The organism is uncultured Brachyspira sp. (genome assembly GCF_910578695.1).
GTDB lineage: Bacteria > Spirochaetota > Brachyspiria > Brachyspirales > Brachyspiraceae > Brachyspira.
In genome coordinates this window covers 7441-48005 of sequence record NZ_CAJTQJ010000009.1, presented here as the reverse complement: position 1 = coordinate 48005, position 40565 = coordinate 7441, and the positions used below count along the sequence as shown (strand labels likewise).

Annotated in this window: 39 protein-coding genes, 3 tRNA genes and 1 pseudogene; 12 read left to right on the top strand and 31 right to left on the bottom strand. The window is 26.3% G+C overall.

From position 1 onward, the window contains the following. Window positions 1-168: 168 nt before the first annotated feature. Window positions 169-681 carry a DUF2147 domain-containing protein gene (locus tag QZ288_RS04580; protein ID WP_295155581.1) on the top strand — a complete coding sequence of 171 codons (513 nt, stop codon included), beginning with the start codon at window positions 169-171 and terminating at the stop codon, window positions 679-681. Between the two features lie 93 nt (window positions 682-774). On the opposite strand, the gene QZ288_RS04575 is transcribed toward QZ288_RS04580, so the two are convergent. The 5 genes from QZ288_RS04575 to QZ288_RS04555 all read right to left on the bottom strand — a co-directional run bounded on the left by QZ288_RS04575 (window position 775) and on the right by QZ288_RS04555 (window position 4394). Continuing rightward, on the bottom strand, window positions 775-1083 hold the full coding sequence (locus QZ288_RS04575) for a nucleotidyltransferase domain-containing protein (protein ID WP_295155578.1): 309 nt from the start codon (window positions 1081-1083) through the stop codon (window positions 775-777). Next, complete coding sequence (locus QZ288_RS04570) at window positions 1080-1496, bottom strand: HI0074 family nucleotidyltransferase substrate-binding subunit (protein WP_295155575.1); 417 nt, start codon at window positions 1494-1496, stop codon at window positions 1080-1082. The genes QZ288_RS04575 and QZ288_RS04570 overlap by 4 nt, the downstream gene beginning before the upstream one ends. Window positions 1497-1574: 78 nt before the next feature. Then, complete coding sequence (locus tag QZ288_RS04565) at window positions 1575-2765, bottom strand: acetate kinase (RefSeq protein ID WP_295155572.1); 1191 nt, start codon at window positions 2763-2765, stop codon at window positions 1575-1577. A 103-nt stretch (window positions 2766-2868) separates the two neighbouring features. Beyond that, a complete protein-coding gene (locus QZ288_RS04560; RefSeq protein WP_295155569.1) occupies window positions 2869-3174 on the bottom strand; it encodes a hypothetical protein in 306 nt (101 codons plus the stop codon). A gap of 23 nt (window positions 3175-3197) precedes the next feature. Next, window positions 3198-4394, bottom strand: a complete 1197-nt coding sequence (locus tag QZ288_RS04555; RefSeq protein ID WP_295155566.1) for a peptidase M30, hyicolysin — start codon at window positions 4392-4394, stop codon at window positions 3198-3200. A 134-nt stretch (window positions 4395-4528) separates the two neighbouring features. Here QZ288_RS04555 and QZ288_RS04550 point away from each other — a divergent pair, with 134 nt between their 5' ends. Both QZ288_RS04550 and QZ288_RS04545 read left to right on the top strand, forming a co-directional pair. Further along, window positions 4529-5302: a CAP domain-containing protein gene (locus QZ288_RS04550; RefSeq protein ID WP_295155563.1), complete on the top strand. Its 774-nt coding sequence runs from the start codon at window positions 4529-4531 to the stop codon at window positions 5300-5302. 16 nt (window positions 5303-5318) lie between these two features. Then, window positions 5319-5729: a biopolymer transporter ExbD gene (locus QZ288_RS04545; protein ID WP_295155560.1), complete on the top strand. Its 411-nt coding sequence runs from the start codon at window positions 5319-5321 to the stop codon at window positions 5727-5729. 279 nt (window positions 5730-6008) lie between these two features. On the opposite strand, the gene QZ288_RS04540 is transcribed toward QZ288_RS04545, so the two are convergent. The 8 genes from QZ288_RS04540 to QZ288_RS04505 all read right to left on the bottom strand — a co-directional run bounded on the left by QZ288_RS04540 (window position 6009) and on the right by QZ288_RS04505 (window position 15041). Then, window positions 6009-7952 carry an ABC transporter ATP-binding protein gene (locus QZ288_RS04540; RefSeq protein ID WP_295155557.1) on the bottom strand — a complete coding sequence of 648 codons (1944 nt, stop codon included), beginning with the start codon at window positions 7950-7952 and terminating at the stop codon, window positions 6009-6011. A 53-nt stretch (window positions 7953-8005) separates the two neighbouring features. Continuing rightward, on the bottom strand, window positions 8006-8743 hold the full coding sequence (locus QZ288_RS04535) for an ABC transporter ATP-binding protein (protein ID WP_295155554.1): 738 nt from the start codon (window positions 8741-8743) through the stop codon (window positions 8006-8008). Beyond that, window positions 8736-10031 (bottom strand): ABC transporter permease, encoded by a 1296-nt coding sequence (locus tag QZ288_RS04530; RefSeq protein WP_295155638.1) that lies wholly within the window; start codon window positions 10029-10031, stop codon window positions 8736-8738. Before QZ288_RS04530 ends, QZ288_RS04535 begins: the two co-directional genes overlap by 8 nt. Before the next feature lie 133 nt (window positions 10032-10164). Continuing rightward, window positions 10165-11232: a tetratricopeptide repeat protein gene (locus QZ288_RS04525; RefSeq protein ID WP_295155551.1), complete on the bottom strand. Its 1068-nt coding sequence runs from the start codon at window positions 11230-11232 to the stop codon at window positions 10165-10167. A gap of 119 nt (window positions 11233-11351) precedes the next feature. After that, window positions 11352-11855 (bottom strand): dihydrofolate reductase, encoded by a 504-nt coding sequence (locus QZ288_RS04520; protein ID WP_295155548.1) that lies wholly within the window; start codon window positions 11853-11855, stop codon window positions 11352-11354. Between the two features lie 3 nt (window positions 11856-11858). Then, window positions 11859-12650 carry a TdeIII family type II restriction endonuclease gene (locus tag QZ288_RS04515; RefSeq protein ID WP_295155545.1) on the bottom strand — a complete coding sequence of 264 codons (792 nt, stop codon included), beginning with the start codon at window positions 12648-12650 and terminating at the stop codon, window positions 11859-11861. 9 nt (window positions 12651-12659) lie between these two features. Further along, window positions 12660-14231: a DNA methyltransferase gene (locus tag QZ288_RS04510; RefSeq protein ID WP_295155543.1), complete on the bottom strand. Its 1572-nt coding sequence runs from the start codon at window positions 14229-14231 to the stop codon at window positions 12660-12662. A gap of 9 nt (window positions 14232-14240) precedes the next feature. Then, window positions 14241-15041, bottom strand: a complete 801-nt coding sequence (locus QZ288_RS04505; protein WP_295155541.1) for a thymidylate synthase — start codon at window positions 15039-15041, stop codon at window positions 14241-14243. Window positions 15042-15471: 430 nt separating this feature from the next. Here QZ288_RS04505 and QZ288_RS04500 point away from each other — a divergent pair, with 430 nt between their 5' ends. Continuing rightward, window positions 15472-15726: a hypothetical protein gene (locus QZ288_RS04500; protein ID WP_295155538.1), complete on the top strand. Its 255-nt coding sequence runs from the start codon at window positions 15472-15474 to the stop codon at window positions 15724-15726. Window positions 15727-15741: 15 nt separating this feature from the next. On the opposite strand, the gene QZ288_RS04495 is transcribed toward QZ288_RS04500, so the two are convergent. Continuing rightward, window positions 15742-15822 (bottom strand) — tRNA-Leu (locus QZ288_RS04495). Between the two features lie 52 nt (window positions 15823-15874). Here QZ288_RS04495 and QZ288_RS04490 point away from each other — a divergent pair. After that, on the top strand, window positions 15875-17611 hold the full coding sequence (locus QZ288_RS04490; RefSeq protein WP_295155535.1) for a YihY/virulence factor BrkB family protein: 1737 nt from the start codon (window positions 15875-15877) through the stop codon (window positions 17609-17611). Window positions 17612-17725: 114 nt separating this feature from the next. Here the strand turns inward: QZ288_RS04490 and groL are convergent, their stop codons facing one another. The 10 genes from groL to QZ288_RS04440 all read right to left on the bottom strand — a co-directional run bounded on the left by groL (window position 17726) and on the right by QZ288_RS04440 (window position 24686). Further along, entirely contained in the window at window positions 17726-19357 is a 1632-nt protein-coding gene (gene groL / locus QZ288_RS04485) for a chaperonin GroEL (RefSeq protein WP_295155532.1), read from the bottom strand. Window positions 19358-19533: 176 nt separating this feature from the next. Beyond that, window positions 19534-19743, bottom strand: coding sequence for a 30S ribosomal protein S21 (gene rpsU, locus QZ288_RS04480; protein ID WP_008724792.1), 210 nt, complete (start codon window positions 19741-19743; stop codon window positions 19534-19536). 29 nt (window positions 19744-19772) lie between these two features. After that, a tRNA-Met gene (locus tag QZ288_RS04475) sits at window positions 19773-19846 on the bottom strand. Window positions 19847-19873: 27 nt separating this feature from the next. Then, window positions 19874-19946 (bottom strand) — tRNA-Met (locus QZ288_RS04470). Window positions 19947-20468: 522 nt separating this feature from the next. After that, window positions 20469-21023 (bottom strand): DNA-3-methyladenine glycosylase I, encoded by a 555-nt coding sequence (locus QZ288_RS04465; RefSeq protein ID WP_295155516.1) that lies wholly within the window; start codon window positions 21021-21023, stop codon window positions 20469-20471. 36 nt (window positions 21024-21059) lie between these two features. Continuing rightward, window positions 21060-21572, bottom strand: coding sequence for a hypothetical protein (locus QZ288_RS04460; protein WP_295155514.1), 513 nt, complete (start codon window positions 21570-21572; stop codon window positions 21060-21062). 1 nt (window position 21573) lies between these two features. Further along, window positions 21574-22452 carry a sigma-70 family RNA polymerase sigma factor gene (locus QZ288_RS04455; protein ID WP_295155511.1) on the bottom strand — a complete coding sequence of 293 codons (879 nt, stop codon included), beginning with the start codon at window positions 22450-22452 and terminating at the stop codon, window positions 21574-21576. A 5-nt stretch (window positions 22453-22457) separates the two neighbouring features. Then, on the bottom strand, window positions 22458-22928 hold the full coding sequence (locus QZ288_RS04450; protein ID WP_295155506.1) for a DUF721 domain-containing protein: 471 nt from the start codon (window positions 22926-22928) through the stop codon (window positions 22458-22460). Window positions 22929-22984: 56 nt separating this feature from the next. Further along, window positions 22985-23884 carry a tetratricopeptide repeat protein gene (locus tag QZ288_RS04445; RefSeq protein ID WP_295155503.1) on the bottom strand — a complete coding sequence of 300 codons (900 nt, stop codon included), beginning with the start codon at window positions 23882-23884 and terminating at the stop codon, window positions 22985-22987. Beyond that, window positions 23844-24686, bottom strand: coding sequence for a hypothetical protein (locus QZ288_RS04440; RefSeq protein ID WP_295155501.1), 843 nt, complete (start codon window positions 24684-24686; stop codon window positions 23844-23846). The genes QZ288_RS04445 and QZ288_RS04440 overlap by 41 nt, the downstream gene beginning before the upstream one ends. 326 nt (window positions 24687-25012) lie before the next feature. Here QZ288_RS04440 and QZ288_RS04435 point away from each other — a divergent pair, with 326 nt between their 5' ends. The 3 genes from QZ288_RS04435 (at window position 25013) to QZ288_RS04425 (ending at window position 27659) form a co-directional block, all read left to right on the top strand. Then, a complete protein-coding gene (locus QZ288_RS04435) occupies window positions 25013-26245 on the top strand; it encodes a peptidase U32 family protein (protein ID WP_295155498.1) in 1233 nt (410 codons plus the stop codon). A gap of 4 nt (window positions 26246-26249) precedes the next feature. Then, complete coding sequence (ruvX, locus tag QZ288_RS04430; RefSeq protein WP_295155496.1) at window positions 26250-26657, top strand: Holliday junction resolvase RuvX; 408 nt, start codon at window positions 26250-26252, stop codon at window positions 26655-26657. An 81-nt stretch (window positions 26658-26738) separates the two neighbouring features. After that, window positions 26739-27659 carry a DUF4340 domain-containing protein gene (locus QZ288_RS04425; RefSeq protein ID WP_295155494.1) on the top strand — a complete coding sequence of 307 codons (921 nt, stop codon included), beginning with the start codon at window positions 26739-26741 and terminating at the stop codon, window positions 27657-27659. A gap of 110 nt (window positions 27660-27769) precedes the next feature. Here QZ288_RS04425 and lptB read toward each other — a convergent pair whose 3' ends face one another. The 3 genes and pseudogenes from lptB to QZ288_RS04410 all read right to left on the bottom strand — a co-directional run bounded on the left by lptB (window position 27770) and on the right by QZ288_RS04410 (window position 29936). Then, window positions 27770-28600 (bottom strand): LPS export ABC transporter ATP-binding protein, encoded by an 831-nt coding sequence (gene lptB, locus QZ288_RS04420; protein ID WP_295155491.1) that lies wholly within the window; start codon window positions 28598-28600, stop codon window positions 27770-27772. Window positions 28601-28622: 22 nt separating this feature from the next. Beyond that, on the bottom strand, window positions 28623-29162 hold the full coding sequence (locus tag QZ288_RS04415) for a ferritin (RefSeq protein ID WP_295155488.1): 540 nt from the start codon (window positions 29160-29162) through the stop codon (window positions 28623-28625). A 257-nt stretch (window positions 29163-29419) separates the two neighbouring features. Continuing rightward, window positions 29420-29936: pseudogene (locus tag QZ288_RS04410) on the bottom strand (ferritin). A gap of 237 nt (window positions 29937-30173) precedes the next feature. Between QZ288_RS04410 and ilvD the strand changes: the two are divergent. Together ilvD and QZ288_RS04400 are read left to right on the top strand one after the other, a co-directional pair. Continuing rightward, window positions 30174-31856: a dihydroxy-acid dehydratase gene (gene ilvD, locus QZ288_RS04405; protein WP_295155482.1), complete on the top strand. Its 1683-nt coding sequence runs from the start codon at window positions 30174-30176 to the stop codon at window positions 31854-31856. 227 nt (window positions 31857-32083) lie between these two features. After that, the gene (locus QZ288_RS04400) at window positions 32084-33022 is read left to right on the top strand and encodes a bile acid:sodium symporter family protein (protein ID WP_295155478.1); all 939 of its coding nucleotides are present in this window, start codon (window positions 32084-32086) and stop codon (window positions 33020-33022) included. A 65-nt stretch (window positions 33023-33087) separates the two neighbouring features. On the opposite strand, the gene QZ288_RS04395 is transcribed toward QZ288_RS04400, so the two are convergent. Next, window positions 33088-33984, bottom strand: coding sequence for a patatin-like phospholipase family protein (locus QZ288_RS04395; RefSeq protein WP_295155475.1), 897 nt, complete (start codon window positions 33982-33984; stop codon window positions 33088-33090). Window positions 33985-34010: 26 nt separating this feature from the next. Next, on the bottom strand, window positions 34011-35492 hold the full coding sequence (locus QZ288_RS04390; RefSeq protein ID WP_295155474.1) for a hypothetical protein: 1482 nt from the start codon (window positions 35490-35492) through the stop codon (window positions 34011-34013). A gap of 377 nt (window positions 35493-35869) precedes the next feature. Here QZ288_RS04390 and QZ288_RS04385 point away from each other — a divergent pair, with 377 nt between their 5' ends. Next, complete coding sequence (locus QZ288_RS04385) at window positions 35870-38137, top strand: methyl-accepting chemotaxis protein (RefSeq protein WP_295155471.1); 2268 nt, start codon at window positions 35870-35872, stop codon at window positions 38135-38137. Between the two features lie 3 nt (window positions 38138-38140). Here the strand turns inward: QZ288_RS04385 and QZ288_RS04380 are convergent, their stop codons facing one another. Then, window positions 38141-38698, bottom strand: coding sequence for a DUF4416 family protein (locus QZ288_RS04380; protein ID WP_295155468.1), 558 nt, complete (start codon window positions 38696-38698; stop codon window positions 38141-38143). A 120-nt stretch (window positions 38699-38818) separates the two neighbouring features. Here QZ288_RS04380 and deoD point away from each other — a divergent pair, with 120 nt between their 5' ends. Then, window positions 38819-39517: a purine-nucleoside phosphorylase gene (gene deoD / locus QZ288_RS04375; RefSeq protein ID WP_295155465.1), complete on the top strand. Its 699-nt coding sequence runs from the start codon at window positions 38819-38821 to the stop codon at window positions 39515-39517. 211 nt (window positions 39518-39728) lie between these two features. On the opposite strand, the gene QZ288_RS04370 is transcribed toward deoD, so the two are convergent. Then, complete coding sequence (locus QZ288_RS04370; protein ID WP_295155463.1) at window positions 39729-39974, bottom strand: hypothetical protein; 246 nt, start codon at window positions 39972-39974, stop codon at window positions 39729-39731. Window positions 39975-40565 lie beyond the last annotated feature (591 nt).

The following is a 40565-nucleotide window of genomic DNA, read 5'->3' as shown; positions in this document are numbered from 1 at the left end:
TAATATAAAACTCTAATTATATATTAAACTCAATCAATAATTTTTACGGAGTATATATAATTTATTTTATATAATAATAAATAATAATCAATATATAAATTATAAAACAATGTAGAAAAAATATTATTTAAATGTATAATCTATAAAATAAAAAAAACGGATAAAATAATGAGAAAAATTATATCAGCAGTAATATTTATAATTATATTTAATTCTTTTTTATATTCAGCAAATAATGCAAAAGATGCTGAAGGATTTTGGGCTATGCCTCAAAAACCAAAAGGAAGAATAAAAATAGCCAAAATAATAGAGATTAATAATAAAGTATATGCCTATGCTGTAGAATTGCATAATAATGTAAAAAGCATATTTGATATATATAATCCAAATAAAGCATTGAGAAATAAAGAATTAAAAGGACTAATATTTATATATGATATAGAATTCAAAAATGGAGAATGGCAGACTGGAAAAATATACCATACAGATCAGGGAAGTTCTTATTATGCAAAAATAAGTTTATCAGAAGATAAAAATACTTTATTTGTAAAAGCATCTTTGGATAAATCAGGCTTAATAGGGGCAACTGTAGAATGGACTAGAATTTCTAAAGAAGAAGCTCTCAAATATTCAGATATACCTATAAATAAATTATATACTATAGAAGGCAAAGGAATATGATTTATATAATATTGATAAAATTTTTGTTTTGCATTATATATAAAAAATAGTAATATAATACAAAAATAAATTATAATTAATTAAGAAAAATATTTAATATAATATTTTTTCATATATTAATACTTTTTCTAAATCAATAATGCTTTTAAAACTTTTGCTTATAGAATTGTAATCAATAATATCTGTTATATAAATTAAATCGCTCTCTTCAAAATCATCTTTTATTCTTGATATTTCGCTTAGCGATAATTTTCTATTAATATCAATAGCTATATCAATATCTGAAAATTTTTTATTTGTACCTCTTGCCCTTGAACCAAATAAATATGCTTTTCCATTTTGTATATGCTTTTCTAAAATATTTTTTATAATTTTAATTTCATTATTACTGAGGCTTATCATTCATTATTATCCTCTAAATGTTTTAAAAGATATTTGCTGTAATGTAAAAAATCTAATGCTTCATTAATTACTTCTTTAGAAACTTCACTTGAATATATATGAGAAGTTAAATTTCCAGCATCCTTAAATTTTACCCATTTTTCTACATCATCTATAAGAGAATGTTTTGCTGCTAGTCTGAATAATTCTTTTTTAGTTATACCGCTTGTTATATTAGGAGATACATTTTCATTAAGCCATCTTTGTATGAATTTCCAGCTTTGTTCAAATGCCACTTCAAAATTCTGTATTATTCCTGATTTTATAGTAAGTATTAAATCTTCATTATCATTTTGATTATATTTATTATATACATTAATTGATTTTTCTAATGCAGTTATTGAATTTTTCAAACTATCTAAATTTAATATCATTTTTAAGCCTTAAAAAATAGGGTGCCTTAATAATTTAAAGACACCCCATAATAAAAATGTTTATATAAAAAATTATTTCTATTTCAAAGCAATATTATAAGTATCCATAGCTATTGCTTTTTCTTCATCAGTAGCTATAACATAAAGTTTAATAGGAGCATTATCTTTCTCAAAATTAGCACACCCTCTTGCTTTAGAATTTTTATCAGCATCGCATTTAATACCAAGTTCATCTAAACCTTCAAGTATTCTTCCTCTGATATAAGGACTGTTCTCTCCTATGCCTCCTGTAAATACTATACCATCAACATGTCCAAGCACAGCCATATAAGAACCAATATATTTTTTTACTCTATAGCAGAACATAGTTATAGCAAGTTCAGCTTTAGTATTACTTTTAGCAGCTTCTTCCAAATTTCTCATATCATTGCTCAAGCAGGAAACTCCTAAAAGACCGCTTTTTTTATTTAATACATTATCCATATCTTTTGCAGACATATTTTCTTTAGACATTATAAAAGTAGGAACAGCAGGATCCATATCTCCAGATCTAGTACCCATTACTAAACCTTCTAAAGGAGTTAATCCCATACTTGTATCAACTGATTTGCCTTCTTTAACAGCAGTAACACTTGCACCATTACCCAAATGACAAACTATAACATTAGCATTAGGTTTATTAGCAGCTTTACAGAACTCTCCGTAAACATATTTATGAGAAGTACCATGAAAACCATAACGGCGAACTTTATATTTATCATACCATTCATAAGGAACAGCATACATATAAGCATAATCAGGTATTGTTTGATGAAAACTAGTATCAAAAACTGCAACCATTTTTACATCTTTTAATATTTCCTTACATGCACTTATACCTTGTAAACCGGCAGGATTATGTAAAGGAGCTATTTCGCAGCAAGCCTCAATAGCTTTCACAGTTTCATCAGTAATCAAAGTACTATTGCTGAATGCCTCTCCGCCATGCACTACTCTATGTCCTACTCCTGATATTTCATTCATATCAGATATAACGCCCACTTCTTTATCTGTTAAAAGCGAAAAGATTAAAGACATACCAGCTTTATGATCAGCTACTTTTTGCTCTAATTTTTTTTCTTTGCCTTTTTCTACAGCAGTATGTTTTAAAGCACTTGTCTCTTCTCCTATTTTCTCTAAAAGACCTTTAGCCAATACTTTTGCTTCTGGCATAGCAAATAATTGATACTTAATACTTGAACTTCCTGAATTTATTACCAATACATTCATAAAATGACTCCCTATAATGTTATATTTATTTAATTATATCATAATCCGTATATTTATCAATGAATTTTTATTTTATAATAAAATAATTAGAAAATATATTTTATTATTTCTTTTTAGCATATACAATAATATATTTATCAAATGATTTGCTTTTATCTGCAAGCCATAATGTTTCTTTTTTTATTTTAGCCTCAACAGTAATTATCTGACCTTCATATTTAGCATACTCTTTAAAAAATTTTTTATCAAAATAATAATCTCTATCTTCAGCCGATATTACAACATTTGGAAACATTGAAGTTCCTGTTACTCTGATAGTACCTGTAATATACTCTTTTTTAGCAAAAAATAAAAAAATAAAAATAAATACATATAAATATTTTATAATTTCTTTATAAGCTATTTTCATATATATTTTATATCCTCAAAATATCAGTATTTTTTTATTTGCCCATTATTGCCGAATAATATATTTCTATATTTAGGCTTATAATTTTCATTGCTTTCTGAAGAACTATTATATGATTTTGAAGCCATTAAAGGGTATGAAGAATTAGGAATTGTAATATTTATATATGAAGGAGACTCGCCTGTATACATATCCTTGTTTAATGCAAACTGCAGTCCTGAAGATGATGATTTAGTTACTAAATTTCCTGAATTTTGCAATGCCCCTCTATAGGCAATCAAAGCTCCCGGATATAATTTAATATTTTCTCCTGATTTTCTAATAGATAATTTAGCTCCGTCAATTTCATTTTTATTTATTGCTTCAATCCAATTTAATAATAAAGTATCCCAAGAATTCCCTATAATTAAAGATGAAACAGATTTAATCACTTTATTATAATCATTAAAATCTTTAGAAGAAGCTATTTTTCTAAATACATCTTTATTATTTTTAGAACATTTATATATCCAATTCATAAATAATGATGCTGAAGGATAATTTGAAAATATATCTATTGGAAGATTCCAAGTATAGAAACAATAATAATTTATCCTATTAAACTCTTCTATTCTGGAAGAAGCTGTATAAGAATTAAATAATATTGAAGTAGACTCAGAAAGCGATTCATTTAACCATAAAGACATCTCTCTTGATTTTTCAAAAAGATTTACATTAAAATTAATCAAATGCTGCAATTCGTGAAATATAGTACCTGCCATATAATCAGGATCATTATTTACCATTTCTAAATCCATATACAATATTTCGCCTGTATTAAATCTGCCGAATAAATCTAACGGATAAAAATATCCTGCAACTGCAGTTGTTACATTAGACGGATTAATATTGAGCAGAAGAATTTTTATTTTTCCGTTGCCGTCAACATCTGTATGCCTGCCGTATACTGAAACAATATCATTATAATATTTATTAAATTCATTTGATATATAATGTATGCTTGAATCTCTTATGCTTTTTCCTGATTCTGCATATATTATTAAATTATCAGATTCATAAATTTTATCGAACTTTATATAATGCTCTTTTTCTTTACCATAAAAATCAACCTTAATAACATAGTAGTAATCAGGCAGACTATATCTAGGTTCAAAACCAGATTTAGAGCATGAACTTAATAATACACTCAAAAATAAAATTAATAATATAATTTTTTTCATATATAAATTATATTATATATTCATTAAAAATCAAATTATTTTGCATTATTTTGGTAAATTAAAACTTTTTTTTTTATAAAAATAATTTATAATATTATATAAAATAATGACTAAATCAAGAAAGGAAATTAATAATGAGACAATTAAAAATAGTAATATTATTTATGTTTATATCAGTATTAGCATTAAATGCAGATGCTATAGAAGATGAAGTATTCAGATTAATTAACTTAGAGAGAAGCAAAGCAGCTCTTCCTCCTCTTCCTAATAATCAAAGACTTCATTCTTTAGCATTATATCATTCTGATAATATGTCTAAAAATAAATTCTTCAGCAATATAGATTTAGACGGTTTAGATTCAAAGGCAAGACAAGTAAAGCTGTATCCTGAAATGGTTGGAAATATAAGCGAAAGTTTAGGAAAATTGGATGTCATACCTTTTACAGATAAGAAAGCTGCTGAAAGCATTGTAAAAAATATGATGTCTACTCCAGACAGCAAAAAAAATATATTGGATAAAAATTTCAATGCTATGGGAGTCGGAGCTTTTAAAAGAGGATTAGGCGTATATGTTACTATAACTTTTGCTGATATTATTGCAGAATCTGTAGATTTTAAGCCTAAAGCAAAATTGAATGATGACATAAATATAAAATATAGAATATTAAATAAAGCTGCTTTTACTGATTTTAAATTAGCTGTGGAGATGGCGGATAAAGAGGCAAGAATTGCAGGAGATGACGGAAAAACATATATAGGCAAAGTAATTTATGATGTAGAAGATATGGGTAATGGAATATTAGGAAGAACTTTTAAAGCTGAATACGGAAAAGGAGAATATAAAATTTCAATTCTTTATAAAGGGCAGCATTTTTTAAGTAATGTAAGAACTATAACTGTAGAATAATATATAAAAAATTATAATGAAGTTTAGAAGAAGATTTAATATAAAAAGCGGAATAGATTTAACCCCTATGATAGATATAGTATTTAATTTACTTATATTTTTTATGGTGGGTTCAACAATTATAGATACTCCTCAAATAAAAATAAGTTTGCCGAAATCTACATCTGCTGTAGGCACTGAAAAAAATGAATCTATAGTGATCAGCATATCCAAAGAAGGTGAAAAATATATTAATGGATATTTAGCAGAGGATATTGATGCTGATTTGCAGAAATTGGCTAATATTGAAAATGAATTAGAAAAACCTGTAGAAATAAGGTCTGATGAAGATGTAAGAACTCAAATATTAATATCTGTAATAGACAGCGTAAAAAATGCAGGCTTTACAAAAATTAGTATAGCAACCGAATCCAAGCAGAATAATTGAATATGCAGATTTTTCTATTCATTTATGAAATATATATAATAACAAAAAAATAAAAAATATATATAATTAAAAAAGTTAAATTTTTATTTGATATACTATATTATAAACGATTAAAAAATATAATATATTGTTTATATATGAGAAATTTGCTTTTTAAAAATTATAATACACAAACAAAAAATAAATTATAAATCATATTCAATATAAATAATTATATTGAATAGAAATATAATACATTTATTAACTTAAAATTAATTTTTTGCAATATGCAGTATAAAATTATTCTCTAAACTGTAATGAATATAAATACTGATACTTTCCGCCTTTTATCATAAGTTCATCATGAGTACCTGATTCTATTATTTTACCGTCTTCCACAACACATATATAAGTGGCATTCTTAATAGTAGAAAGTCTATGTGCTATAACAAATGTAGTTTGCAGATTAATAATTTCATTCAGAGCTTTCTGAACATACATTTCACTTTCAGTATCCAAAGCACTTGTAGCCTCATCAAGTATTAATATTGAAGGCTTTTTTAAAATAGCCCTAGCCAAAGCTATACGCTGACGCTGTCCTCCTGAAAGCATAACACCTCTAGGACCGATATGAGTATCATAGCCATTAGGAAGTTTTAATATAAACTCATCAGCATGTGCTATTTTAGCTGCTCTAAACATATCATCATCATTAGCATTAGGATCAGCATATAAAATATTTTCTCTGACTGTGCCGTAAAATAAAATATTCTCCTGAGATACAACGCCTATTTGATTTCTTACGCTTCTTGTATTTAATTCATTTATATCAATACCGTCAAATTTTATAATGCCTTCGCTTGGCAGAAACAATTTAGGTATAAGGCTTATTAAAGTACTTTTTCCTCCTCCTGAATTGCCTACAAAAGCAACTATATCGCCTTTTTTTACTTTAAAGCTAATAGGACCCAATTTGAAAGGCTCTTCACTGCCTCTTTTAGGATACTCAAATTCCACATTCATAAACTCTATATCTTTTTCTATAGGCTTCATATCTACTTTTGTTTTATCATCAACTTTTTCCTGAGGCAAATCCATTATCTGAAAAACTCTTTTTCCTATAATTTTAGTTGACTGAAGGCTTACAAAAAGCCCTGACAAATCCCTTACAGGTGTTGAAATATTAAGCATATAAAGTAAAAATCCCCATAAAAATTCAAAAGGCATATCTCCAATAAATACTAAATACCCGCCATAAGCCAATATAAGAAGCATAGCAACTATCATTATAAGTTCTACCAATGGTCTGTTTAATACAGAAATCATAGTCATTTTTCTTGAATAATCTATTATTTCATTATTGTATTTTACATATCTATCAACTTCAACATCTTCTTTAGAAAATATCTTTATAACTTCAATACCTCTCATATTTTCCTGCATAATACCGCTCATATTAGCATTCATCTCCTGAGCTTTTCCTATTCTAGGTCTTATAAGTTTTGATATTCTATCAGTACCTAATGCTATTAAAGGGCTTGCTATTAAGCAAACTAATGTCAGCTTTACATTCAAAAAGAATAATACTGCTAATGTAAGTATTAAAGTTAAAGGTATTGTAATCATATTAGGAAAAGTTCCTGTAACAAACCCTGATATAGTACTGCCTTCTCCTATACGGGCTAATATAGTACCTTCTCTTTCCTGTTTGAAATATCCTATATCCGTATTTAATACAGACTTAAGCATATCAGCCTTAACATCTCTGTCTATAGCCTGTCCGCAAAAACCGAATAAAAATGACTTTAAATAATCCAAAGCAACTCTAAGTACAACATAAATTAAGCCTATTATTATTACAGCAGTAAACTGCAAAAGTAAATTAGCATTAAAAATATTTCCTGCAGTAAATATATCTCCTATAAATGACTTTGCATCTATTTCAAATAAATTTTTTAAAAAAGGTATTCTGTCTACAAGCTGTGCAGATTTACCTCCTGTAAGTGCTATAGCCATTTGTCCGAAAAAAGGAGGAAGTATATTTATAACTGTGTAAATTAAACTTAAAAATAAAGGTATAAAATACAAACCTTTTTGCCTCAAAGCATATTTAAACATTCTTCTGTATACATGTTTTTCTTCTGAAGAATAATATTTATCTATATGAATATCGCTTCTTGCTGTTTCATGAAGTTTTTTATCCTCTTCTTTTTTTCTGAAAAATTCTTTTATCTGTTTAATCATATACAAAATCCAAATTATTACTCTATATAATATATATCAAAATATTCTATATTTCAATATTCTATTAAATTCTCGCCGTATTCCAAACGAAGTTTTCTATCAGCCATATCAGCAATAGAAACCGAATGCGTAACTATTATTAGCGATGCATTGCTCTGTTTAGTCATACTCCATAAAAGCTCTCTAACCAATTCAGCATTCTTCTTATCTAAATTGCCCGTAGGCTCATCTGCCAATACCACGCTGGGCTTATTTATCAAAGCTCTTGCTATAGCAACTCTCTGTGCTTCTCCCCCTGAAAGCTCCCCTATTCTATGCTCCATTCTATCTTTTAAACCGACTACTTCAAGTAAGTTTTCAGCTTTCTCTCTAGCTTCTTTTTTATTATATTTAAGCATCAAAGAAGGTATCATAACATTTTCTAAAGCACTAAACTCCCCAAGTAAATTATGAAACTGAAATACATAACCAAGAGAACTGTTTCTAAAATGTGCTAACTGAGCTTCATTCATCTTTCCTATATTATTTCCTGATATGTTTATACTTCCTTCAGTTATATTATCTATTCCGCCTATTAAATTTAAAAGAGTCGTTTTTCCGCTGCCTGATTCTCCTGTTACTGCAAGTATTTCATTTTTATAAATTTCTAAATTCAATGATTTCAATACTTCCACTTTAGGAGGTCCTATATAAGTTTTTTTTAAATCCTCTATCTTTATTAAAACTTCTCTATTAGAATTATAATTTATACCTATAGAATTATAATTTGTACCTATAAAATTATCATTCATACCTAAGCACCTCCGCAGGTTTATATCTGCTTGCAATATAAGCAGGTATTATAGCAAATAAAACTGAAAGTAAAAATGAAATGCCTGCAACCATTATTACCTGTGAAGTATGTATTATAGACGGAAGCCCTCCGCTTACATAATATATATCCGATGGAAAGAAGTCAGGGACTATAGGTATTGATATTCCTGCACTTATTTTAGATGGAATAAACCAAATAAAATTAACTATAAGCTGCAGTATTATTCTAATGCTTTCCAAAGCCTCATTAACATAATTGGCTAATAATATGCCGAATATCACTCCAAGTACTGTACCTATTATCCCTATTATAGCACCTTCCAAAAAGAAAACTTTAGCTACATTAGAAGGCCTCAATCCTAATGTTTTTATTATGGCAATATCTCTTCTTTTATCTTTTACAAATATTATTTGGCTTGAAGCAATATTTAAAGCAGCTATTAATATAATAAATGAAAGTATCAAAGCAAGCATCAGTTTTTCTGTATGCAAAGCCTGAAAGAAATTTCTATCGAACAGCATCCAAGGCATAACGCTATAAAACTCTTTTAAATCGGCATCAATTTTTTTGGCAACTTTATCTGCATCAAAAAAATTCCTTACCTTTACAGCAACTCCTGTAACAGCATTATCATATCCCACCATTTTCTGACCTGTAGAAATAGGAACTATTACCATTTTGCTGTCATATTCATAATAACCTGTTTTATATATACCCTTAATTGTAAAAGTAGTTTTTTGAGGCTTGAACCCCCTTTCAAAACTTCCTGAAGCTGAAATTATATCAATAGTATCTCCTACAGATAAAATATAATCTTTAGCCATTTCAGAACCTATCAAAGCTTCATTTGTATTCATATTTTTATTATTGCCTTCAATAAAATTAAAATATTTTATGAAATCTTTATCTGTAGAAAATATATCATCTTCAAAAGAACGAACTGTTATAAGAGTTGTAAAATTGTATGTACGCATTATACAAGGTAAAACTATATAAGGATAGGCACTTGTTATTTCTTTATTTGACATTATATTATCAACTACATATTTATAATCTGTAAGCGGCTGATCGCTATAAGCACTAATATTTATATGTGCCCTCATTCCAAGTATTTTATCTCTTATATCATCTTGAAAGCCGTTCATAACAGAAAGCACTGTTATCATTACCATATCGCCTACTAATATTCCAAGCACGCATATAATAGTAATAATCGAAACAAATGAAAATTTTTTTTTGGCTTTTAAATATCTTACGCCAAGCATTAATTCTAATCTCAAAACATCTCCTTAAATAATTAAAGAATCAATATTAATTTCAGACATTATATATTATATGCAATAAATTTAAACCTATTTTTTATGGCTAGTATTTAGAATAAATAAAAATATTAGACTTTTATTTGAACATTGACTTTATTTTGGATATAATCTTTAATATGAATGCTTTTCTATTATTATGAGCTTTTTCAAAATCCATAACAGCATTATGATAATCTGATAATTTATATCTTGCCAATCCTCTGTAAAAATAAACTTCATAATTTGTACAATTAGCGTCAATATATTTACTAAAATCCTCTTCTGCTTCTTCGTACAATTTTAATTTTAACTTTGTTTCACCCCGCATATAATATACGGCATAATATTTAGGCTCTAAACTCAGACATTTATCAAAATCTTCTATAGCTTCTTCATATAAATTTAATTTTATTTTAGAAAGCCCTCTATTATAATAAGCTTTAGAATAATTTGTATCCAAAGATAAAGCTTTGCTGAAATACTCCAAAGCCTCATTATGTCTGCCCAAATCCTGCTTTACTATGCCTATATTATTATAAGCATAAATATTTTTATTATCTAATTCTATTGTTTTATTAAAATATTCAATGGCCTCTTCATAGAGCTTTAAATTATATTTTGATAATCCAATATTATAATAAGCTTTAAAATAATTTTTGTCTAATTCTATTACCTTATTAAAATATTCTATAGCATTTTCATACATACCTAAATCATTATTTACCAACCCTATATTATTATATGTATGTACATTAGGCGAAATCTCTACTGCCTTTGTATAATATTTAATAGCCTCTTCATACATTCTCAAACTATGTTTGGCTAATCCCATATTATTATAAGCCTGAATACAATTACTATCTATCTCTAATGCTTTTCTATAATACTTAACTGCCTCCTCATACATTCCTAAATTATGCTTAACCATACCTATATTATTATATGCACTAACATATTTGGAGTCTATACTTATAACCTTTTCAAAGTCATTTATAGCCTCTTCATACATTCCCAATCTGCTTTTAGCCAATCCTCTATTATTATAAAGTTCAACACTATCGCCGTAATAAAAAATCAGCTCATCAAAATATTCTAATGATTTCTCATAATCACCGCTGTCAAAGGCTTTATTAACTAATTCTACTAAATAGTTAAGATCATTCATAAATACCCCTAAATAATAAATCTATATGAATGATATTTATGTCAAAATTGTATAATAATTTTTATATTTTTCAATCATTTTATTAAAATATATTTACATTCATAATCTAGTATATTCAACTATAATAATCTAGTATATTCAACTATCTTTACATTAATATCATTATAAAGAAAAGTTTTTAATTTATTAGATTTAAATGAATTTTTATCTATTTCAGGAAAAAATCTATCGCAATGATAATCTTTATCTATATGCGTAAGATATATTTTATCAGCATAATCTAAAGCTCTATTATAAATAGACTCCCCGCCTATAATAAATATCTGCCTATTTTTTTCTAAAAATAATTTTGAAAGAGCGTTCTCAAAAGATTTTTCATAAAAAAGATTATTATATTTATCTGCAATCTCATTATTTATATTAGAAGATATCACAATATTTTTTCTATTAGGAAGCGGTTTTGAACCTAAAGACTCAAAAGTAACTCTGCCCATAACAATAGAATACCCCGATGTCATACTTTTAAAAAACTGCATATCTTCTTTTATATGTCCCCAAGGCATAATACCATTTAAACCTATGCCGTTTTTTGAATCCGCTGCTGCAATTAATGAGACTATCATTTATCATCCTTTATCTTTATACAAAAAATTTGAGAAATATTCATCTATCTCTTTTCTCATTTCAAGCCCTACTTCTTCAAAACATTTCAAAATATCATTATAGACATTATCTCCGCCCAAAAAATTCCAAAGCTCCTCAGCAACTTTTAACTCTTTCTCTAAATCAAGCATTCCTGCAAGGGTCCATCTTTCATAAGGTTTTGGATCATAAGGGTTATAAGGTATTCCTATCATAGAATGAACATTATTTTCATTATTAAAATATAAAGCAGTTGCTGTCCATTCTAACAAAGTTCTTTTATAATTTTGAAATTCACCTTTATTAGGTTTAGCTGTTTTTAAATCTATTAAATATATATTATTATCATAATCTTCAATATAAATATCTATTTTTGAAGGCTTTATTTTTTTTATTTCACCTATTCTGCATACTTTTTTTATTAACTTTATTTCTTCATCTTTATTAGGTCTTTTATTTGCTGACCTTAAATCATCCATTATATTTTGTATAATTATCTGTGATTCTGATGTAATGATATTTTTTGAAATTTCCTGCTTTTTAATAACTTTAAATCTATCTTTTCCTAGCTCTATAGCCAAAGGTTCAAATATAGCAGTTCCAAAATTTGTATTCAAAGAATGTATAAAAGAAAATAAAGCCATTCTATCCTTACCAAGCAAGCGAGTATGAAAAGGCATAGATGTTGTTTCAGGTTTATAATCTTTAAATTTATTTCTTAAAACGGAATATAATTTTTCTTTTATGGAATCTTTTTGTTTTTTAGTTAATGACATAAAAAACTCCTATAGTTCTTTTAAATGGAATATTATTTCTGAATACTCAGACTTATCTTTTTCTACCCTATTTAATACAGGTCTTTTAAAAGTATTAACTATTTTCATGCTAGATTTCTCTGCTATTTTCATATACAAATTATATTTATCATTAGCAACAATAAATACATTATAATCATCAATCATATATTTCTTAGCATTTATTAAAACTTTGGATATATCATCTATGTATTTATTTTTGGCATTCAAGCTTTGACCTTTAGATAAAGACCCTATTTCAAAATCATCATTCCTATTAAATCCAAACAAATCATAAGCATAAGCATGCTGTTCATGATAGTCTATCAATCCTATATAAGGCGGACTTGTAAATATACCGCTTATTTTTTTATTTTTTGCAAGTTCATAAAAGTCATAATCTTTATTTTTTAATATGTCAAAAATATCAATACTTCTTGAATCACCTGTTATACATAATTGTTTAGTATTTGTTCTCAAATTATTAAAAATATAAAAACGTTTTATTGTATCCTTATAATATATATTCCACCATTTAATGATTGAAAATAAAGGTTTGCATATTTTATAATGTTTTCTGCAATAATATGTAGTTACAACAGGTTTTAACAATGTACCTAAATCTGAATGAGTAGTAACTCTGCATGAACGCATTGTTCTGCTTAAAATTACCATAATAATATTTTTTATATTTTCATCATTTATATCTTTAATTAAATCATTCATAAAATTTAATTCATCTATTATACTTGGCATAAACCATTTTTTTATAAACGAACTATCATCATTATTATTCAATATAATATTATATTTTTTTATTAAATCATAATATATAATCAAAAATTCTTCTTCTTTTTCTTTACCATATATTTTTGAATCAATCTTATTTTCTCTTACATCTTTTTTATATGACACTTTATCAAAATATTTATTATTAAATTCTAATAATTTTTCATTAAGCTCTTTTTCAAATCGATAATTAATTTTTACATAATTTTCTAATTTTTTGCTTAATTCTTCTAATATAGTTTCTAATTGTTTTAAATCAATATTAGCAATTTTTGAATTCGATATAATAGTGTTAAAATAAGAAATATCTACACCTAAAGCATTAATACCTAATTCATTAGCTTGAACAAGAGTCGTACCGCTCCCGCAAAATGGGTCCAGTATAATATCATCTTTTTTAAAATATACTTCTTTTTTAAATTCGTCAATATTATCATCAATAAAATAACTAACAAGCTGAGGAATAAATTTTCCTTTATATGGATGAAGTCTATGCACATGTTTTGTAGTTTCCGATTCTTTTAAATTATCAAAAGACAGCTTCCAATTTAAATCTTCTCCAAGTTTATTTTTCCAACTAATTTCTTTTTTGTTCCTATCATAATATTTTTTTAATTCATTTTGAGAAACATAAATAGTTCCGTTACTTATAATTTTATCAATTAAAGCATACTGTATTAAATAATTAATATTTGATACAGTTATAGATTTATTAGTATAATCAGAAGCCCATTTGGCAGCATCATTTATTTTAATAAGATTAGATTTATTCATAATATAATATTAGACAGCCACCTCCGCTTTTATACTCGGATAATATTTATATCCTTCTAATCTGAAGTCCTCATAAGTATGACTGAATATATTAGGACGATTTTCTATAAATAATTCTGCCGTCTGATTAAAAGGCTCTCTCGAAAGCTGAAGCTCAACCTGTTCTATATGATTATTATAAATATGTGCATCTCCGAATGTCATTATCAATTCTGAAGCATAAAGTCCGCTATGCATAGCTAAAAGCCTTGTAAGTATAGCATAGGAACTAATATTAAAAGGAACTCCCAAAAACAAATCGGCAGAACGCTGATATAAATGCGTAATTATTCCTCCTTTGCTGTTTACAGAAAACTGACACATCATATGACATGGAGGAAGATGCATTTTATCAATCTCTCCCACATTCCAAGCATTCAAAATAATTCTTCTGCTTTCAGGATTATTTCTTAAAGCATTAACTATATTTGATATTTGATCTATTTTTTTTCCCTCTTTAGTTTCCCAAGCTCTCCACTGCTTTCCGTATACAGGTCCGAGTTCTCCCATATCATCAGCCCACTCGTCCCATATATGAACATTATTCTCAAGTAAAAATTTTATATTTGTAGAACCCTGCAAAAACCAAAGCAATTCTATAATAACGCCTTTCATAAATACTTTCTTAGTTGTTATTATAGGTATTTTATTTCCTTCAAATTTAAATCTTAATTGAGGGGCAAATATTCTTCTTGTACCTATTCCTGTTCTGTCTTTTGTTTCTTCGCCTTCTTTTAGTACTTTTTTTAATAATTCTAAATAATTGTGCATAAATAATCCTAATCATTTTTATATAAAAAGTTATTATATATGTTTAAAAGATTTTATCAACATTATCAATATAAAATAAATGCTCTTTTTATTTTATGATTTTTATTAAAATATATTTTATTATTTTAAATAATTAAAGTAATAACATAGGTATAAAAAAGAAGTCTGTAGAAGAAGTGAAAATTAATTAATACGCTTTTTTTATAAAAAAATAGAATATATAAGTAATATTAATTAAAATAAAGTTTATATTTAAATATAAAAAACAATATTGTAATTATTAATGCATATTATAATATAAAAATCGACAGCTTTTCTTATTTTTATATACAAGTGATTACTATAAATATGATAAAAATATACTCATACTTCTTTAAAAAATCTTATATTTGATATATAATATACAATATTATTTACGGATATATATAAAGTGGATTTATTAGTTATCATATTTTTTATAATTATCATTATTATATTTATTTTGATGTTTGGAATATTATTTTTTGTATCTGGAATAGGAAAAATTATCGATTTAATATCTATGATAATATTTAGAAATTATGAAGACTGTCCATTTTGTAATTGTAAGAACTCTATGAGAATGATAAAAACTTCCAATGGATATAAAAAAGTTTGTAATAAATGCAAATTTTCTATTGAAATTGATGATAATGAGAAGAAATGATATTATATAAAAAATTACGAGGGGAGGGAATCGAACCCTCATGCCTAGGGCGCTAGATCCTAAGTCTAGTGCGTCTACCAATTCCGCCACCCTCGCTTAATTGTTTATATATTATACATTATATAATTTTTTTTGCAAGAAGTGTTATATGACTAAAATTCAAAAAATTAAAAAAAAATTAAAAAAAATTAAAGCTTTTTTTACAGAAGACATATATTATATAGATCAAAAACTATTTAATCCAATACAGAAATTTTTAATAAACTCATACAAAATAATAACATTTGCTGTAACAGACTTTTTTAAAGATGACTGTACAATAAGAGCTGCAGCATTAACCTATCTTGTAACATTATCTTTCATACCTGCATTAATAGTAGGAATCTTTATACTAAGAATATTTAATATATATCAGAATATATTTATTTTAATATTTGATTGGATGGAAAAAAATGCCCCGTCATACGAACCTATGGTAAGACAAATACTAAATATAGCTGATAATACTAATTTAGCTAGTTTTGGAATTATTGGTATTATATCAACTATAGCCAGTATAGCTTTAATACTTCACAGCATACAAAAATCATTTATAAAAATATGGCGTGTAAAAATTAAAACTTCAATACCAAGAGTAGCAGCAAATTATATAGCATTATTATTTTTAATACCTGTGCTTATTGGAATATCTTTTATTTTAATAACATATACTTCTATAAACCTTTATAATCTTCCTGCATTAATTAAAATACTATTATCTTGGGTAACTCCTATAATATCAACTTCCATATTAGTATTATTTCTATATGTATTAGTTCCTCAAACTAAAGTAAATTGGTCTAATGCTACAATATCTTCAGTACTGGTGGCAATAGCAATAATAACTTTATTTAGCGTATATTTTAAACTAAATATAGATGTAAAAAATTATAAGCAGATATTTAACAGCGATAAATATAAAATAGAATATCTGGTAAAAGAAATAAATACTTATAATGATTATAATAAAGAAATAAATAATAATGCAGATACCAATGAAAATATAGATAATATTTATGATTTAGAAAATAATTATAAAAATATATTACAAAGAAATAGAAAAATAGATGTTGATGATATATCAAGTATTATAATAGAAAGGATAAGTTATGTAATAGTTGAAAATGCAGGCGTTGGTATTTCAGGGGCAACTTATGAAAAAAAAACTATAGAAACTAATATTTTAAATTTTCAAAATTTTTCTCCAAATGCTAAAGAACAGCTTATGAAATATAATTTTCAAATAAATGATATTGTAACTATAAGCAGTGAAAATGATATGATTACAAGTATAGCACCTTCAGAATTATCTTCTGCTAGTTCTTTTGCTCAGATACCTGTTTTGCTATTATTATTATATATAGTATGGATTATAATATTATTCGGAGCAGAACTCACCTACTCTATACAATATTTTTTATCTTATGGGGTTGATAAAAACAGCATTAAATTATCATTTGCCGAAAAAGAAGTTATAGCATTGGAATTTATGCATATAATAACGCAAAGGTTTATAAGTAAAAAAAGAGCCATAACTATGTATGAATTAGCAAAGGAACTTAGAACAGCACCTACAATTATTACAGAGATATCCATACCTTTAGAAAAAGCAATGTATGTTATAAAAATAACAAATAATTCAAATACTTCATATTCTTTAGGCTGTCAGCCTGAATCCATCACAATAGGAGATATTTTATATGCTTTAAAAATGGAAGGAGGATTTAGAAATAAAAATATAAAAACCAATGATAAATACAAAAATTTAATATATCAAAACAGAGAAATATCAAAAAGAGATTGGAATACAAACTTACTTACTTTAGTATACTATAAAAATAAATAAATATTGCATATTATTTTTTATAATCAAAAATTAAAGAAAAAAATAAAGCCTCAATAAATTACTGAGGCTTTTTAAATCATTATTTTTTAATATCAAATTAATATGAGCTATTTATTAATACATACCGCCCATTCCGCCGCCTGGCATTGGAGGCATTGGTTTTTCAGGCTCAGGTATATCAGTAATAATAACTTCAGCAGTTAATACTTGGCTTGCAATAGAAGCAGCATTCTGTAAAGCACTTCTTGAAACCTTAGCAGGATCAATAATACCTGCTTTCAACATATCAACCCATTCATTAGTAAGAGCATTGAAACCCATATTTCCTTTTTGTTTTTTAGCTTCAATAGCAACAACAGAACCGTCCAAACCTGCATTTGCAGCAATCATTCTTATAGGCTCTTCAATAGCTCTTTTAACTATATTAACACCAACCTGTTCATCAGAATTTTCTAAAGTTAAAGATTCTAATTTAGACTGTGCATGCAGGTAAGTAATACCGCCTCCTGGAATTACACCCTCTTCAACAGCAGCTCTAGTAGCAGATAAAGCATCTTCTACTCTGGCTTTTTTCTCTTTCATTTCTACCTCAGTAGCAGCACCTATATTAATAACAGCAACACCGCCTGAAAGTTTTGCTAATCTTTCCTGAAGTTTCTCTCTGTCATAATCGCTGTCAGTTTCTTCTATTTGTTTTTTGATAGCAGATACTCTTGATTTAACATCTTCTTTGCTTCCTGCACCTTCAACTATAGTAGTGTTTTCTTTGTCTACAGTGATTTTTTTAGCTCTTCCAAGCTGTTCTATTGCAGCATTTTCAAGCTTCATACCTAAATCTTCGCTTATAACCTGTCCGCCTGTTAGAACAGCAATGTCTTCTAACATAGCTTTTCTTCTGTCGCCGAAACCGGGAGCTTTAACTGCACATACATTTAATACCCCTCTCATCTTATTCAATACTAAAGTAGCCAAAGCTTCATTTTCAATATCTTCAGCAATAATAATAAAAGGCTTTCCTGTTTGAGCAATTTTTTCAAGTATAGGAAGAAGTTCTTTCATATTAGATATTTTTTTATCATAGATAAGAAGCAAAGCATCTTCTAATTCAGCAGTCATACTGTCTCCGTTAGTTACAAAATACGGAGATATATAACCTCTGTCAAACTGCATACCTTCAACTAAAGAAAGACTGGTTTCCAAAGATTTAGCCTCTTCTACAGTGATAACACCTTCTTTACCAACTTTTTCCATAGCATCGCTGATTAAAGTACCAATTTCCTTATCATTATTAGCAGAAATAGTAGCAACCTGAGCAATTTCTTCTTTGCCTTTAATTTGCTTAGCTTCAGATTTGATATGGCTTACTATTTCATTAACTGCTTTTTCTATACCTCTTTTAATAAGCATAGGATTAGCACCGCTAGTTACATTTTTCAAACCTTCTTTTACCATAGCCTGAGCTAAAACTGTAGCAGTAGTAGTACCGTCCCCTGCAACATCATTAGTTTTAGTAGCAACTTCTTTAACTATTTGAGCACCCATATTTTCAAACGGATCTTCTAATTCTATTTCTTTAGCGATAGTTACACCATCATTTATTATAGTAGGAGGACCGAATTTTTTGTCTATTACAACATTGCGTCCACGCGGTCCTAAAGTTACCTTTACGGCATTAGCTAAAGCATCTACACCTCTCATAAGGGCTCGTCTAGCTTCTTCATCAAATAATAGCTGTTTTGCTGCCATATTATCTTTTCTCCTTTCTGTATTATTAAATTATTGGCATTATTAAACTTTATAAAATTATTTAATTTTAAAATTGTAAGAATTATACATCAAATAATAAATATTTTCAAGTATATTAACTATTAATTAAATAAAAAAAGCATTGATATTTAGGATATCAATGCTTTGCAGATAAATTACAGCAAACCTAATCTGCGTTCTTTTTTGATTTTTCTTTTCATTCTTTTTAGAGCCTTTTCTCTTTGAAGCTTTTTCTCAAGAGAAGGTTTTTTATAGAATTGTTTTTCTTTAAGGTCTTGTAAAATGCCTTCATTTTCACAAGCTCTGCGGAATCTTTTAATAACGCTTTCTACTGGTTCGCCTTCATTCGCAAATACTCTTACCAATTAACTCACCTGCCTTTTTTATAAAATATTAGCGGCGAAGGGACTTGAACCCCTGACACTGCGGATATGAGCCGCATGCTCTAACCACCTGAGCCACGCCGCCAAAAAACAAGCCCTATATATAAGCTATTAGCGGGGGCAGGACTTGAACCTACGACCTTTGGGTTATGAGCCCAACGAGCTACCAACTGCTCCACCCCGCGATGTAAATATTAAATATTAAAGTATTTTACATGTTTTTCTTAAAATGTCAAGTATTTTTGTATAAACTTACTTAAAAACTATTATAGTTTAATATTAAGTTAAGTTTATTAATAAATATTTTTTATTTTTACAGCTTTATCTTAATATACATTAATTTTTATAATAATCTTAAATTTTTATAATAATAATATTATCAGCTTGTATATTTTTTATCAAAAATATTTATTAATATACTAAAATTCATTATAAAAACAATATAAAATATATATTTTTATTTAAACTTGAATATAATTAAATTCTCAAATCATAAAAATATTTTTTACTCATAATAGCTGACAGATAAAATATTTATTCATCATATTTTTTAAATAATAAAAAAGCAGGTTATAACTGTTCGTTTATTTTTATTATTGCTAACGATAAACTTTATATTATTGCCGCTTACTGCTGCTTTGGGCATCTGAAATGCTCAAACTAGCTAAATAGATTCAAGCAAATGACTTTGTCTGCTGTCTCACTTTTTATTTTTTATAATAACAGCAATTAACTGAATGATCATTTACAATGCCTATAGCCTGCATATAACTATAAATTATTATGCTGCCTGTAAATTTGAAGCCTCTCTTTATCATATCTTTACTTATAGTATCTGATAATTCGCTTTTGGCAGGAAGCGGAGAATCATAGTCTAACTTATTATCTATTTGTTTATTACCACTGAAAGACCAGATATATTTATCAAAACTTCCAAATTCTTTTTGCACTTCTATAAATTTATTAGCATTTATTATAAGCGAATTTATTTTTCTTTTATTTCTTATTATTCCTTTATTATTTAAAAGCTCATTTATTTTTTTATCATCATATTTTGCTATTTTTTTATAATCAAAATTATCGAATGCTTTTCTCATATTTTCTCTTTTATCCAATATGCATTTCCAACTTAATCCGGCCTGCATATTTTCGAGTATAAGCATTTCAAATAATTTATTTTCATCATGACAAATTCTGCACCATTCTTCATTATGATACTTAATTTCTATTTCGCTTTTAGCCCACTTGCATATTGTCTGCATAATTGAAATATTTCCCTTTTGTTTAGCTTATAATATTTATTCTATATTTATTGAAGCTTCATAATCATCAGCTTTTATATTATAATTTCCTTTTTTCAAGATATAAGAATAATTATCTTTTTTTGAAAGTATATTTACTATTTTGTCTCCATTATGTTCTATTATACAAAAATTTTTTATATTGCTTATATTTATATAGTATTCGCTTCCGCTTTTATATATTTCTATATTTTTATAAACATAAATATCTTTGATTTTTTTATCTTCTTCACTATTATCATCACCTCTTGAAGCTAATGGAGTTAATTTACTGAAATAAAGAATATAGTCAATTATGCCGTCTTTTATATTTATAGCTGATTTTATTTTTGATTCTTTAAGCATATTAGAATCTTCTATATTTTCCATAAGAAATAAATCATTTTTTAAAGTACTTACTTCTTTTTGCAAATCAGCATTTGATTCAAGCTCTTCTAAAAACTCATTTGATACTTTAATGCCGTTTACATAATTTATAATTTCTTCTTCTGTGTAATCATATTTATTCATATTATAAATCCGATAAATTATTAAAATTTTCTTTTAAATTAGCTTTTATTTTATTTATAATTTTTGTAACTGTATTGCTTGTAATATTCAAAAGTTTTGCTATAAAATCATAAGGCACATTTATCTTTATAGAATGAAGTTTCTTTATATAATTTTGTTTTTTGCTGGCCAAATGTACTGTAAAAAGTCCTTTTTTATTGTTTTCTTCTATTTTAGCATTTACTTTTGCTATTTTATCCTGCTGCTTTATTATTTCATTATATTTATTTATATATGTTGCCCTTGCTTTTTCTATTATCGAATATGCTTCTTCATAATTTATATTAAAATATTTCATTAAAGGCTGTATTACAATATTTATAAATAATTCCAAATTATGTATAAAAAATGCAAGAGAATCCCTATCATTAAATTTTCCTTTTATATGATTAAAAATATTTAGAGAAAGTTTTTCAATATTGTTTTCATTATAATTATCAGTATATTCATTCATAACATAAGATTTAGTATCATAAAGTACATCATGCAAAGTTAGTGCATCTTTAGAACATAATGGAGCATCTATTGATATTTCTTTTTTATTATATTTATTTTTTCTTTTTTTATAATCTATAAAATTCAAATAATGACTTCTTAATGTATATGTAAACCAAGTTATAAACTTAGCATCTGTTTCACTATATTTTGTTATTATATTATCTATCCTTTCAATATAATATGAATAAAATTCTAAAGCATCGTCGTGAAAAACTCCGAAAACTTTTCTAGGATAATTATAAATATAATTGGATAAATGCTCATTTATTTCTTTTAAAGCTTTAATGCTTCCTGTTGATTTATAATCCATTACCAATTTTTTTATAAACTCATCATTTATCATCAATATTATCCTCTATCATCAATACTATCCTCATACTTTAATATATTAATAAATATTTCCTTCATTCTTTCATCTTTGATATGAGTTTCTTTTATGATATTATCTATCCATTTTCTATGTTCTTTCGTTATTTTTTTATCTGAATCTTTTATATCTTTTTCATTTGTATTTTCTTTTATTTTATTATTAACTTCTCCTACTCTAGTTTTTAATTCAGTCACTTCTATACTTGTTTCTTTTTTTATATTTTTGAATATATTATTTCTATTCATAAATATTTCATTAGCCCATACACTATCTATTACAGTTACAGTAAGAATGCCGTTTCTATAAAATGAAGGAGTACATATTTTAGAAAGCACTTCTCCCATAATATCATTCCATTTCTGCGATATCTTTATATAATTAGCCAAATTTATATTCTGATATGATTTTATGCTTGAATATTCTTCCAATGTATTTTTTATAGTATGCATTTATAATATCTCCGTTATATTAATGATACAATAATTTTTTATATAATCAATATCATTTAATCTGAAATATTATTTTGAGTATTTGTCTGATAAGATGAACTATTTGTATTTACTATAGAATTTGTATTTATGATATTATTAGTTATCATACTATTTGATGCAGCTTCCATTATATCCATTTCTATAGGCTTTGCTTCTATATCTTCATCATAGATTATTATATTATTATTTTGATTTGTATTTGCGGCATTATTTTTTATATCATTATCTATATTTGTATATCCCAATATAGTTTTATTTCTAATTATCGATTCTCTTAATCCTCTGTATTTAGAATCTATCTTATAGGCTTCTTCATAAATATTTAAAGCCGAATTAAAATTTTTATCTCTTTCGTATGCAGCAGCAAGATTTACCATATAAACTACATTACTAGGGCTATATACAGTTGCTTTTAAAAAAGATGATTCAGCTTGTTTATAATCTTCTGCATATAAATATAAAAGTCCTAGAAAATTATTCATATATGCATCATTAGGTTTTAAACTTATAGAGTATCTTATAGAATCTATTGCATTATTGGTATTGCCTAATTTATAAAGAGCATACCCTTTTTGAAAATATAGTTTTGAAGAAAATCTATTTACTATTATGCCGTTTCTTGCAGCTCTAAGCATATTAGTATAATCTTTTAAATACATATATGCATTTGCTAGATTCTCAAAGTATTCAATTTTAAGAATTGGAGAGTATTCTATTTCATATTCAAATAATTCCGCCGCTTTTTTATAATTTTTTGAATTATAATATCTGTATGCATTGGCTAAATTTTTTCTGTCATATTTAAAAATTTCATTTGTTTGAGAATACAAAGATAATGCTGTTAATAAAAAAAATATTGTAATTATTTTATTATTAATGCCCATCTTTCCTAAAACTTTGAAGCCTGAAGTCATTTATCATAGCATTAGCATATCCTATAGTAGCATCATACATTTCCTCTTTCTTTTTTCCTTTAAAGAATTTATATACTCTAGGAGATTGAGTTTTTAAATAATCAGGAAGCACTATTTCTCCATCATTGGTTGTTTTAATAGCCAGCTGCTTTATATTATTCATTTTTTCAATAAATGAATGCAGGAAAAAACCTGATTCTTTAAGTATGAATTGTTCAGCTCTGCTTGAATTATCTCCATTATCCAATGCAAAAATATAATCAGAAAATATTTGCGGAACTTTGCTTTCTCCTACAGGTATTATAAACTTTTGAAACTGATTATCATAATCTTTTACAGCAGTTTCTACTACATAATCGCTTGCAGGTCCGCATAAGAAAAATCTAATTACAGAAAAACAGTTATATAATTCTTTGAAAGCACCGTATAAATGACAAATCTCCTGATCTGCTTTAGGATGCATATCTTCCAAAGGATATTTTTCCGTAGCACTTTTAAACTTTTCTATCATATTATCTACTTTATTCATAAAAGAATTTTCTTTAGCTTTCTCTTCATCAATTTTTCTTTTTTGACGCTCTAATTCTCTGTCTCTTAAAGTAGTTTTTATATCTTCTAAAATTTTTATTTCAACAATTAAAAAATTAGATAAATCCTGTCTGTTTTGCAAAGCTTCTCTGTATCTGTCATTGAAACTGTTTACATTGTATATTTTGCTTCCATATTTTTCAGCACCTTTTTCATATTCGGTTCTTATTTTTGTTAAAGTTGCTTTGATTTCTTTGTCGCTTAAACTAGCCATTAAAGACTCCTTTTGAAAAATATTTCTATTAAAATATAAATTAAAGTAAAAACTACTGAAATTATATTTTTAATTAATATATCGAAAACTATATTTTATATTATACAATTTTTTTAAAATAAATCTAGTATAAAAAATTACTATTTTTTGTTATTAATAAAAATTGTTTTATCATTGCTAATAAAAATTATGAGCTTTGATACTCTGCCATTTTGTAAATGTCAGATGCTCATAATTTTTATATTTAGTTTTAAAGTATTTTAATATATACTTTTTAATAATTTTAATATAAAATAAATCGAAAAAACTAATAGGATATATAATAAATGGAACTTTTAGCACCTGCTGGAAATAAAGAAAAACTAGAAACAGCATATCATTATGGGGCAGATGCCGTATATATAGGAGGAGCATTATTTAATTTAAGACATCAAAGCAGAAATACAACTATAGAAGAACTTGCACAATGTGCAGAACTTGCTAAAAAATTAGATAAAAAAATATATTTAACTTTAAATGCTTTTCTTCACGAGTATGATAAAAATAATTTAAAAGAATATTTAAAAGAAATAAAAAATATCAATATAGATGCATTTATAATTTCTGATTTGGGAGTGCTTGGAATATTAAAAGAAATTATACCTGAATCTGTTATTCATATAAGTACTCAGGCTTCAGTTACAAACAGTTATTCATGCAAAATGTATGAAACTCTTGGGGCAAGCAGAATAATACTTGCAAGAGAATTATCATTAGATGAAATAAAAGAGATTAGAGATAATACTGATTTAGAATTAGAAAGCTTTGTACATGGTGCTGTATGTATGTCTTATTCAGGAAGATGTTTATTATCAAATTTTCTAAACAATAGAGATGCTAATGGAGGGGAATGCTCTCAAGTATGCAGATGGAATTTCAAAACATATATAGAAGAAAAAACAAGACCAGGCGAGTTTATCGAAATAGAAGAAGGAGAAAATCATTCTGCTATATTAAGCAGCAAAGATTTGCAAATGGCTGAATATCTTCACTTGCTTCAAAAAGCTGGTATTGATTCTATAAAAATAGAAGGCAGAATGAAAAGCGTGTATTATGTAGCTAATACTGTTAGAGTTTATAGAATATTATTAGACTTGCTTGACAAAATAGGATACGAATCATACTCTGAAGCGATTAAGAAAGAGCCTATTGCAAGCTATATAAAAGAACTTGATACTATAAGCAGAAGAGAAAGCGATACAGGTTTTTATTTTGGAAGAGATAATATAAAACCTGCTCTTAAAGGATATTTAAAAGGCAGAAGACTTATGGGTATGATTACTGATGACAGCGGGGAATATGCAAAAATAACAGTATATAATACTATAAAAAACGGCAGTGATTTAATATATATTGGAAAAGATTTTATTAATCATAATGATAGCAGATTTAAACTATTTATTAAAACAGAAGAAAATGAATTTATAGAAGTTGATAATATCAGAAATATAGATAATGCCTATATAAAATCAGGAGTACATAATTTCAAAAAATATGATATAATTACAATAGAAGATTAGAATTATGGTATTGGGTGTAGATTTCGGACGAAAAAAAACAGGCACAGCTTTTATGGATATGGATATAAAAATACCTTTTCCATACAGACTTATAGAAGAAAGCAATGCCAGAAAAGTTAAACGGGCTTTAATGGATATAATAGAGGAAAAAAATATTGATACTGTTGTTTTCGGTCTGCCTTTATCAGATGAAGGAAAAGAAAGCGAATGGTGTTCTGAAATAAAAAGATTTTCTGAGTTTCTATTAAAAAGTGTTAAAGTAAATATTGTATTTGTTGATGAATACGGTACTTCTAAAGAGGCAGATTTTATTTTAAGAGGCAGAAAGAAAAATGTTAAAAAGAAAGCGAATGATTTAATTGCCGCTGCTTTAATACTGGAAAATTATTTGAATGTTCTTAATAAGAAATAAATAATATATAATTATTTACTATTTTTATAATTAAATAGTTATATATAATAATTAATAAAAAATATGAAAGGTAATAAAAATATGAATAATAGTATAATAAAAAAATATATAACATTATCATCTGTAATCGTTATTTTAATAATAATATTAACAGCAGTAATTTTGCTGAAAAATAAAGGATATTCATTACCTTCTATGAAAAAAATTAATTCTAATATATCAGAAATAACAATAAAAAGAGGGGCTAATGAAACTATATCTATAAAATATAATGGAGATAAATGGACTGTAAATGATAAATATAATGCTGATGATAATTTAGTAAATGCAATTACAAATGCTTTATATACTATAGAACCCATAGAAATAGTTTCAAGGGGAGATGATGATACAATATCAAAATATAAATTATCTGATGATGAAGCATTAAGCGTTCAAGCATTAAACAGCTCATCAAAAGAAGTAAGAAATATAAAATTTGGTATGAAATCCGCATTCGGAAATAGTGTATATTCAAAAATAGATAATGATAAAAATATATATCTGCTTGGAAATACTGCCTCAAACCCTAAAGATATATTTGATAAAACTGAAAATGATCTTATAAATAAAACTATAACTAAAATAAAAAATGATGATATAGAAAAAATCATTATAGAATATAATAATAATTCTTATTCATTAGAAAAAAATACAAATGATTCAGACAATACTTGGATAAAAAATTGGAATAATAATATTGCAAATGATATTTATGCGAGTATATTCACTTTAGCAAATTTAAATGCTGACGGATTAATAAAAAATGACAATATAAGCAAAAATGCACCATTATATAAAATCAATATACAAACATCTGATAATAATTTATATTATGAAATATTAAATAAATATGATGATAATAATTATGAAATAGTAAGCAGTAATGACAATAATAGATATTATATTACAGAAAATTCATTTAATAGTTTTATTGAATCTGTTAATGATATAATTAATTGATTTTGAATGCATAATAAATAAACAGAATAAAAAAAAGTCTTTAATAAAATTCTTTTATATTAGAAAATAAATTTATAAAAAAATTATTAAATTATTGCTACTAAATTTTATTACATAGTAAATGATTCTCCCAAATATACCTTGCGAGCCAATGGATTATTGATTATTTCTTCAGGAGTACCTTTTACCAATATCTGCCCATTACCCATAATATATGCTCTGTCTGTAATTCTTAAAGTTTCTCTAACATTATGATCTGTAATAAGTATTCCTAAACCTTTTTCTTTCAAAGAAGCTATAATATTCTGTATATCAATAACAGCAATAGGGTCAACTCCTGCAAAAGGTTCATCTAATAATATAAATTTCGGATTAACAGTTAATGCTCTGGCTATCTCGCATCTTCTTCTCTCTCCTCCTGAAAGAGTATATCCTTTCTGTTTTCTTACATGAGTAATATTAAACTCTTCAAGAAGCATATCAGTTATTTTCATTCTGTCTTTAGCCGATAATGCCTTATTATATTCTAATATAGAAAGAAGATTATCCTCTACTGAAAGTTTTCTAAAAATAGAAGCCTCCTGAGGCAAATATCCTATTCCTAAAGTTGCTCTTTGATGCATATGAAGTTTTGTAATATCCAAATCATTTAAATATACATTTCCTGCAGTAGCAGTAACAAAGCCTACAGTTATATAGAAACTTGTAGTTTTACCTGCACCATTAGGTCCTAAAAGCCCTACAACTTCGCCTTGCTTAACACTATAAGAAATATCTCCTATTATTTTTCTCTTGCCGTAATATTTTGTGAGATGAACGGCACGAATTTCATAAGGATTAGATTTGTCATAATTAAAAAAATTATCAGCAGTTATATGTTCAGAGGGTATAGTATTTACATCATCTTTTTTTTTGAAAAAATTAAGAAATTTATTAATCATATACCCTCCGATAATTATTCTATTATATATTCACATCAATACTGCCTGAATGTTTTTCTGTATCTAAAGTACCCATTGCCTTATCAAATGTATAAAGATTTCTTCCTTCTAAATTGCCGCCGCCAAGCATTTTAATTTTTTCAATAATATCATTGAATAACTCTTCTTCTTCAAGCTGTTCTTGTATAAACCAATCTAAAAACCTAGATGTAATATAATCTTTATTTTCCATAGCTTTTCCAACTAATTCATTTATGCATGAAGTTACATACTCTTCATGTTTTAATATAGTTTCAAATAAATGCTCTACTGAATTAAAATCACTTTGAGGTGCATGCATCTCGCTTATAACAGACTGTCCGCCTACTTTATTAATGAAATCCCTAAATTTCTCAAAATGTTCTAATTCTTCTTTATAATGTCCGTATAAAAAACTGCTGCATCCTTTCAAACTTTTTTTATCGCACCAGCCTGCCATATTAAAATAAAGACTTGCTGAATAAAGCTCTTTATTTAATTGTGCATTTAATAATTTTATTGTTTCTTCTTTTATTATAGACATAATACACTCCTTTTAATATTTTATAATATAAATAATAATTCTATAATAAGTTTAAAATTTATCAATAAAAAAAACTTAATTATAATTACGGTATTATAACATATTTTATACAAAATTTAAAAAAATAAATAAAAAATTAATATTTTTGAAATGAATATATCATTAATGAAGCATACAGAACTATAGTATAGAATTATAAAATTAATATACGCCCCATAATTTATATTAATTATAAGGCGTTTATTATTAATTTAGACTTAAGATTTATGTTCTTTAGAATCTAAATTGCCTACAAATTTATCAAAAGTATAAAGATTTCTTCCTTTCAAGTTTTCTAAAATCTTTATCTTTTTGACAATATCATTAAATAACTCTTCCTCTTCAAGCTGCTCTTCAACAAACCACTCTAAAAACTTTAATGTAATATAATCTTTGTTTTCCATTGATATGCTTACCAATTTATTAATACAAGATGTAATATACTCTTCATGCTTAATAATTTTTTCAAATAATTCTTCTACAGAATTGAATTTGCATTCAGGGGCATTCATCTCTCCCATTACAGCCTGCCCTCCAGCCTTATTGATAAACTCTCTAAATTTCTCTAAATGAGTATGCTCTTCTGCTGAATGATTATATAAAAATTTACTGCATCCTTTCAAACCCTATTTATTCGCACCAGCCTGCCATATTAAAATAAAGATTTGCAGAATAGTGCTCCAAATTAAGATGCTCATTCAATAGATTAACTGTTTCTTGATTGATCATAGACATATAAATATCTCCTATATTTTATAATTTTCTAATAATATTTTAGACTATTCTAACATTTTTAGCAAGATATTTATACATAAAAAAAACAGCAATATTATATTTATATATACAACATTACCGTTTAATCAAACATATATAACAATTAAAAATAAAAAATACTTGATTTATATGATTCTTCAAATATAATATATGCATTATAATATTGCAAAAAATAATTTAAAAAATGGAGAAATAATTATGAGTTTCAGAGAAAATAGTTCTTTAAGAAGCGACAGAGTATTAAAAGGCGATGAAAGAGCACCAAACAGATCATTGTTCTACTCTATGGGTTATACAGATGAAGAATTAAAAAGACCTCTGATTGGAATTATTTCTGCATACAGCGAGATTGTACCAGGACATATACATTTAGATAAACTTTCTCAGGCTGTAAAATCAGGCGTATTAATAGGAGGAGGCACTCCTATACTAATACCTGCAATAGGCGTATGCGACGGAATAGCTATGGGACATTTAGGTATGAAATACTCGCTTCCTTCAAGAGAATTAATAGCTGATTCGGTTGAAAGTATGGTTATAGCACATGGTTTGGACGGCGTTGTGCTTGTTCCTAACTGCGATAAAATAGTACCCGGTATGATAATGGGACTTTTGAGAATGAATATACCGGGAATAGTGATAAGCGGAGGAGCTATGCTTCCGGGCGATCACGGTGATGAAAAAATAAGCTTATCTAATATATTTGAGGCTGTGGGAGCCAAAAAAGCTAATCTTATAAGCGATGATGAATTAGAAGAATATGCTCAAAATACTTGTCCAAGCTGCGGTTCCTGTGCTGGAATGTATACTGCTAATAGTATGAATTGCTTATCTGAAGCTTTAGGAATAGCACTTCCGGGAAACGGAACTATACCTGCAGTTTACTCAGCTAGAACTTTACTCGCTAAAAAAGCAGGCATGCAGGTTATGGAATTATTAAAAAAAGATATAAAACCATTAGATATAATAACTCCCGAATCTTTCAAAAATGCACTTGCAGTTGATATGGCTTTAGGCTGTTCAACAAATAGCGTTCTTCATTTACTTGCCATAGCTAATGAAGCAGGCATTCCGATAGATTTAAAAACTATAAATGAAGTAAGCGATAGAACTCCTAATCTTTGCCGTTTGGCGCCTGCAGGACATAACTATATAGAAGATTTATACAAAGCCGGCGGAATATCTGCTGTTATGAAAGAGCTTGATAAAGGAGGATTTATAAATACTTCTCTTTTAACTGCTACAGGTAAAACTATAGCTGAAAATATAAAAGATGCTGTTAATAAAAATAATAATGTTTTAAGAAATATAGAAAATCCTTATAGTACAACAGGCGGTATTGCTGTGCTTTGGGGTAATATAGCAAAAGACGGCTGTGTCGTTAAACGTTCTGCTGTTGCTGATGAGATGCTTGTGCATAAAGGACCTGCAAGAGTATTCGACTGCGAAGAAGATGCAATAAATGCAATATACACAGGCAAAATAAATAAAGGCGATGTTGTGGTAATAAGATATGAAGGACCTAAAGGCGGACCTGGTATGCGTGAAATGTTAAAACCTACTTCAGCACTTGCTGGTATGGAGTTAGGTAAAGATGTTGCTTTAATAACAGACGGAAGATTTTCAGGTGCTTCAAGAGGTGCTTCTATAGGGCATGTTTCGCCTGAAGCTGCAAGCGGAGGAGAAATAGCATTCATAAAAGAAAATGATATCATAAGTATAGATATTCCTAACCATAAAATTAATTTAGAAATCTCTGATGAAGAAATGGAAAAGAGAAGAAAAGAGACTCATATTAAACCTTTAGAAGAAATTAAAGGCTGGCTTGGAAGATATAGAAAACTTGTTCAGTCTGCTAATACCGGTGCTGTATTAAAATAATTATAATTAATAATTTTGATGTTATAGTATTTAAATTAATTCTAAAATATCAAATAAGCACTGTCAACATAATAATTTAAAATTCATTATAAAATATTAATATTAGATATAAGTTTTAAAGCAGGTAATTTATGTATTATATAAGTTATAATATGAATTTATATTTAATAATAAAGAATATAATTGCTAATAAACAATTAAAAATAAAGACAATAAAGGAATGAGAAATGAATACATTAAAACAAATAAGCAATTTTTTTGGGAAATATATGGCTGTTATCGTATTGATAGTGGCTGCAGTATCATTATTTTTTCCAAAAACAGTAAGTTTTATAAAAACAAGTTATATCAACTATCTTTTGATGATTGTAATGTTTGGTATGGGGCTTACATTAAAACTTGAAGATTTTAAAGTGGTGTTCACAAGACCGAAGGATATTATAATAGGGGCTATAGCACAATTTACTATAATGCCTTTATTAGCATTCTTACTTTCAATTGCATTCAAACTTCCTTCTGAACTTGCTGTAGGCATAATATTAGTAGGAGCCTGCCCTGGAGGAACTTCATCAAATGTTATGACTTATTTAGCTAAAGGAGATGTAGCTTTATCTGTTGGAATGACTTTTGTATCAACAATACTTGCACCTTTTGCAACTCCTATCCTCACTTTGCTGTATGCAGGACAAAAAGTAGATGTTAATGCTGTTAGTATGTTTATATCCATAGTGCAGGTTGTCATACTTCCTATAGTATTAGGTTTTATAATAAATAAATTCTTTTATAAATTTACAAACAGCATAAAAGAAATACTGCCTTTAATATCAGTACTTGCAATAGTATCAATAGTGGCTGCTGTAGTATCTGCAAATTCTCAAAGATTAATGAAAGTTGGGTATTTAGTAATAATAGTAGTTATTATTCATAATAGTTTAGGGTATTTTTTCGGGTATATATTAGCTAAATTATTCAGATTAAGCAATGCAAAATGCAAGGCTGTATCAATAGAAGTTGGAATGCAAAACTCAGGACTTGCTGCTTCACTTGCTGCAACTCACTTTGCATCAATGGCATTAGCAGCGGTACCGGGAGCAATATTTAGTGTATGGCATAATATATCAGGTTCAATAGCAGCTAATATAATGGCGGCAAAAATTAAAGACTGACAATAAAAAAGCAATGGGCTTAAATAATATATTCAAGTTCATTGCTTAAATCAAAACAAAAATTATTATTTATTATCTGTTATTTTTAAGCTGTCTATTGCTTTATTAAGTTTATTTTTTAACTTTCTTTTTTTTATTTTATTATCAGATTCATTTTGATACATAGAATTATTATTGTCGATATTTTCTATCTGTGTTCTTCCCATTTTAAATATTTGCTCAAGAATATTTTTAGCATCATTATATCCCTCTTTTATACGCATTTTTGCACCGCTAAGCGAGAAATCCATAGCACCGCTGAAAAAATCTCCTATATCATTACTAGGTACTATTTCATAAACTTTACATCTGCTTGATTTCTCTATAATACTGTCTTTGTATAAATTAATTGCAATTATTTCATCGCAGTTTTCTTCATATAACGGCTTTAAAGGAAGATTATTACCATTTAATATTTCAACTCCTCCGTCTACATAATTAATTCCTTCTATAGTCTGTATTCCGAATATTAAAGGTATTGCACTTGTAGCCATCATTATTTCTTTTATTTCTTTATTAGTTTTTCCATTTAATTTGAAATATTGAACATTTACTTTTTTTAAATTTACGGCAGCAGCATATATCGGATATTTATAATTAGAAATAATATCAATATTTAAATACTTTTCGATTATTTCTATTAAACCTTCTCTGCTGAATATTCCGTTTGAAGATATGAAGCTGTTATTTTTATTTATTTTCTTTTTTGAAAGTATTTTATCTTCTATTTCATTTGTCCATATATATTCAGCTACATCATAATTATTTTGTGCAAATAAACATGCATTTAATACTCCTACTGAAGTGCCTGATACAGCTTTTATATTTTTATCAATACCATATTCTCTTAATGCTTTCCAAACACCAATCTGATAGCTTCCAAGACCTCCGCCGCCGCCTAATACTAATCCTAATTTATTCATAAATAAAATCTCCAAAAATATTTATATTAAATTTTACTTAAATATACTCCCCAAAAATCATTTATAAACTCTAAATAATCTTTTTTATTTTTATCTGTAGTTTTTTCTAATTTCTTATTTGTTTTATTTTGATAATCTTTAATTTTATTGTATTGAAGTTTGAGTTTTTGTTTATATTTTAATATTTCTTTATTTGACGGATAAAAATCAAAATATTTATTTAAATATTTTAATGTATTTTTATAATCTCTTTTTATTAAATATATTTTAGCGATTTCTTTATAGCATAAGGGCTCTTCAAAATTTTTTATCTCTTTTATTAAAATTTTATATATGCCTTCTATTTTTATATTGCGGGCTTCCTTATTGTTCTTATCATTATAAAGTATAATATCGCATTCATTCACTGCCTTTTTATATTTCTTTTCTTCAAAATATTTATTTGCTAATTCTATTCTATTTTCTATCTTTTCTATATTATGTACAGCATTAATATTCTTTGATATCATTTTTAATTCATTCATAATAAGTATTATTATGTCGTATATAGTAATTTCGCAATTATAATCAAAATTTGATATATTCGCTCCGTATTCATTAATCAAATTAATTTTTATATTATTTAAATCATTTATATTTGATATTTTTATTATAGAATTTATTATATAACTTTCTTCTTTATCTAGTCTTTCTATTTTTTTTATTCCGCTTAATATTGGTATAATATGTTCCTGAATATACATATTATTTTGAGTATTTAGGAAAAGCTTATCGATTAGATTTTGTTTTTCTAATAATTTGCGGTATATATCTATTACTTTTATTTTTTTATTTATATCCATATTAAAATCAAATAATATTGACTTAATCATATATATATTTTCTTTAGTCATACTAGATGAATATGAAGTTTTTGTAAATAAATCATTACTAAGACATATAATTTTTTCTATATCATCCATATCATAATATTTTATATTATCGAATTCTAATACATTTGAAGAAGTCTTAAACTCTAATAATTCTACTTTTTTTTCTAATGAGTCTATTCTATTTGATTCTTCATTGATTTTATTTAAAATTACATTAAATGATTCTCTTATATTGCTGCATATTTTTACCAGTTCTTCTTCAATATTTTTTTCTACATTATTTAGTTTATTATTTATATATATTAATCCTTCATAAGTTATCTTATTCTGCTTAGCTAAATATTCAATCATTTTTAAAGATGCATTTTTTACTATAGCATAATTATAATCTATTTCGCCCCTTATTTTTCTGTTTTGCCCTGTTATAGAATTAAATATATTACCTAAAAAACCTTGCTTTGCTAAAAATTCAGTTCTTGATTTTCCAGCACTTAAAGATGATACAGCTTCTATTATGAGTTCTGTCAATTTTGTTGAATTTTTTTTATATTCTTCTGCATTATTGATTATATATTCTTGTATTATAGTTTTATCTTTTTCATCTATTTCATTTTCATAAGGTATAGCAAAATCCATAATAACTCCAAATTAATATAACTATGACTGAATTATATATACATTTTGACTGTTTTTCAATATATATTATTTTATATAATAGGCTTTTTGTTTATTGCAAATTAATATAGTAATAGTTTTTTATATTATTAAAATTATAAAGATATTAAAGCAGGAAAATGCCGATAAATATAGATTATAAATAAAAAATATATAATTAAGTAAAAAATATATAAATTAAGTAAAAAAATATATAATTTTTGAAAAAATTATTATATTTGCAATATTATTATATTGTGTATATAATAATCATTATTAATAAATATATCCTGTTATATTGAATTTATTTCTTATGTTTTTTATATTGTGTATAAGGATATTTGAGGAGATAAAAAAATATGAAGAAAATATATAGTTTAAGATTTAAAATCCCCATTTTGTTTATAGGTGCAATAGTTTTATCAATATTTCTTAGTGTAGGAACTGTATTATTTTTGAGTATAAAAACTATAGATGATATTGTTGAAAGCGGTTTTAAATCTACATCTGTATCATATAAAAATTTGATTAATTTATGGCTGGAAGATAATAGTTCTTCTATGAATAATTTTGTCACTTCTGAGGCATTAATAAATTTTTTAGCAAATCCTGAAGATGATATTTTAAATACTAGGGCAGAAGATGCTTTAAAATATTTTAAAAATTCTAAAACTTCATTTGTAAATTTCATATTATTGGATTTAAATGGAAGAGCAATATTAGATTCTGAAAATGGAATATTAGGCAATGTAGTTATGGATATTAATGATGAAGGCTGGAAAAAATTTGCTGCAGGAGGCTATAATGACGGAAGAGAAACTAGTATAACTAAATCTGTTGCTACTGGTAATCCTACTTATAGAATGTGGAAAGGTATAAAGGACAGCAGAGGAAATACAATAGCCATATTAAGCGGAAATGTAAATTGGGGGGATTTGATAAATAAATATGTATTAAATGCTCAAATAAATCAGAAAGAAAAAATATCTATAATTGACAGCAGTAAAAAAATACTTGCTCATAATGATAATAGTAAAATTTTAGCTGCAGCAGACAGCTATCTTCCTTATGATGAAATTATAAAAAATAAAAATGGGATTACCCGTTATATAGATAATACAGATAAGCAGAAATATTTAATATCATATCATAATATAGACAATACTGATTGGTATATTATAATAACAATTTTAGAAAATGAATTATACTCTAATATTGGTAAAATTTTATTATTTTCAATATTATTCGGAGCATTAATAATAGTTGTTGTAGCTATTATCATAGTAGGATTTACTAGAAGATTGACATCGCCTCTTAAAGAAGCTTTAAGGCTTGCAAATTTAATATCAAACGGAGATTTAACTTTTGATATAAATAATAAATATATTAAAAGAAGAGATGAGGTTGGAGAACTTATAAGCAGTTTTAATCATATGAAAACTTCTATAAAAAATATTATTGATGTTGCTAATTCAAATGTTGCTTTAACTAAAAGAACTGCCTATTCATTATCATATTCAAATAAAGATTTAGCCAGCAGAACTTTAAGTCAGGCATCGCATTTAGAGAAAACAGCAGAAGCTACAGAAGAAATATCTGCTACTATAAGAAAAACTGCTGATAATGCTGCTATAATTAATGATATGATGATGAATGCAAGAAATGCTGTAGAGGAAGCAGGAAGCATTATTTTAGAAACTGCACAGAATACTAGTCAGGCTTTTGAATATAGTCATAAGATTAGCGGATTAGTAAAGTTTATAGAAGATATAGCATTTCAAACTAATATACTTGCTTTAAATGCATCTGTAGAGGCGGCAAGAGCAGGAGAACAAGGGAGGGGATTTGCTGTTGTAGCTGCTGAAGTGAGAAATTTGGCACAAACAACACAAAGTTCAGTTAATAATATTACTTCATTTATTGTAGAAAGTAATGAAAAAGTAAAGAAAGCAACAGATTCTGCTAATATGTCAAGGACTTTGTTTGAAGATATTGAAAGTAAAATAGAAGAAACTACAAAAGTTATTAATGATATGGCTAATACTACACGCGAGCAGTTAATAGGAATAGATAGTATAAATAATGCTATGTCAAATATGGATTCTCAAACTCAGGAAAATAGCTCATTAGTTGCTTCTATGAATGAATCTTCAAAAGAGCTTGAAAATCAGATGGAAGAATTATCAAATGCTATGTCTTTCTTTAAAGTCGGAGCTAAAAAATTAGAATGGCTTGATCAATATTATACTCATAATAAAACTATAGATAGTCAGCATGTTCAGATAATGGAATATGCTAATAAAGTTCATTCTGCTTTGTATAATGATGTTAAAGAGGAAGTTGATGAGGCATTTAAAGGGGCTATTAATTATACTAAATATCATTTCTCAGAAGAACAGAAGATACAGATGGCTAATAAAGATAAATATAATAAAATTAAAGAACATTTTGAAGAGCATAGAAAATTTGAAAAAGCTATTGATGATAAATATAAAGATTTTAAATCAGGCAGCGATTGGCATAAAGTTGCTATAGATTTTGCTGAGCTTTTAGCACAGCTTTTAATTGAGCATATAGGAGTATGGGATAAGGAATTTGTCAGAGTTGCAGGAATAAAAGATTATTAAAAATTATCTCCAATTAGAACCAAAAGGGGAGCTTTCTATAAGTCTTTTATAGAACAGTTCCCTTATTTTATTTAAAAATTTTTTTGTATCTTCGCTTGAATAATCCGCATAAGTCCATTCTAATTCAGTATATCCTTTTTTCTTTTTATATATAAGAGTTAAATCTGCAAATACTCCTTCTTTTAAATATATTCTATGTGTAAAGTTTTTATTTGTAACTAAAATAAAATTTTCTAATGTCAGTAATGCAGGGTCTATATTAATTTTCCTTTTTCCTTCACTATCTGAATATTCTATCTCTATATTATCAGTAATTTTTTTTACATCGCTTATATAATCTCTTTCTATCATATTTTTGAAAACTATAAATCTTTTATTTAAATATTCTCCCATTTCTTCTTTATAATAAATAGAATGAGAAAATAAATATTCATCGCTTATAACTTCAATTTCTCCAAAATTATTAATAAGTTTTTCCAGTACTGAATTATATATATTATTATCATTATACATTAATGCAGTAATAAGTACGGCTTTTGATTGTTTTAATACTTCACTCATAAATACAATATTATATTATTTTTATTTATATTTCTATAATTATCATTAAAATAATATCTTTTGCTTGATAAAAAATAGATTAATATTTATAATATAAAAAAATAAAAAGGAGTAAATACTATGTCTACGCCTCATATATCTGCCAATAAAGGAGATATTGCAGAAACTATACTTTTACCTGGAGATCCCTTGAGGGCAAAATTTATAGCTGAAAATTTTTTAGAGAATGTTATTCAATACAATTCTGTTAGAAATATGTTAGGATTTACAGGCACATATAATGGCAAGAGAGTTTCTGTTCAGGGTACTGGTATGGGTATGCCTTCCTGCAGTATTTATTCTTATGAGCTTATACATTTTTATGAATGCAGAAATCTGATACGCATCGGAAGTGCAGGTGCTTTATCTGATAAACTTCATATTGGGGATTTGGTTATAGCAATGGGGGCTTGTACTGATTCTAATTATGCTTCTCAGTATGAACTTCCCGGCACTTATGCCCCTATAGCTAGTTATGAATTATTAAAAAATGCTGTAAAAAAATCTGATGAAATGAAGATAAATTATCATGTCGGAAATATAGTTTCATCTGATTTGTTTTATAGTGCTAATAATTCTTCTATGAAATGGGCTAAGATGGGAGTTCTGGCTGTTGAAATGGAGGCGGCTGCATTATATATGAATGCTGCCTATGCGAATGTTAATGCTCTTTGTATTGCTACTATTTCAGATTCTTTGGTTACAGGCGAATCTACTACATCAGAGCAGAGAGAAAAAACTTTTACTAATATGATGGAAGTTGCTTTGTCTTTAGTTTAAAATATTATTTTAAATAAACTCTTGACTTTTTTATAATTATTATATCATAAATTACTATAAAAAACATTATTATTTCAAATAATTTCAAGAGTATTTATGCTTATTATTTTTTATATTATGGAGTATTTTTTCTAATTTAAACAAATATATATTATTAATTTTTTTAGCTGTAAGTAATAGTTTGTTATTTACAGCTTTGAAATAAAAATTATTATTCATTATAAAAATGCATAAATAATTCCTCCAAAGTATAGCTTGCCGAATTAATATCTAATATATTATAATTGCTGAGTTCTTTTATAAAATTATTAACATCATAATTTGCAATAATGACTTTAACAGTATTATTATTCAATTGTAATTTAAAACTGCTTTTATTTTTAAAATTTTCATCATTTTTATTCGTTTTGAAAATCACTTCAAAATTTTTATTTTTTTTAGATTTTAATTTTTCCATATTTTCTATAGCAATAAGTTTCCCGTCTTTTAATACAGCAGTTCTATCGCAAGTCTTTTCTATTTCCTAAAATATATGAGAAGACATAAAAACAGCAGCTCCATTATTTTTTTCATTTATAATAAAATCAATAAACTTTTTCTGCATCAAAGTATCAAGTTCGCTTATAGTATAACAACTTCAGCCTCATTCATAAATGCAATACTATAGCTGTTTTCCTATTTATTACTTAAATATTTTTAATGAAATACTAGTATTTGTATTAAATTATAAATCTACATATAAAAATTATATACTAAAAAATATTTGCGATAATAAAATACAGTGCCTCATATTATACTTTATCAGGAGTTAGCTAAAATAAATAATGTTAGGGTTTCAGAAAATTATTTTAACTTATATTGCTGTATAGATATGAGGCATATAAAAAAATTATAAAAAAGATAGAGTAATCCATAATATGTTTAAGTCGTGACAAATTTAAGAGATTGTCGATTGTCGATTGTCGATTGTCGATTGTCGATTGTCGATTGTCGATTGTCGATTGTCGATTGTCGATTGTCGATTGTCGATTGTCGATTGTCGATTGTA

Coding starts and splice junctions, on each gene's coding strand:
- QZ288_RS04580 (WP_295155581.1), top strand. CDS start 169: ATGAGAAAAATTATATCAGCAGTAATATTTATAATTATATTTAATTCT.
- QZ288_RS04575 (WP_295155578.1), bottom strand. CDS start 1,083: ATGATAAGCCTCAGTAATAATGAAATTAAAATTATAAAAAATATTTTA.
- QZ288_RS04570 (WP_295155575.1), bottom strand. CDS start 1,496: ATGATATTAAATTTAGATAGTTTGAAAAATTCAATAACTGCATTAGAA.
- QZ288_RS04565 (WP_295155572.1), bottom strand. CDS start 2,765: ATGAATGTATTGGTAATAAATTCAGGAAGTTCAAGTATTAAGTATCAA.
- QZ288_RS04560 (WP_295155569.1), bottom strand. CDS start 3,174: ATGAAAATAGCTTATAAAGAAATTATAAAATATTTATATGTATTTATT.
- QZ288_RS04555 (WP_295155566.1), bottom strand. CDS start 4,394: ATGAAAAAAATTATATTATTAATTTTATTTTTGAGTGTATTATTAAGT.
- QZ288_RS04550 (WP_295155563.1), top strand. CDS start 4,529: ATGAGACAATTAAAAATAGTAATATTATTTATGTTTATATCAGTATTA.
- QZ288_RS04545 (WP_295155560.1), top strand. CDS start 5,319: ATGAAGTTTAGAAGAAGATTTAATATAAAAAGCGGAATAGATTTAACC.
- QZ288_RS04540 (WP_295155557.1), bottom strand. CDS start 7,952: ATGATTAAACAGATAAAAGAATTTTTCAGAAAAAAAGAAGAGGATAAA.
- QZ288_RS04535 (WP_295155554.1), bottom strand. CDS start 8,743: ATGAATGATAATTTTATAGGTACAAATTATAATTCTATAGGTATAAAT.
- QZ288_RS04530 (WP_295155638.1), bottom strand. CDS start 10,031: ATGCTTGGCGTAAGATATTTAAAAGCCAAAAAAAAATTTTCATTTGTT.
- QZ288_RS04525 (WP_295155551.1), bottom strand. CDS start 11,232: ATGAATGATCTTAACTATTTAGTAGAATTAGTTAATAAAGCCTTTGAC.
- QZ288_RS04520 (WP_295155548.1), bottom strand. CDS start 11,855: ATGATAGTCTCATTAATTGCAGCAGCGGATTCAAAAAACGGCATAGGT.
- QZ288_RS04515 (WP_295155545.1), bottom strand. CDS start 12,650: ATGTCATTAACTAAAAAACAAAAAGATTCCATAAAAGAAAAATTATAT.
- QZ288_RS04510 (WP_295155543.1), bottom strand. CDS start 14,231: ATGAATAAATCTAATCTTATTAAAATAAATGATGCTGCCAAATGGGCT.
- QZ288_RS04505 (WP_295155541.1), bottom strand. CDS start 15,041: ATGCACAATTATTTAGAATTATTAAAAAAAGTACTAAAAGAAGGCGAA.
- QZ288_RS04490 (WP_295155535.1), top strand. CDS start 15,875: ATGACTAAAATTCAAAAAATTAAAAAAAAATTAAAAAAAATTAAAGCT.
- groL (WP_295155532.1), bottom strand. CDS start 19,357: ATGGCAGCAAAACAGCTATTATTTGATGAAGAAGCTAGACGAGCCCTT.
- QZ288_RS04465 (WP_295155516.1), bottom strand. CDS start 21,023: ATGCAGACAATATGCAAGTGGGCTAAAAGCGAAATAGAAATTAAGTAT.
- QZ288_RS04460 (WP_295155514.1), bottom strand. CDS start 21,572: ATGAATAAATATGATTACACAGAAGAAGAAATTATAAATTATGTAAAC.
- QZ288_RS04455 (WP_295155511.1), bottom strand. CDS start 22,452: ATGATAAATGATGAGTTTATAAAAAAATTGGTAATGGATTATAAATCA.
- QZ288_RS04450 (WP_295155506.1), bottom strand. CDS start 22,928: ATGCATACTATAAAAAATACATTGGAAGAATATTCAAGCATAAAATCA.
- QZ288_RS04445 (WP_295155503.1), bottom strand. CDS start 23,884: ATGACTTCAGGCTTCAAAGTTTTAGGAAAGATGGGCATTAATAATAAA.
- QZ288_RS04440 (WP_295155501.1), bottom strand. CDS start 24,686: ATGGCTAGTTTAAGCGACAAAGAAATCAAAGCAACTTTAACAAAAATA.
- QZ288_RS04435 (WP_295155498.1), top strand. CDS start 25,013: ATGGAACTTTTAGCACCTGCTGGAAATAAAGAAAAACTAGAAACAGCA.
- ruvX (WP_295155496.1), top strand. CDS start 26,250: ATGGTATTGGGTGTAGATTTCGGACGAAAAAAAACAGGCACAGCTTTT.
- QZ288_RS04425 (WP_295155494.1), top strand. CDS start 26,739: ATGAATAATAGTATAATAAAAAAATATATAACATTATCATCTGTAATC.
- lptB (WP_295155491.1), bottom strand. CDS start 28,600: ATGATTAATAAATTTCTTAATTTTTTCAAAAAAAAAGATGATGTAAAT.
- QZ288_RS04415 (WP_295155488.1), bottom strand. CDS start 29,162: ATGTCTATAATAAAAGAAGAAACAATAAAATTATTAAATGCACAATTA.
- ilvD (WP_295155482.1), top strand. CDS start 30,174: ATGAGTTTCAGAGAAAATAGTTCTTTAAGAAGCGACAGAGTATTAAAA.
- QZ288_RS04400 (WP_295155478.1), top strand. CDS start 32,084: ATGAATACATTAAAACAAATAAGCAATTTTTTTGGGAAATATATGGCT.
- QZ288_RS04395 (WP_295155475.1), bottom strand. CDS start 33,984: ATGAATAAATTAGGATTAGTATTAGGCGGCGGCGGAGGTCTTGGAAGC.
- QZ288_RS04390 (WP_295155474.1), bottom strand. CDS start 35,492: ATGGATTTTGCTATACCTTATGAAAATGAAATAGATGAAAAAGATAAA.
- QZ288_RS04385 (WP_295155471.1), top strand. CDS start 35,870: ATGAAGAAAATATATAGTTTAAGATTTAAAATCCCCATTTTGTTTATA.
- QZ288_RS04380 (WP_295155468.1), bottom strand. CDS start 38,698: ATGAGTGAAGTATTAAAACAATCAAAAGCCGTACTTATTACTGCATTA.
- deoD (WP_295155465.1), top strand. CDS start 38,819: ATGTCTACGCCTCATATATCTGCCAATAAAGGAGATATTGCAGAAACT.
- QZ288_RS04370 (WP_295155463.1), bottom strand. CDS start 39,974: ATGGAAAAATTAAAATCTAAAAAAAATAAAAATTTTGAAGTGATTTTC.